The 57,671-nt window shown below is 55.8% G+C and carries 51 protein-coding genes and 3 pseudogenes (2 of these 54 only partly in view); 24 read left to right on the top strand and 30 right to left on the bottom strand.

Going from position 1 to position 57,671, the window contains the following annotated elements; genetic code table 11:
• The 5 genes in view from tssM to L384_RS03270 are tightly spaced (at most 28 nt apart) and all read right to left on the bottom strand, a layout consistent with a single transcriptional unit that may run on beyond the window.
• Window positions 1–3,420 carry the 5' portion of a type VI secretion system membrane subunit TssM gene (gene tssM, locus L384_RS03290; RefSeq protein WP_023324846.1) on the bottom strand. It extends 201 nt beyond the left edge of the window, so the window shows 3,420 of its 3,621 coding nt (coding positions 1–3,420); it begins with the start codon at window positions 3,418–3,420; its stop codon lies beyond the left edge, outside the window.
• Between the two features lie 2 nt (window positions 3,421–3,422).
• On the bottom strand, window positions 3,423–4,661 hold the full coding sequence (locus tag L384_RS03285) for a DotU family type VI secretion system protein (protein WP_003859963.1): 1,239 nt from the start codon (window positions 4,659–4,661) through the stop codon (window positions 3,423–3,425).
• Between the two features lie 17 nt (window positions 4,662–4,678).
• Window positions 4,679–6,022 carry a type VI secretion system baseplate subunit TssK gene (gene tssK / locus L384_RS03280; RefSeq protein ID WP_023324847.1) on the bottom strand — a complete coding sequence of 448 codons (1,344 nt, stop codon included), beginning with the start codon at window positions 6,020–6,022 and terminating at the stop codon, window positions 4,679–4,681.
• Window positions 6,023–6,050: 28 nt separating this feature from the next.
• Window positions 6,051–6,554, bottom strand: coding sequence for a type VI secretion system lipoprotein TssJ (tssJ, locus tag L384_RS03275; protein ID WP_023324848.1), 504 nt, complete (start codon window positions 6,552–6,554; stop codon window positions 6,051–6,053).
• Window positions 6,555–6,577: 23 nt separating this feature from the next.
• On the bottom strand, window positions 6,578–7,072 hold the full coding sequence (locus tag L384_RS03270; RefSeq protein WP_023324849.1) for a hypothetical protein: 495 nt from the start codon (window positions 7,070–7,072) through the stop codon (window positions 6,578–6,580).
• An 848-nt stretch (window positions 7,073–7,920) separates the two neighbouring features.
• Here L384_RS03270 and L384_RS03265 point away from each other — a divergent pair.
• The 3 genes from L384_RS03265 to L384_RS03255 all read left to right on the top strand — a co-directional run bounded on the left by L384_RS03265 (window position 7,921) and on the right by L384_RS03255 (window position 11,886).
• Window positions 7,921–8,901 carry a GlxA family transcriptional regulator gene (locus L384_RS03265; protein ID WP_023314314.1) on the top strand — a complete coding sequence of 327 codons (981 nt, stop codon included), beginning with the start codon at window positions 7,921–7,923 and terminating at the stop codon, window positions 8,899–8,901.
• 78 nt (window positions 8,902–8,979) lie between these two features.
• Window positions 8,980–9,990: a type I glyceraldehyde-3-phosphate dehydrogenase gene (gene gap / locus L384_RS03260; protein ID WP_023324850.1), complete on the top strand. Its 1,011-nt coding sequence runs from the start codon at window positions 8,980–8,982 to the stop codon at window positions 9,988–9,990.
• Window positions 9,991–10,203: 213 nt separating this feature from the next.
• A complete protein-coding gene (locus L384_RS03255; protein ID WP_023324851.1) occupies window positions 10,204–11,886 on the top strand; it encodes an alpha,alpha-trehalase in 1,683 nt (560 codons plus the stop codon).
• A gap of 84 nt (window positions 11,887–11,970) precedes the next feature.
• On the opposite strand, the gene L384_RS03250 is transcribed toward L384_RS03255, so the two are convergent.
• On the bottom strand, window positions 11,971–14,073 hold the full coding sequence (locus L384_RS03250) for a TonB-dependent siderophore receptor (RefSeq protein WP_023324852.1): 2,103 nt from the start codon (window positions 14,071–14,073) through the stop codon (window positions 11,971–11,973).
• Between the two features lie 160 nt (window positions 14,074–14,233).
• On the opposite strand from L384_RS03250, the gene L384_RS03245 reads away from it, so the two are divergent.
• Window positions 14,234–14,965: a flagellar brake protein YcgR gene (locus L384_RS03245; RefSeq protein ID WP_023324853.1), complete on the top strand. Its 732-nt coding sequence runs from the start codon at window positions 14,234–14,236 to the stop codon at window positions 14,963–14,965.
• A 37-nt stretch (window positions 14,966–15,002) separates the two neighbouring features.
• Here L384_RS03245 and emtA read toward each other — a convergent pair whose 3' ends face one another.
• Window positions 15,003–15,614 (bottom strand): membrane-bound lytic murein transglycosylase EmtA, encoded by a 612-nt coding sequence (gene emtA / locus L384_RS03240; RefSeq protein WP_017384310.1) that lies wholly within the window; start codon window positions 15,612–15,614, stop codon window positions 15,003–15,005.
• 107 nt (window positions 15,615–15,721) lie between these two features.
• Here emtA and ldcA point away from each other — a divergent pair, with 107 nt between their 5' ends.
• Together ldcA and L384_RS03230 are read left to right on the top strand one after the other, a co-directional pair.
• Window positions 15,722–16,636: a muramoyltetrapeptide carboxypeptidase gene (gene ldcA, locus L384_RS03235; RefSeq protein ID WP_023324854.1), complete on the top strand. Its 915-nt coding sequence runs from the start codon at window positions 15,722–15,724 to the stop codon at window positions 16,634–16,636.
• A 97-nt stretch (window positions 16,637–16,733) separates the two neighbouring features.
• Window positions 16,734–18,401, top strand: a pseudogene (locus L384_RS03230) (potassium/proton antiporter); the annotation flags it as partial.
• Here the strand turns inward: L384_RS03230 and L384_RS22850 are convergent.
• The 3 genes and pseudogenes from L384_RS22850 to L384_RS03220 all read right to left on the bottom strand — a co-directional run.
• Window positions 18,354–18,458: pseudogene (locus tag L384_RS22850) on the bottom strand (hypothetical protein); the annotation flags it as partial. The pseudogenes L384_RS03230 and L384_RS22850 overlap by 48 nt on opposite strands.
• A 105-nt stretch (window positions 18,459–18,563) precedes the next feature.
• Complete coding sequence (gene dadX / locus L384_RS03225) at window positions 18,564–19,634, bottom strand: catabolic alanine racemase DadX (protein WP_023324856.1); 1,071 nt, start codon at window positions 19,632–19,634, stop codon at window positions 18,564–18,566.
• 9 nt (window positions 19,635–19,643) lie between these two features.
• Window positions 19,644–20,942, bottom strand: coding sequence for a D-amino acid dehydrogenase (locus L384_RS03220; protein WP_022651424.1), 1,299 nt, complete (start codon window positions 20,940–20,942; stop codon window positions 19,644–19,646).
• Between the two features lie 321 nt (window positions 20,943–21,263).
• Between L384_RS03220 and L384_RS03215 the strand changes: the two genes are divergently transcribed.
• The gene (locus L384_RS03215; protein ID WP_023324857.1) at window positions 21,264–22,796 is read left to right on the top strand and encodes a SpoVR family protein; all 1,533 of its coding nucleotides are present in this window, start codon (window positions 21,264–21,266) and stop codon (window positions 22,794–22,796) included.
• Window positions 22,797–22,910: 114 nt separating this feature from the next.
• On the opposite strand, the gene fadR is transcribed toward L384_RS03215, so the two are convergent.
• Window positions 22,911–23,630, bottom strand: a complete 720-nt coding sequence (gene fadR, locus L384_RS03210; protein WP_003859951.1) for a fatty acid metabolism transcriptional regulator FadR — start codon at window positions 23,628–23,630, stop codon at window positions 22,911–22,913.
• 201 nt (window positions 23,631–23,831) lie between these two features.
• On the opposite strand from fadR, the gene nhaB reads away from it, so the two are divergent.
• Window positions 23,832–25,370 carry a Na(+)/H(+) antiporter NhaB gene (gene nhaB / locus L384_RS03205; RefSeq protein WP_023314322.1) on the top strand — a complete coding sequence of 513 codons (1,539 nt, stop codon included), beginning with the start codon at window positions 23,832–23,834 and terminating at the stop codon, window positions 25,368–25,370.
• A 46-nt stretch (window positions 25,371–25,416) separates the two neighbouring features.
• Window positions 25,417–25,947, top strand: coding sequence for a disulfide bond formation protein DsbB (gene dsbB, locus L384_RS03200; protein ID WP_017693268.1), 531 nt, complete (start codon window positions 25,417–25,419; stop codon window positions 25,945–25,947).
• 99 nt (window positions 25,948–26,046) lie between these two features.
• Here the strand turns inward: dsbB and L384_RS03195 are convergent, their stop codons facing one another.
• The 3 genes from L384_RS03195 to L384_RS03185 all read right to left on the bottom strand — a co-directional run bounded on the left by L384_RS03195 (window position 26,047) and on the right by L384_RS03185 (window position 27,563).
• On the bottom strand, window positions 26,047–26,487 hold the full coding sequence (locus L384_RS03195) for a YcgN family cysteine cluster protein (protein WP_015570314.1): 441 nt from the start codon (window positions 26,485–26,487) through the stop codon (window positions 26,047–26,049).
• Between the two features lie 93 nt (window positions 26,488–26,580).
• Window positions 26,581–27,240, bottom strand: coding sequence for a fumarylacetoacetate hydrolase family protein (locus L384_RS03190; RefSeq protein WP_003859945.1), 660 nt, complete (start codon window positions 27,238–27,240; stop codon window positions 26,581–26,583).
• Window positions 27,241–27,287: 47 nt separating this feature from the next.
• Window positions 27,288–27,563, bottom strand: coding sequence for a YcgL domain-containing protein (locus L384_RS03185; RefSeq protein WP_006810982.1), 276 nt, complete (start codon window positions 27,561–27,563; stop codon window positions 27,288–27,290).
• 123 nt (window positions 27,564–27,686) lie between these two features.
• Here L384_RS03185 and minC point away from each other — a divergent pair, with 123 nt between their 5' ends.
• From minC to minE, 3 genes are read left to right on the top strand one after another with little or no spacing between them, the layout of a single operon-like run.
• Window positions 27,687–28,394, top strand: coding sequence for a septum site-determining protein MinC (minC, locus tag L384_RS03180; protein WP_017384318.1), 708 nt, complete (start codon window positions 27,687–27,689; stop codon window positions 28,392–28,394).
• 22 nt (window positions 28,395–28,416) lie between these two features.
• Window positions 28,417–29,229 (top strand): septum site-determining protein MinD, encoded by an 813-nt coding sequence (gene minD / locus L384_RS03175; RefSeq protein ID WP_003859938.1) that lies wholly within the window; start codon window positions 28,417–28,419, stop codon window positions 29,227–29,229.
• Between the two features lie 3 nt (window positions 29,230–29,232).
• A complete protein-coding gene (gene minE / locus L384_RS03170; RefSeq protein ID WP_003859937.1) occupies window positions 29,233–29,499 on the top strand; it encodes a cell division topological specificity factor MinE in 267 nt (88 codons plus the stop codon).
• Window positions 29,500–29,585: 86 nt separating this feature from the next.
• On the opposite strand, the gene rnd is transcribed toward minE, so the two are convergent.
• The 5 genes from rnd to L384_RS03145 all read right to left on the bottom strand — a co-directional run bounded on the left by rnd (window position 29,586) and on the right by L384_RS03145 (window position 35,965).
• Window positions 29,586–30,701, bottom strand: a complete 1,116-nt coding sequence (gene rnd / locus L384_RS03165) for a ribonuclease D (protein ID WP_122983394.1) — start codon at window positions 30,699–30,701, stop codon at window positions 29,586–29,588.
• 83 nt (window positions 30,702–30,784) lie between these two features.
• Entirely contained in the window at window positions 30,785–32,470 is a 1,686-nt protein-coding gene (gene fadD, locus L384_RS03160; RefSeq protein WP_003859933.1) for a long-chain-fatty-acid--CoA ligase FadD, read from the bottom strand.
• A 203-nt stretch (window positions 32,471–32,673) separates the two neighbouring features.
• Entirely contained in the window at window positions 32,674–33,255 is a 582-nt protein-coding gene (locus L384_RS03155) for a Slp family lipoprotein (RefSeq protein WP_015570309.1), read from the bottom strand.
• 37 nt (window positions 33,256–33,292) lie between these two features.
• Entirely contained in the window at window positions 33,293–33,988 is a 696-nt protein-coding gene (gene tsaB / locus L384_RS03150; protein ID WP_023324859.1) for a tRNA (adenosine(37)-N6)-threonylcarbamoyltransferase complex dimerization subunit type 1 TsaB, read from the bottom strand.
• A gap of 66 nt (window positions 33,989–34,054) precedes the next feature.
• A complete protein-coding gene (locus L384_RS03145; RefSeq protein ID WP_003859928.1) occupies window positions 34,055–35,965 on the bottom strand; it encodes an ATP-dependent DNA helicase in 1,911 nt (636 codons plus the stop codon).
• Window positions 35,966–36,098: 133 nt separating this feature from the next.
• Between L384_RS03145 and L384_RS03140 the strand changes: the two genes are divergently transcribed.
• The gene (locus tag L384_RS03140) at window positions 36,099–36,443 is read left to right on the top strand and encodes a RidA family protein (RefSeq protein WP_003859927.1); all 345 of its coding nucleotides are present in this window, start codon (window positions 36,099–36,101) and stop codon (window positions 36,441–36,443) included.
• Window positions 36,444–36,448: 5 nt separating this feature from the next.
• Here the strand turns inward: L384_RS03140 and L384_RS03135 are convergent, their stop codons facing one another.
• Window positions 36,449–36,631, bottom strand: a complete 183-nt coding sequence (locus tag L384_RS03135; protein WP_003859925.1) for a YoaH family protein — start codon at window positions 36,629–36,631, stop codon at window positions 36,449–36,451.
• Window positions 36,632–36,692: 61 nt separating this feature from the next.
• Here L384_RS03135 and pabB point away from each other — a divergent pair, with 61 nt between their 5' ends.
• The 4 genes from pabB (at window position 36,693) to L384_RS03115 (ending at window position 41,879) form a co-directional block, all read left to right on the top strand.
• The gene (pabB, locus tag L384_RS03130) at window positions 36,693–38,027 is read left to right on the top strand and encodes an aminodeoxychorismate synthase component 1 (protein ID WP_032628305.1); all 1,335 of its coding nucleotides are present in this window, start codon (window positions 36,693–36,695) and stop codon (window positions 38,025–38,027) included.
• A complete protein-coding gene (locus L384_RS03125; protein ID WP_003859921.1) occupies window positions 38,024–38,602 on the top strand; it encodes a CoA pyrophosphatase in 579 nt (192 codons plus the stop codon). Before pabB ends, L384_RS03125 begins: the two co-directional genes overlap by 4 nt.
• A gap of 184 nt (window positions 38,603–38,786) precedes the next feature.
• Entirely contained in the window at window positions 38,787–40,151 is a 1,365-nt protein-coding gene (gene sdaA / locus L384_RS03120) for an L-serine ammonia-lyase (RefSeq protein WP_003859920.1), read from the top strand.
• A 129-nt stretch (window positions 40,152–40,280) separates the two neighbouring features.
• On the top strand, window positions 40,281–41,879 hold the full coding sequence (locus L384_RS03115) for an EAL domain-containing protein (RefSeq protein ID WP_023324861.1): 1,599 nt from the start codon (window positions 40,281–40,283) through the stop codon (window positions 41,877–41,879).
• A 6-nt stretch (window positions 41,880–41,885) separates the two neighbouring features.
• Here the strand turns inward: L384_RS03115 and yoaE are convergent, their stop codons facing one another.
• Entirely contained in the window at window positions 41,886–43,445 is a 1,560-nt protein-coding gene (gene yoaE / locus L384_RS03110) for a CNNM family cation transport protein YoaE (protein WP_003859916.1), read from the bottom strand.
• 463 nt (window positions 43,446–43,908) lie between these two features.
• On the opposite strand from yoaE, the gene manX reads away from it, so the two are divergent.
• The 5 genes from manX (at window position 43,909) to mntP (ending at window position 48,064) form a co-directional block, all read left to right on the top strand.
• The gene (manX, locus tag L384_RS03105) at window positions 43,909–44,871 is read left to right on the top strand and encodes a PTS mannose transporter subunit IIAB (protein WP_022651434.1); all 963 of its coding nucleotides are present in this window, start codon (window positions 43,909–43,911) and stop codon (window positions 44,869–44,871) included.
• A gap of 47 nt (window positions 44,872–44,918) precedes the next feature.
• On the top strand, window positions 44,919–45,719 hold the full coding sequence (gene manY / locus L384_RS03100; protein ID WP_003859914.1) for a PTS mannose transporter subunit IIC: 801 nt from the start codon (window positions 44,919–44,921) through the stop codon (window positions 45,717–45,719).
• Between the two features lie 12 nt (window positions 45,720–45,731).
• Window positions 45,732–46,583 (top strand): PTS mannose transporter subunit IID, encoded by an 852-nt coding sequence (locus tag L384_RS03095; protein ID WP_023324862.1) that lies wholly within the window; start codon window positions 45,732–45,734, stop codon window positions 46,581–46,583.
• Window positions 46,584–46,637: 54 nt separating this feature from the next.
• On the top strand, window positions 46,638–47,096 hold the full coding sequence (locus L384_RS03090) for a DUF986 family protein (protein WP_023324863.1): 459 nt from the start codon (window positions 46,638–46,640) through the stop codon (window positions 47,094–47,096).
• Window positions 47,097–47,497: 401 nt separating this feature from the next.
• On the top strand, window positions 47,498–48,064 hold the full coding sequence (mntP, locus tag L384_RS03085) for a manganese efflux pump MntP (protein WP_003859911.1): 567 nt from the start codon (window positions 47,498–47,500) through the stop codon (window positions 48,062–48,064).
• Here mntP and rlmA read toward each other — a convergent pair.
• The 6 genes and pseudogenes from rlmA to mgrB all read right to left on the bottom strand — a co-directional run bounded on the left by rlmA (window position 48,061) and on the right by mgrB (window position 52,418).
• Window positions 48,061–48,876: a 23S rRNA (guanine(745)-N(1))-methyltransferase gene (gene rlmA / locus L384_RS03080; protein ID WP_023324864.1), complete on the bottom strand. Its 816-nt coding sequence runs from the start codon at window positions 48,874–48,876 to the stop codon at window positions 48,061–48,063. The genes mntP and rlmA overlap by 4 nt on opposite strands.
• A gap of 39 nt (window positions 48,877–48,915) precedes the next feature.
• On the bottom strand, window positions 48,916–50,661 hold the full coding sequence (gene ftsI, locus L384_RS03075) for a peptidoglycan glycosyltransferase FtsI (protein WP_003859909.1): 1,746 nt from the start codon (window positions 50,659–50,661) through the stop codon (window positions 48,916–48,918).
• 216 nt (window positions 50,662–50,877) lie between these two features.
• Entirely contained in the window at window positions 50,878–51,087 is a 210-nt protein-coding gene (cspE, locus tag L384_RS03070; RefSeq protein WP_001062678.1) for a transcription antiterminator/RNA stability regulator CspE, read from the bottom strand.
• Window positions 51,088–51,099: 12 nt separating this feature from the next.
• A pseudogene (locus L384_RS0121370) lies at window positions 51,100–51,244 on the bottom strand (DUF2627 domain-containing protein).
• A 668-nt stretch (window positions 51,245–51,912) separates the two neighbouring features.
• On the bottom strand, window positions 51,913–52,200 hold the full coding sequence (locus L384_RS03065; protein ID WP_003859907.1) for a YebO family protein: 288 nt from the start codon (window positions 52,198–52,200) through the stop codon (window positions 51,913–51,915).
• Between the two features lie 74 nt (window positions 52,201–52,274).
• Complete coding sequence (mgrB, locus tag L384_RS0121375) at window positions 52,275–52,418, bottom strand: PhoP/PhoQ regulatory lipoprotein MgrB (protein WP_003859906.1); 144 nt, start codon at window positions 52,416–52,418, stop codon at window positions 52,275–52,277.
• 160 nt (window positions 52,419–52,578) lie between these two features.
• On the opposite strand from mgrB, the gene L384_RS03060 reads away from it, so the two are divergent.
• Window positions 52,579–52,818, top strand: a complete 240-nt coding sequence (locus L384_RS03060) for a YobH family protein (protein WP_003859905.1) — start codon at window positions 52,579–52,581, stop codon at window positions 52,816–52,818.
• A 62-nt stretch (window positions 52,819–52,880) separates the two neighbouring features.
• Here L384_RS03060 and kdgR read toward each other — a convergent pair whose 3' ends face one another.
• Entirely contained in the window at window positions 52,881–53,672 is a 792-nt protein-coding gene (gene kdgR, locus L384_RS03055) for a DNA-binding transcriptional regulator KdgR (protein WP_003859903.1), read from the bottom strand.
• A 178-nt stretch (window positions 53,673–53,850) separates the two neighbouring features.
• Between kdgR and L384_RS03050 the strand changes: the two genes are divergently transcribed.
• On the top strand, window positions 53,851–55,224 hold the full coding sequence (locus tag L384_RS03050) for an MFS transporter (protein WP_023314330.1): 1,374 nt from the start codon (window positions 53,851–53,853) through the stop codon (window positions 55,222–55,224).
• A 51-nt stretch (window positions 55,225–55,275) separates the two neighbouring features.
• On the opposite strand, the gene htpX is transcribed toward L384_RS03050, so the two are convergent.
• Both htpX and prc read right to left on the bottom strand, forming a co-directional pair.
• The gene (gene htpX, locus L384_RS03045; protein ID WP_003859899.1) at window positions 55,276–56,157 is read right to left on the bottom strand and encodes a protease HtpX; all 882 of its coding nucleotides are present in this window, start codon (window positions 56,155–56,157) and stop codon (window positions 55,276–55,278) included.
• Window positions 56,158–56,350: 193 nt separating this feature from the next.
• Window positions 56,351–57,671, bottom strand: the 3' portion of a protein-coding gene (gene prc / locus L384_RS03040; RefSeq protein WP_003859896.1) for a carboxy terminal-processing peptidase. Its footprint extends 728 nt past the window's final position; only the last 1,321 of its 2,049 coding nucleotides appear in the window; the start codon falls outside the window, past its right edge — the gene reads right to left on this strand; the stop codon is at window positions 56,351–56,353.

The following is a 57,671-nucleotide window of genomic DNA, read 5'->3' on the forward strand; positions in this document are numbered from 1 at the left end:
CAGACCGAGCTGCATACGCACCTGGTTCGTCCCGCCCGGCCCCGGCCAGGTCATGATCTGCACCGCCTGCGGACCGTGGCTGTAGCGCAGCAGCTGGCCGTCCACGTCCAGCGTCAGGTTCAGAATGGTGTTGTCCATCCGCACGGTGCGCACCGTGACCTTAAAGGATGGCGTGGTCGCGCCGTTGGCAAAGAAGGCATCGCGGACAGACTGCGCCTGCTGGAACGGACGCAGCAGCCCTTCACTGCCCGGCAGCGTTTTACCGTCGATGCCCGGCATAAAGCGCCAGTTCGCCTGGGTGGTGTCCACCTTGTTGGTCAGGTTGTCGCGGAAAAAGGTGTCCATCAGTCCGGTGCCCGGCGCGAACATGCGGGCGAGATCGTCCGGCGTCACCTCGGTGCTGGCGCTGCGCACCAGCGGGTAACGCCCGGCAATCGCCTGACGGCAGAACCCGCCCACTTCCACGTTGATGCGCTTACGCACGTTCTCCAGATCGCGACGCTGGGTATCGCTGCTTGCGCCCACGGCCATATTACTGAACATGGTTTGCAGCCCGCTCGGCAGACGGCCCGCGCTGGCTTGCAGGCGGCTGATGGCATCGCCGCCCGGCGCGGGCATACCGCTGTTTGCTGCATCCTGAACGGCTGTCAGGTAGCGATAAAGCTCGTCAACCTGCTTGAGAAAATCATCAAAGACGATGGTCTTACCGCCCTTCTCCAGCGGCTGCGCCAGCTCAATCATCGGCGCATAGTGGTCGGTCACCAGTTGCTCAGGCGCCTGCGTCACAACCGCGCCCTGCGTCGGGGCATTGTCACCGTTGCTGAACAGCGCTTCCAGCGTACGGGTGGCGCGGTTGCTTTGGTCTTCCGCTTTCTGCGCATCTTCCAGGGCAGGCGCAGTGCGCGACAGGGTCAGCACCTTGCTCAGGTTAAGTACCAGACGGCGCAGCGGCGAGTTGGTGCCTGAAAGCAGGCGCGCGGTGTTGATGCGCTGGGAAAGATCGGCGCTGTTGTTGAGCTGAATGTCAGCGAGAAAGCGATCCCAGTTGACGATAAAGTCGCGCATGTAGAGCTGGCGCACGGCGTTATCGATCTGCTGTTTATCTTCCTGGGCGGTGGCTGCTCCCAGCACCCAGGCATCGTCCTCGTGCAGGGCGGTGGTCACGCTGTCGATCTGGTCGTTAAAACTTTTCCAGTAGCCGTCCGGCGTATAGAGCCCCGGCACGCCCTCACTCACCGGCTTGCCGCTCTTACGGGAAAACACCAGCTCGCTCTGCGGGCCGCCGAGATCTGAAAGCGAAACCGGCTTCAGGTTCTCATCATGCTCCAGCAGACGTTTCAGGCGGCCATATACGCGGGTGGAGAGCGGCTGCTGGTTGATGAGCGCCCTTTCACGGGCCACCAGATCCTCATCCTGCGCATACGGTGAAGCCTGAATTTTTGGCTCCAGCAGCTGGGTCAGGTGCCATTCCAGCTCCTGAAGCTGCGCCTGCGTCACGTTCTGCGGCAGGTTGCGTTGCAGGTTGAGCATCACCCACGAGTGCAGGAATTTGCCGTCATAGTGCTTCGGCTGGTAGAGCATCTGATAGGCTTTCAGCGCCTCATAGCTGTATTCCACGTCGCTTCCGTTGTCGTTGCGCAGCCAGGTGGTAATGTGCATCGCCACGGCAGGCAGCAGCATCTGATCCAGCGCCTTCTGATACAGAGACTGCGAGGCATCGCTGACGTCATCCCCGCGATAAAGCCCCATGCGGCGGGAAACCGGCGGGTCGTTAACGTCGAAGGCATCGCTTTTCGGCAGATCCACCAGGCTGTTAAGCAGCGGCAGAAGCGCAAACAGATCGCGCTGGGGCTGGTTTTGCAGCGCCTTGCTCTGCTGCTCCAGCATCGGCACTTTTGCGTCCACTTCTTCCAGATAGGCTTTATTTTTAGCGTAGCTGGTCAGCCACAGGCCACCCAGGATCACCAGCAGAGCCAGCAGCGCCGCGTAGCCGGACCACATCACGGCGCGGTTGCGAAGCTCCCACCAGCGGTTTTCCCCGGCGATACCCGCTTCCTGGAAAATCACGTTTTGCAGCAGGTTCTTAATGAAGAAGCTTTGACCCTTCGCGCCCGGTATCGGCGCCTCTTTGCTCACCGAATCCCAGCGCGTGCTTTCCTCCCCTTCAGGTAAGGAGAGCGCGCGGTTCAGCTCGCCCATCACGCGGTCAAACGGCATCCCTTCCTGGGTGCCGCTGGCGAAGTAGATGCCGCGCGGCGAAAATTCGGTTTCGAAGTTTGAGCGGGCAAAGACCGTGCTCAGGTAGTCTGCCAGTAGCGGACGCAGCGCGGCGAACTCCTGCGGGAAGAGATAGGCTTCCGCACGGGTTTTGGCGTCATGCTCTTTGAGCATGGTTTCCGGAAGGCCAGCATCCAGACGCTGTTGCAGCAGGGAAAATTCCTGCTGGAAGTTGCCCATCAGATCGTAATCGGCGTGTTTGGTCTGCTCCCACGGCAGCGTAAAGCCCCAGATCTGGTCGCGCTGGGCTTTGTCGTAATCCGCAAACCAGGCGCGGAAGCCTTTAAGCAGGTCCGCTTTGGTCACCATCACATAAACCGGGAAGCGAATACCCAGCTGTTCATGCAGCTCGGAGAGACGCTGGCGCAGGTTGACCGCCTGCTGTCGGGAGGCCTCAGCGGACTGCGAAAGCAGGTCGGAAATACTGATAGTAATAATCACGCCGTTGATGGGCTGGCGACGGCGGTATTTACGCAGCAGGTTGATAAATTCCAGCCACTCCCCGGCGTCCTGAACCTGCTCACTCTCCTGAGTGGTATAGCGCCCCGCGGTATCCAGCAGAACCGCCTCGTTGGTAAACCACCAGTCACAGTTGCGCGTGCCGCCAATGCCGCGCAGCGCGGTTTTACCGAAGCGATCCGCCAGCGGGAATTGCAGCCCGGAGTTGGCCAGCGCGGTGGTTTTACCGGAACCCGGCGCGCCAATAATGACGTACCACGGCAGCTGATAGAGGTATTGCGTGCTGAAGCGCTGCGTCCACTGTGCGCCATGTCCCGCTTTGCTGAAGTGGGCTTTTTTCAGCATCTGGGCGGCTTCATCGAAACGCCCGGCAAGGATCTGCTCCTCGCTGTTCAGACGTTTCTGCGGATCGGCCGCCTCCGGGCTGGTGGTATTTTCGTTGAGCTTGTCCATCAGCTTACGGTTCAGCCAGGCGTTATACAGCCGCGGCAGAATGTGGCTCTGGGCCCAAATCAGGTAGACCACCGCAATGCTGATGACGCGGTTCTGCTCTGATTCAAGCGGGCGGGTATCTACGATGGACAACAGCGGGCCAATCATCCAGATGACCGCCGCGAGCGCCGTTACGCCCAGGAAGCTCCACAGAATGCGATTGGTCAGTATAGAAAGTAGAGTAGTCAGCATCCTTAGTTTCCTTGCGGCAATCCGTTCAGCTCGGCCTGGGTATTGTCAGGCGACACCAGCAGCGTAATCTCCACGCGGCGGTTACGGGCGCGATTTTCAGGCGTGGTGTTAGGCGCTACCGGGTTGATCTCGCCCCGCCCTTCGGCTTTGACGCGCTCAGGCTGCGAGAGGCTACCCTGGAGCTGTTTTTGCACCGAACGGGCGCGCTCAAGCGAGAGTTCATAGTTGGAGGCGAAGCGTGCGCTGCGGATCGGCACGTTGTCGCTGTACCCCACCACCAGAATTTTGCCGCTGACGTTATTCATCGCCTGGGCGATGCGGTCGATGACCGGCTCATAGCGATCGCGCACCACCGTTGAGGCCGAGGCAAAGAGTCCGTCCCCTTTCAGGATCACCACGCTGCGATCCGCCTCATCCTTAACGGCCACCAGACCGGCATCAATTTCCGGTTTCAGGAAGCCGCGCAGGTTCAGCACTGCCGGCAGCTGACGCGCAGGCTGCTGGATCGTGGTTTCCGGCAGTTGGGACTGGTAAATTTTCGCCAGTACCGGGCTGGTGTTATCACCCAGACGCCAGTTCAGCACGATATAAAACAGGCAGGCGATAAAACCGACCAGCGCCACGCACGCCCAGAGTGGGATCATCGGCCGCCAGAGCTTGCGCAGAACGGGGCGATCTTCCGGGTGCGGCGAGAGCGGCGGCGGGTAGCTGCCGCGCACGCCACGGATCATCTGCCACAGGCGCTGTTTGATGGTTTCAAGCTGGGTCCGGCCATTGTCCAGCACGCGGTAGCGGCCTTCAAAGCCGAGCAGCAGACAGTAGTTGATCATCTCCAGCAGCAGAATGTGTTCGCGCGGATTCTGCGACAGACGCGCCAGCAGCTGGAAAAACTTCTCGCCGCCCCAGGTTTCGTTATGAAACGTCACCAGCAGACCATTGCTTGACCAGACTCCGCTGCTTCCCCAGGGAGTCAGCGCGGCGGCTTCGTCCAGCGCCGTGCAGAGGCAGTAGCGCGCGCCGACAATCACTTCATACGGTAAGCCCGCCTGCTGGCATCGCACCTCGAAACGGCGAATTTCGTCAATCAGGCGCTGGCGCAGCCCGACCTGATCGTCGTGGGAAACCGAATGACGGATTTGCGGAATCGCATTGAGCAGCGGATTGGCGGCCGCCACCAGCTGATTGTTCCCACTGGCTCCGGTAAACACGGCATCACTGCCGGTATCCTGTCGTTCCTGCATATTAAGCGCTCGCTTTATTATTCTGTCGGGCTACGGATGGCCCAGAACTCCATATCGAGACCCGGGAATTCCCCTGCGAGATGCAGCGCGAATGCCCCGGACTTGTCCATCTCGTGCCACAGTTCGCTGCCCCTTTCGAGTTCGAAATAGCTGTAGCCTGCATGCCACGGGATCTGCGGCGGCGCGACGGGCATTGCCCGAAGCATGATGCCCGGCAGCTGAAGCTGAACCAGATCGCGGATTTTCGAGACTGGCGCAACCTTCATCTGGGCAGGAAAATGGGTTTGCAGGTGTTCGCCGGGGACATTGGCTTTTACCGCCAGCACGAAGCCAAATTCGCGGACCATGCTGGTCTCCGGCACGGTGGCGATGTTCAGACCGTGGGAGCGTTCGTGCAGCGGCAGCTGGATGGCATGATCTTCCATCACCAGCGACAGTCCCTGACGCAGCATCAGCATCAGTTTGCTGAAGCAAACGGCGAGATCGTCATGGTCGTATACCGGCAGTATGCTCTCTGCGGTACGCTGCGGCGTCCAGGTGGCGAGCTCCGTGGCAAACGGCAGCCAGCTGAGCCAGAGCGCTTCCGGATGAAGCAGCGGCAGCGTTTTTAAATGTGAGACATCGCCAAGGTGGCGGTTGATCAGCGAGAGAAGCGTGAACTCAACCATCTCAGACGTATTGAAACGCCCCGGCTGACGCAGGCGGCCGCCGATCTGCTGGCTACGCTGCACCAGCAAGCCGTGCAGGTCATTGATCATGCCGTACAGCTGCGGGCTGTTATTGGCGTTCAGCATTGGCGGGATGTAGCTGTTATCCAGCCGCACGTGGTTGTCGTTACGCTTTTCAGCGACGTACGCCACGCCGATGGCGGTCCATTCTGCCGTCAGATCTTTCTCCAGCATCAGGGTCAGACGCAGGCGGCCAAACTGAACCGTCGCCTCCCCGACCGACATCGCGTTGTCGTCTTCCACCTCTTGTTCAAAGGTAATAAAACGCGCCAGAGAAGACTGCTCCTCGCTGAAAATCACCTCTTCACGGCCACCGCGACGAACCGGCAGCGCAAGCACCACCTTTTCATTGGTGAGATTATCGGGGATTTTTAGCGGAGCCGGACCGTTGCGGTCGCTGCGCACCTGGAAAAAGGTGCCGTCAGGCAGCAAACCGCTACAGTAGCTGAGGGCAATACAGCCCTGGCGAAGCATCGCTTCATCCAGCTCAAGGTCGAGAAAGCCCCAGAGATACGAACGCTGCAAGGCCCCCCACTCACGAACGTGGTTGAGGAGGTAACTTTCTGTCCGCTGAAAATGGTGGGGACGCAGGAACATGCCCTCGGTCCAGACGACCTTTTCTGCTTTCGTCATGATGATCTCTTTCCTGTTATGAAGGGCGTTACTGGCTGATGACCCGGATACCATTTACGTCAAGGAAGACGCTGGCCTGGAGTTCATCTGCGGACCATTTCCAGAACTGGTAAATCGCGTTTTCGCCGGGAACAGGCAAAGGAAGTGAGACGCGCCATTTTTTGCCGTCCAGCGCCTGGTATTCCGCCATCACGCCGATATAACGCGCTTCCGGTGAGCTTTGCCCGCTCAGGGTTTTCGAAAGCTGGCCCGGCATCAGGAAGAACACATCGCTGTTTAGCAGATTCGCGCCAAGCGTGGCTGACGCGTTGTTCTGTAAGGAGTAGAAGTCACTGGACATGAAATCCGCATCGGATTTCAGCAGCAACACTCTGACCTTAAGCGGCGCAGAATCATTGATTTGAGGATGAGCCTGAAACTGAAGATTGTAGCGGGAGGGGTCGCTGTGTGAAGACGACGTACAACCACCGATCAGCGCGAAAATCAACGCAAAAAAAGGGAAACACATCCGATGAAAATTTTTATTATTCATAAAAATATGCTCGTGAAACCCGTTTAGTTCAGGATCCAGGTACCGTTCGCGCTGTCTTTGCAGGCTTTGCTGTTGCCATCGACATCGACACAGGTGGTTTTCTTACGCGCTTTCGGGCGCAGTGCCTGTTTACGCACGGTGGCTTCGTACTGGTCAGCCTTGATCACGGCACGCATCGGCACATAACCAATCATCTGTTCACTCCCTTCATCGGCCAGCGCCATCCAGAAATGTTCAACCTGCCCCAGCACGACGTAAGTTTTGCCGGTCTCAAGCGTACGGATCACTTTTCCACCGTAGTCAGGACGGCTCATCAGGGATGCCGGGTACATGGCACGATACGGTTCATTCACTTGAGTGAACTCCGCCGGAGGGGTAACAGCGTGACGGTGCGTCAGCGTGATGCCATTCACCTGGCTGGTCACAATCGTATCATCGGTGATCGCTGGTTTTTGCGGCGCCTTACAGCCCGCCACCGCCATAACAAACAGAAGTGATAACAATAAACGCAGTTTCATATGCTTTTCCGTAGCGATATTTAGAGGATGAAGAGAGGGGGATAAAATTTGACTTAGGTGCTATTGTTAAAATAGTCGGGATATTTTCAGCAGGTAACTATTTTAAGGCATAGCTACCGCACGAACCCAACAGAAATGGGCCCAGCATGCTCCTGACATATTTTGACAAACGGTAGACAAGTTTACATGAGCTTGTCATCAATTCAATATTTCTTGCCTGCTTAATGGCGTTTAATGATACGCCCAATGCATTATAGGATTAATCTCATAAAAAATGCGCACTTAGCTGAAATCGTCTTTTTCTTAGACGAATTTCTAGCGTAACTGTATGAAAATTAATGGCTAAAAAGGCAAAAGAGAACCACTATCATTAACGTAACCCCTTATTATCGCCACTACCATAATTAGTAGAATTTCATTTTTTCTGTGCGCTGTGGGATATATCTGGGATATTTTCATTGTTGCATCTGGAAGATAACTTTTATTGGGTGCGTGCATCCCGCATTAACAAATGACGGTGAAGAAAATGGCAGGGATTTAATTTTGCGATCCGAAATAACCTACTCGAAATTATCCTCCGAGGTTATTTTTTGAGCCTTAATAATTAAGCATGGCTACATCTTTTTGTTCTCTTATTGTTCAGAACACTTCATTGCAGCCCATAAACTGGGGGTTTCAGCGGCAGTAACAGTAAACCTAACGCAAAAAGTTTTACCGTTACTACATATTTCTTTTACTTCTTTCCAACATCTGCCGTTCCACGCTTTCACCCGGCACGCCTCATTTGTCTCTGCGACGGTGTTTGTCTGCCGCTTGACTTATTTTGTGATAAAGGTACTTTTCAGGACATGAAGAAGATCCTGATTATCGTACCTGACGGTGGCATGTTGTTTGAGGCTGCCGGTATCGCCGACATTCTGATGCAGGCCAACCGGCTGCACCCGGACGGCCTGGCGCAGCCCCGCTACTGCATCATTATCGCCACCACCCAGCCTCACCTGGTGATCCACGGCCAGTCCGGCTTAAACCTGCTGGCGGACTATCGCCTGCCGGAGCTGGATCCGCGCGAGCCGCTGGATACGATCATCATTACCGGTCGTGGCATGAATGAACAGGAAAGCACCGCGGTGGTGGACTGGCTGCACCTGGCCGCGCCGCATGCGCGCCGCGTCGCCTCTGTCTGCGGCGGGGCCCTGCTGCTGGCACAGGCCGGACTGCTCGATGGGCGCCGGGCGACGACCCACTGGCGGCTGCTGGAAACCCTGAAAACCCGCTATCCTGCGGTCAACGTTGAGGGCGGCCCGCTCTATGTTCAGGATGGCCCCGTCTGGACGTCCGGTGGCGTCAGTTCCGGGTTTGATCTGACGCTGGCGCTGGTGGAGGATGATTACGGCTTCACCCTCGCCCGCAACGTGGCGCAGGATATGGTGATGTACCTGCGTCGGCCTGGCGGCCAGCTACAGTTCAGCCGCTATAAACTGGAGCAGTCCGGCGCGACCGGACCGGTTAGCGAACTGCAAAGCTGGATCCTGCAAAACCTCACCGCAGATTTGTGCGTCGAAAGGCTGGCCGAACGGGTCGCCATGAGTCCGCGCAATTTCACCCGCGTGTTCACGCGTGACGTCGGTGTACCTCCGGCCCGTTATGTCACCGAAGCGCGCCTGGCCGCCGCACGACAGCTTCTGGAGCAGACCTCGTATCCGCTTGAGGTCATTGCCGAAAAAAGCGGGTTTGGGACCAGCATCAACCTGCGCCGCGTTTTTGAAAAGCAGCTTCATCTCACGCCGGGCGAATATCGCCAGCGCTTCCACTGCCGCAGAATGGCGTAATCTGATCCTTTTTTGTCATTTACGCCATCCGACCTGACGCCTAAAGTCACTCCAGACAACACAGATAAGGAGTGCATCATGGTTAAGGTCGGTATTAACGGTTTCGGCCGTATCGGACGTAATGTTCTTCGCGCGGCGCTGGGCAACCCGGATCTCCAGATTGTGGCCATTAACGATCTGACGGACAGTAGAACCCTCGCCCATCTGCTGAAATATGACTCTCTGCTCGGCACGCTGCCGGTGCCCGTTGAAGCGGCGGACGGCGCGCTACAGGTTGACGGGCAACGCATCACCGTATTCAGTGAACGCGACCCGGCAAACATTGCGTGGAAAGACGCTGGCGTTGAGGTGGTAATCGAAGCGACCGGCTTCTTCACCGAACGTGAAAAAGCAGCGGTGCATATCACGAGCGGCGGCGCAAAACGCGTCATTATTTCCGCCCCGGCTAAAAATGATGATCTGACGGTGGTAATGGGCGTGAACCACACGCTGTACGATCCGGCCCAGCATTTTGTAGTCAGCAACGGGAGTTGCACCACTAATGGTCTGGCGCCAGCGGCGCAGGTGCTGCACCAGCAGTTTGGCATTGAACACGGGCTGATGAACACCACGCATGCCTACACCAACAGCCAGGCGCTGCATGACCAGCCGGAAAAAGATCTGCGCGGCGCGCGCGCGGCAGCATTATCCATTGTGCCTTACTCCAGCGGCGCGGCAAAAGCGCTCGGGAAAGTGATCCCCGAACTTGACGGTAAACTCACCGGATATTCCCTGCGCGTACCGGTTCCGGTGGTGTCGATTGTCGATCTGACGGTGACGCTGAGCCGCAACGTGACCGCCGAAGAGGTGAATGACGCGTTCCGTCAGGCCGCCATCAGCGGGCCGCTGAAAGGCATCCTGGGCTACTGCGATGAACCGCTGGTCTCCCGTGATTATCAGGGCGACCCGCGCTCATCGATCATCGACGGGCTTTCAACGCTGGTGATTGGCGGGAATATGGTGAAGATCCTGTCGTGGTATGACAACGAATGGGGCTTCTCGAACCGTCTGGTGGATCTGGCGGTGCTTATGGATAAAAAAGGGTTGTAGGGCTTAAGCCGGGTGGCTTGAAGCTTACCCGGCCATTCCGTGATGTGGTTAAAAATTAAGTAATCCACCCCCGGTGTTGTGAAAGCGCACCCGAATTATCTGGTTATGTGAAAAATGGGATATTCAACACGCGAAGTTAACGATATTCGTCTAAGGTTTTCAGGTAATTGACAACAGCGGTCACGCTGCTCAGTGAAGACAGGAGACGAACCGATGATAAGACCTCGCGCACGACGCCCCGCTTTTTTACCCCTTGCGTTGGCAGGCGCACTACTCGGTGTTACCGCATTTGGTTATGCTGAAGACCAGCCAACGAGCCAGCAAAGCTCACCTGATATTCTTCTTGGCCCCCTCTTTAATGACGTACAGAGCGCCAAACTGTTCCCGGATCAGAAAACCTTCGCGGATGCCGTTCCCAAAAGCGACCCGCTAATGATCCTGGCGGATTACCGGATGCAGCATACCCAGTCCGGTTTTGACCTGCGCCACTTCGTGGAGATGAACTTTATCCTGCCGAAGGAGGGTGAGAAATATGTTCCCCCTGAGGGCCAGAGCCTGCGCGAACACATAGACGATCTGTGGCCTGTTCTGACCCGCACCACCGACAAAGCGAACAAATGGGACTCCCTCCTGCCTCTGCCAAAACCCTATGTCGTGCCGGGAGGACGCTTCCGCGAAGTCTATTACTGGGACAGCTATTTCACCATGCTGGGGCTGGCCGAGAGCGGCCACTGGGATAAGATCGGCGACATGGTGGACAACTTCGCTTACGAGCTTGATACCTGGGGCCATATCCCTAACGGTAACCGCACCTACTACCTGAGCCGCTCTCAGCCGCCGTTCTTCTCGCTGATGGTGGAATTGCTGGCCACGCATGACAGCGACGCGTTAAAGAAATACCGTCCGCAGATGGAAATAGAGTATGCCTACTGGATGGAGGGGGCTGATGGGCTCCAGCCTGGTCAGGCGAACAAACGCGTGGTGAAGCTGGATGACGGCTCGATCCTCAACCGCTACTGGGACGATCGGGACACGCCGCGCCCTGAGTCGTGGCTGGATGACGTCACCACCGCCAAAAATAACCCTAACCGTCCGGCCACCGAGATCTATCGCGATCTGCGCTCTGCCGCGGCCTCGGGCTGGGATTTCAGCTCCCGCTGGATGGACGATCCTCAGAAGCTGGATACCATCCGCACCACCAGCATCGTGCCGGTGGATCTGAATGCGCTGATGTTTAAGATGGAAAAACTGCTGGCCCGTGCCAGCCAGGAAGACGGGGATACCGCCAGCGCAAGTAAATATGACGCGCTGGCCTCCGCACGTCAGAAAGCCATGGAGAGCCACCTGTGGAACGATAAAGAGGGCTGGTATGCGGATTACGATCTGAAAACCAGGAAGGTGCGTAATCAGCTGACTGCCGCGGCCCTCTTCCCGCTGTATGTGAAGGCCGCATCACAGGATCGCGCCGATAAAGTGGCCGCAGCCGCATCGTCGCGCCTGCTGAAACCGGGCGGTATTTCTACCACCACCATCAACAGCGGGCAGCAGTGGGATGCGCCGAACGGCTGGGCGCCGTTGCAGTGGGTAGCGGTGGAAGGGTTGCAGAACTATGGTCAGCAGAAAGTGGCGATGGACGTGACCTGGCGTTTCCTGAAAAACGTTCAGCATACCTACGATCGCGAGAAGAAACTGGTTGAGAAATACGATGTCTCTTCGACCGGTACCGGCGGTGGCGGCGGTGAGTATCCGTTGCAGGACGGTTTCGGCTGGAGTAACGGCGTGACGCTCAGGATGCTGGACATGGTCTGCCCGAAAGAGAAGCCATGCGACACCGTACCGGAGAATCAGCCTGCGGCAAACGATGATGTTGCACCTGCGAAACAGGCGGCGCAGTAGCGCCCCTCACCATGACCCTCTCCCCAAGGGGCGAGGGTCAGGTTCCGTGCAATAAAGTGACCCGCTAGCGCCACCGGGCTTTTTTCAGAAGCTGTAACTCGCCCCGACCTGGAAGGTGCGGTCGCGGCCTATCCAGCAGTTGGTCGCGTCATAGCAGGTGAGCGTCTCTTTGTTGGTGACGTTCTGCGCGCTCGCTTTCAGCGTCAGCCCCTCCAGCGATGGCGCCAGTTCACCCATGCGGTAAGATGCCGCCAGATCGTACTGCGTCGTACCGCCCAGCTTGCCTGCGTCGTTGGCTGGCGAGATCTCCATCGGCCCGGTGTAGCGTGCGCCTCCCCCCAGCGTTACCCCTCTCAGCGGCGTGCTGTCGAAGGTGTAATCGCCCCACAGATTAAAGGCGTTCTCAGGGACCTGCGTCGGTCGTTTGCCCTGGTACTTGTCATCTTCGGTATTGATGGCGTGGGTGTAGGCATAGTTGGCAATCAGCGTCAGGTTATCCGTTGGACGACTCATAGCGGAAAGCTCCGCGCCTTTCGATTCCACTTCCCCGGTCTGGCGATAGTTGAGGAAGCCCGGATCGCTGGTCACCACATTTTTCTGACGAATGTTAAACACCGAGGCGGTGAAGGTGGTTGCGTATTCCGCCAGCAGGTATTTCACCCCACCCTCCACCTGCTTGCTGGTGGTGGGCTTAACGTCTTTCGCGGTCAGCGTGCCCTGCGGCGATACTGGGGCAAACCCTTCTGAATAGCTGATAAACGGCGAGAGTCCATTGTCGAAGGCATAAAGCGCGCCCAGTCGTTTGGTGAGGCGATCCTGCGATACCCAGGCTTTGTCACCGTTTTGCAGATAGTTAGTGGTGACGGAACGGTAGTCGTCATAGCGCAGGCTGGCCAGCACGTTCAGCCCGCCAAACGCAATCTGATCCTGGAGGTAATAGCCATTCTGCTGATAGCTGAGTCGGTTTTTCTGCGCGGTTTCAAGCCCCAGCGCATCGTTATCGATCTGCGAGTGATCCGGATGACGCATATCGATACCCGGGGTGGATGAGGCGTAACGATAATGGAAGTGAGAGTTCAGCTTCTGGTAGTCAAAGCCCGCCAGCAGATGATGTTTCCAGTCCCCCAGCGCGACGGTTCGGGTGACCTGGTTATCAATATTGAAGCTCTGCAAATCTTCATCCGTGGTATAGGCGAAGCGGTTAAGCTGGTAGACCTCGCTGCCCGTCCCGGTGGAATAGGCGCTGCGCTGGTGGGTGTCCACGTCAAAGTAGCGCGCTTTCTGGTTAAAGCCCCAGCCACTGTCAAACTCATGCTCAAAGCTGTATCCCAGCATCCACTGGCGCTGCTTAAAGCCGCTCCACTCATCCCCGGCATAGTCACGACGATCGGCGTATTTAGACCGCAGATAGCTTAGCGGCATCGGATCAGACGGCGTCAGGCTCGGCGTATTTTGCGCCAGCGCGTCAATGGTCAGGCGCGTTTTGTCATCAGGCTGCCAGGTCACGGAGGGGGCCACCAGATAGTTTTCATAGCGTGTGGTGTGCGCCTGTTCGTCACTTTCCGTCGCTTTGCCCAGCAGGCGATAGTTCCAGTCGCTGTTCGCGATCTGCCCCGTGGAGTCCAGGTATCCCTCCTTCAGATTGCGGTTTCCGGTATTAAAGCCCAGTTCCGTTTTCGCCTCTTTCTGCGGCTTTTTACTCTGAATATTGACCAGCCCGCCCGGTGAGCCGCCGCCATACAGCACGGATGACGGCCCCTTCAGGATATCGACGCTCTCAATCAGCAGCGGATCGATTCGCGCTTTGGTGTTCCCGGTGACGTTATAGGGAAGTTGCAGGCCGTTGTAGAACTCCTGATCGACGTTGAACCCGCGGATTTTGTACTCGCTCATGTAAGAGGTGCTCCCGCGCACCTCCGTGGAAACGCCCGGCGCATAGCGCAGGATCTCGTTTACCGAACTGGCGTGCCGCTGCTCAATCTCTTTAGCGGCAATGGTGTTGATCACCTGCGGTGTTTTACTTTCCGCGACGGCTGATTTCGTGGCGCTGTTGGTCCAGGCAGGAAGCGCGCTGCCCTGCTCTGTGCCTGTCACCACGATGGTGGATTCTTCTGCGAAAGCCTGTGTTTGCAATGCCAGCGTGACGGCGCCTGCCAACGCGCATAACGCAAAACGTGAAGTGCTCATAGTGTCGTCTTGTTATTAGATGGTATTGGGAACGGCAATTATTATCATTTCCATTAGCAAATCAATATCGGCGGAGAAAAACAGATCGTTTGTATTAAGTTTCATGCCCGCGTGCCGATAACCCAGAGACAGTCTGTCATCTATCGAGGAGCCATCTGGCGTGAGTAGCTACAGTGAGCAGTTCCTAAAACAAAATCCGCTGGCTGTATTAGGGGTGTTACGCGACCTGAAAAAAGGCGAGGTGCCGCTGCGCATCAACTGGTCAACCAGCCAGTTTATCAGCAAGATCCTGGACGTGACGGCAGAGCACCTGATCGTCGATCTGGGTAGCCAGAGCGATGAAAACCGTGCCGCGCTACAGGCAGAGAATCTCTCGGTGATGGCCGAAACGCAGGGGGCGAAAGTCGAGTTTGTGCTGCCTCGTCTGACCGCGATCGCGTACCAGGGTTTGCCTGCGTTTATCGCTCCCCTGCCCGCTAACCTCTGGTTCGTGCAACGCCGGGAGTTTTTTCGCATCAGCGCTCCGCTTCACCCGGCCTATTTCTGTAAGGCAAAAATGCCGGACAAAAAAGAGATTCGCTTTCGTCTCTTCGACCTGTCACTGGGCGGGATGGGCGCGTTAATGGATACGCCGAAGCCGGAAGGGCTGGTGGAAGGTATGCGTTTTAGTCAGATTGAGCTGGATATGGGCGGATGGGGACGCTTCTGGTTTGACGCCCAGCTGATTGCCATCAGCGAGCGCAAGGTGGTGGACAGCAAAAACGAAACCATTACCACGCCGCGACTGAGCTTTCGCTTTCTGAATGTCGGGCCAGGCGCCGAACGCGAACTACAGCGCATCATCTTCTCACTGGAGCGTGAAGCGCGGGAACGCGCGAATAAAGTGCGCTGATAGGCGTCGGGCAGCGTGCTGCCGCCCGACAAAGGCGTTACATGGCGTCCATCGCTTTCTGGACTTTCCAGATATAACGTGGAGCCTGTGCTGACGGATGATTCTTCACAACGTGCTCGAAGAATTCATCTTTATCCATATCGTTAATCTCTTCTATCGCCTCTTTGCGATCGGATGAGAAGGTTCGGAGCAGCGCGCCGGCTCCGTTAACGTACGACACCACCAGTGCATATTGCATCACTTCCGGATCGTCAATCCCCTTCAGAATGCCATGCTCGAGAATGCTCAGGTAAGCGGTTCCCATAGAGATATTACGCTCCGGGTTTTTCAGCTCGCTGGTGGATGGCTGTCCCTTCCAGCCCATGTAGCGATAGACCTCTCTTCCCGCCGTCGAGGCTTTTAACTGCATCAGCCCCACCGCATTCGATTTACTCACCAGCGTCGGGTTGCCGCCGGACTCCACGGCAATGATCGCCGTGATCAGACGCGGGCTCACGCCCCAGGCCTTCCCGGCTTGTTCGCTGATCGGCATCCACTGCATGGCCCGCTTTACCGGCACTTCAGGGTTCCAGGGGGGATTTTGATAATCATGTTTTGAACTACAGCCAGCGAGCAGCACAATCAAAAAAGCAAACCATCTCAATTTCACGTCATCTATCCTTATAGCCGGTCATCGCGGTACGTCGCCCCTTGAAGCAGGCGGCGTATAAGCGGCATGATATAGACAATTAGATTCTCATTCAGCAAGGAATTGCCATGCCTCAGTTTCATCTCATCGCACCGTCAGGCTACTGCATCAATCAGGAGGCGGCACAGCGGGGCGTTCAACGCCTGCTGGAAATGGGCCATCAGGTAGAAAATCAGACAATTATCCCCCGCCGCATGCAGCGTTTTGCCGGTACGGAGGCGCAGAGACTGAGCGATATCAACAGCCTGGCGACGCTGGAAGGTGAAAACACCATTGTGCTGGCCGTGCGCGGCGGCTATGGCGCAAGCCGGCTGCTGGAGAGCATCGACTGGGCCGGGCTGGCCGCGCGCCAGCAGCAGGATCCGCTGTTAATCTGCGGACACAGCGATTTCACGGCGATCCAGCTCGGCCTGCTGGCGTTGCATAACGTCATTACCTTTAGCGGCCCGATGCTGGCCGGTAACTTTGGCGCGCCGGAGCTGGATGCGTTTACGCAGGACCATTTCTGGCGCGCCCTGCAAAACCCGACGTTCACCATCGAGTGGCAAGGCAATGGACCGCACTGGGAATGTGAAGGACAGCTGTGGGGCGGCAACCTCGCGATGCTGGTGTCGCTAATTGGTACGCCGTGGCTGCCGCAGATCACGGATGGCATACTGGTGCTGGAAGATATCAATGAACACCCGTTCCGTGTCGAACGCATGCTGTTGCAGCTGTATCACGCCGGGATCCTGGATCGGCAGTCGGCCATTGTGCTGGGCAGTTTTAGCGGTTCAGCCCCCAACGATTACGATGCAGGCTATTCCCTGGAAACGATGATTGATTTCATTCGTTCCCGCCTGGATATCCCGGTGATCGCCGGCCTGGATTTCGGCCATGAGCAGCAAACCGTTACGCTGCCGCTGGGTGCCCGGGCGCACCTTGTACACGATAATTCAGGCAGTCGGTTAACAATCAGCGGTCATCCGGTCTTAAAGGCATAAAAAAGCCGTTATTCCCCCTCAATAAAACGCTGTTACCGTTGTTAATATGTTAGGGTTTTAATAACAGCGTTCACATTGAGGTGGGAGTAAGACGACATTGGGTGCCACAGCGATAATCAGTCTTTTCATTCTGGGTTCCATCCTGGTAACCTTCAGCATTTTATTAAGTTCATTTTCATCGCGCCTTGGCATACCTATTCTTGTCATTTTCCTGGCTATCGGCATGCTGGCGGGAGTCGACGGAATCGGCGGTATCCCCTTCGATAATTACCCTTTCGCCTATATGGTGAGTAACCTCGCGCTGGCGGTCATCCTGCTGGACGGCGGTATGCGCACCCAGGCAAGTTCGTTCCGCGTGGCCTTAGGCCCGGCGCTGTCTCTGGCGACCGTCGGGGTGCTGATCACCTCTGGCCTGACCGGTATGATGGCGGCCTGGCTGTTTAACCTCGATATTATGGAAGGCCTGCTGATTGGCGCGATTGTCGGCTCGACCGATGCGGCAGCGGTTTTCTCGCTGCTCGGCGGCAAGGGGCTGAACGAACGCGTTGGCTCCACGCTGGAGATTGAATCCGGCAGTAACGATCCGATGGCGGTGTTCCTGACCATCACTCTGATTGAGATGATCCAGCAGCACGAAACCGGCCTGAGCTGGATGTTCGCCTGGCACATCCTCCAGCAGTTTGGCCTGGGGATTATCATTGGTCTCGGCGGCGGTTACCTGTTACAGCAGACGATCAACCGTATTACGCTGCCTTCCGGCCTTTACCCGCTGCTGGCCCTGAGCGGCGGGATCCTGATCTTTGCCGTCACCACCGCGCTGGACGGCAGCGGTATTCTGGCGGTTTACCTTTGCGGTTTCCTGTTGGGCAACCGACCGATTCGCAACCGTCACGCCATTTTGCAGAACTTCGACGGTCTGGCCTGGCTGGCGCAGATTGCCATGTTCCTGGTGCTGGGCCTGCTGGTGACGCCGTCGGACCTGCTGCCTATCGCCGTACCGGCGCTGCTTTTGTCGGCCTGGATGATCTTCTTCGCCCGTCCGCTGTCGGTGTTTGCCGGGCTGCTACCGTTCCGCGGGTTTAACCTGCGTGAGCGGATATTTATCAGTTGGGTGGGTCTGCGCGGCGCGGTGCCGATTATTCTGGCAGTGTTCCCGATGATGGCCGGGCTGGACAACGCCCGCCTGTTCTTTAACGTCGCCTTCTTCGTGGTGCTGGTGTCGCTGCTGTTCCAGGGGACGTCGCTGGGCTGGGCGGCGAAAAAAGCCAAAGTGGTGGTACCGCCCATTGGCTGGCCGGTCTCCCGCGTGGGGCTAGATATTCACCCTGAGAATCCCTGGGAACAGTTTGTCTACCAGCTAAGCTCCGATAAGTGGTGCGTGGGCGCGTCCCTGCGCGATCTGCATATGCCCGCTGAAACGCGCATTGCCGCCCTGTTCCGGGATAACGCCCTGCTTCACCCGACCGGCAGCACGCGGCTGCGTGAGAACGATATTCTCTGCGTGATTGGCCGCGAGCGCGACCTGCCTGCCCTCGGCAAGCTGTTCAGCCAGTCGCCCCCGGTGGCGCTGGACCAGCGTTTCTTCGGCGATTTTATCCTCGAAGCCAGCGCCCGCTTTGCGGATGTGGCGCTGATTTATGGCCTGGAAGGTGGACTGGAGAATCGCGATAACCAGCAAACACTGGGTGAAATTATTCAGCAATTATTAGGGGCTGCGCCGGTCGTCGGTGACCAGGTGGAGTTTGCCGGGATGATCTGGACGGTAGCCGAGAAAGAAGATAATGCGGTGCGCAAAGTCGGCGTAAGGCCGATGGAGGAAGAGGCGGAGTAGCTGCTTTTTTGCCGGGTGGCGCTAACGCTTACCCGACCTACTTTCGGGCTTTTGTAGGCCGGGTAAGGCGAAGCCGCCACCCGGCACATACACAAGTTACACCGTCACAACAGGCACTCTGGGTGCCAGCGCGCACATCAGCTCATACCCAACGGTGCCCGCCGCAGCGGCCACATCATCAATTTTAACTTCGTTGCCCCACAGCTCAACCGGTGACCCGATCCCCGCCTGGGGACACGGCGTTAAATCAATGGCCAGCATGTCCATTGAGACGGTGCCTACCGTGCCGGTGCGCACGCCATCGACCCACACCGGCGTGCCGCTCGGGGCGATGCGCGGATAACCATCTGCATAGCCCCCCGCCACGATACCGATACGCTGTTCGCCCGCTGCCCGATAACGGCTGCCATAGCCCACCGTATCGCCCGCTTTTAACGTCTGCACGCCGATAATCTCGCTTCGTAACGTCATCACCGGCTTCAGGCCGCTGTTGGCGATATCCTGCCACTGACCTGAGGGTGACGCGCCGTACAGAACGATCCCCGGACGCACCCAGTTGTAGTGCGCTTCAGGATGCCAGAGCGTTGCCGCTGAGTTCGACAGCGAGCGCGGACAGTCCAGCCCTTCTGCCGCCTGCTCAATGCGGACTATGGCATCGGCAATTCCGTCCGGCTTTTCCGCATCGGCGAAATGCGCCATCAGCGTCATCTCACCGACGTTTTTCAGCGCACGAAGCTGCTGCCAGACCGTGTGCACCCGTTCAGGCTGAAAGCCCAGACGGTTCATCCCGCTGTTCACTTTGAGATAGATATCCAGCGGGGCATGCAGCTTCGCGTCCTGAATCGCCTTGATCTGCCAGTTACTATGAATGCTGGTCGTCAGGCGGTACTTATCCAGCAGAGGCAGATCCTGCGCATGGAAGAATCCTTCCAGCAGCAGGATCGGTCCTTTCCAGCCGCGCTCGCGCAGCAGGATGGCCTCTTCCAGATTCAGCAGGGCAAAACCATCGGTGGCGCCGAGCGCACTCCAGATACGGTCGATACCATGACCGTAGGCGTTGGCTTTCACCACCGACCAGACACGAGAACCCGGCGCAGCACGGCGAACAATTTGCAGGTTATCCTTCAGCGCCTGCAAATCCAGCTGGGCCAGAATAGGACGGGACATTGCGACTCCTTAATTATGCGCGCCGTGCAGGTGTTGTGGACGCGATGGGGTAAACCCTGATTGATAGCGTGCGGCGCTCAAATCGTCAAACGGAATTGCCGGCGTCCGCCCGGAGATCAGGTCGCTCAGCAGCTGGCCCGAACCGCAGGCCATGGTCCAGCCAAGCGTGCCGTGGCCGGTGTTGGTCCACAGATTTTTGTATGGCGTACGGCCCACAATCGGCGTGCCGTCCGGGGTCATTGGGCGCAGGCCGGTCCAGAACGTCGCCTGCTCAATGAAGCCGCCGCGCGGGAAGAGATCGCCCACGACCATCTCCAGCGTTTCACGACGCGGTTTAAGCAGCTCAGTATTAAAGCCCACGATTTCCGCCATGCCGCCGACGCGGATCCGGTTATCGAAGCGGGTGATGGCGATTTTGTAGGTTTCATCAAGAATGGTCGAGACCGGCGCGCCGCTGTCCTCTTTCACAGGAATGGTCAGGGAGTAGCCTTTCAGCGGATAGACCGGGATATCCAGGATCCCTTTCAGCATCGCGGTTGAGTAGGAGCCAAACGCCATCACGTAGGCATCGGCTTTGATTACCTCTTCCCCACACTTCACGCCGTAAATCTTCTCCCCTTCCGACAGCAGTTTGTCGACAGAAGTATTGAAGCGGAATTTCACTCCGGCCTGCTCACACATGCGCGCCAGACGCTGGGTGAAAAGCTGGCAGTCGCCGGTTTCATCGTTCGGTAAACGCAGACCGCCCGTCAGCTTGTGCGCGACCTCGGCAAGCGCTGGCTCCACCTGCGCCAGCTGGCTGGCTTCCAGCAGCTGATACGGTACGCCCGCATCTTCAAGCACGGCGATATCGCGGGTCGCGTTTTCGTACTGTTGCGCGGTACGGAACAGCTGAAGCGTGCCGCCCTGGCGTCCTTCATATTCAATGCCCGTTGAGGCACGCAGCGCCTTCAGGCAGTCGCGGCTGTATTCCGCCAGACGCACCATGCGCCCTTTGTTTTCCATATAGTGGCGGGTGTCGCAGTTGCGCAGCATCTGCCACATCCACTTAAGCTGGAACTGCGTGCCGTCGAGGCTGATCGCCAGCGGCGCATGTCGCTGAAACATCCATTTGATCGCCTTCAGCGGAACGCCCGGGGCCGCCCACGGCGCAGCGTAGCCCGGGGAGATTTGCCCCGCATTCGCCGCACTGGTTTCCAGCGCCGGACCGGATTCGCGATCGACAACGGTAACCTCATGTCCCGCCTGACTTAAATACCAGGCGCTGGTTACGCCAACGACACCACTTCCCAGTATGACAACACGCATAGCCACTCCATTATGAGCAAAAGAACAATCATCTAATTACAGATTGATAACCTAGTTGAAAATATTATTCAACATATGACTTTTTTATGGTGACTCAACTCACATATCCCGCTGTATCAGGGGATAGCGCTTATTTGGGATCTCCTGCTGCGCGTTATTTTTAACCAGTAGAAAATTCTGTGAGAACCGCTTTTTTTGCCGTATCGAAAACGTGAAATCGCAAAGAAAAAATTTCTGCGCCCCGCGTATTTGAATGGGGTGATCTATGCTTGAAAGGAGGCTCTCCAGTCAGAGAGAGCGACCAACAACGAGGGCGCGCTAATGGCTACACTAGATTCCATGTCCAGGGACAGCACCCGTCTGAGCGATGGACCCGACTGGACCTTCGAGTTGCTGGATGTCTACCTGGCGGAGATCGACCGGGTGGCCAAACTCTATCGTCTGGATACCTACCCCCATCAGATTGAAGTCATCACCTCGGAACAGATGATGGACGCTTACTCCAGCGTCGGGATGCCGATTAACTATCCGCACTGGTCGTTTGGTAAAAAATTCATTGAGACAGAGCGGCTGTATAAGCACGGGCAGCAGGGATTGGCGTATGAAATCGTCATTAACTCTAACCCATGTATTGCCTATCTGATGGAGGAGAACACCATTACCATGCAGGCGCTGGTGATGGCGCACGCCTGCTATGGACATAACTCGTTCTTCAAAAATAACTATCTGTTCCGCAGCTGGACGGACGCCAGCTCAATCGTTGATTACCTCATCTTCGCCCGTAACTACATTACCGACTGCGAAGAGCGCTACGGCGTGGACGAGGTTGAGAAACTGCTGGACTCCTGCCACGCGCTGATGAACTACGGCGTTGACCGCTATAAGCGTCCGCAGAAGATCTCCTTGCAGGAGGAGAAAGCCCGGCAGAAAAGCCGCGAGGAGTATCTGCAAAGCCAGGTGAATATGCTGTGGCGCACCCTGCCAAAACGTGAAGAGGAGAAAACCGTCGCCGAGGCGCGTCACTACCCTTCCGAGCCGCAGGAAAACCTGCTCTACTTTATGGAGAAAAACGCCCCACTGCTGGAGCCCTGGCAGCGTGAGATCCTGCGCATCGTGCGCAAGGTGAGCCAGTATTTCTATCCGCAGAAGCAGACCCAGGTCATGAACGAAGGCTGGGCGACCTTCTGGCACTACACCATTCTGAACCACCTGTATGACGAGGGAAAAGTCTCCGAACGGTTTATGATGGAGTTCCTGCACAGCCACACCAACGTGGTGTTCCAGCCGGCATATAACAGCCCGTGGTACAGCGGTATTAACCCGTACGCGCTCGGCTTTGCCATGTTCCAGGATATCAAGCGTATTTGTCAGTCGCCCACCGAAGAGGACAAATACTGGTTCCCGGATATTGCCGGTTCCGACTGGCTGGAAACGCTGCACTTCGCGATGCGTGATTTTAAGGATGAGAGCTTTATCAGCCAGTTCATGTCGCCGAAGATCATGCGTGATTTCCGCTTCTTCACCGTACTGGATGATGACCGCAACAACTTCCTGGAGATCTCCGCGATCCACAACGAAGAGGGCTATCGCGAGATCCGCTCGCGCCTGTCGTCCCAGTACAACCTGAGTAATCTTGAACCGAACATTCAGGTGTGGAACGTGGATCTGCGCGGCGATCGCTCTCTGACGTTGCGCTATATTCCGCACAACCGCGCACCGCTGGATAAGGGGCGTAAGGAAGTGCTGAAGCATGTGCATCGCCTGTGGGGATTTGACGTCTTGCTGGAGCAGCAGAACGAAGATGGCAGCGTGGAGCTGCTGGAGCGGTGTCCGGCGCGGTTGAATACGCTGTAGTGGGATTTTTTGCCCGGTGGCGCTACGCTTACCGGGCCTACGGGACCTGTAGGCCGGGTCAGGCGAAGCCGCCACCCGGCGAAAAAAAACCTCTCAATCGAGAGGTTTTTTCTTTTACCGGCCCTGAATCGCTAAATCACCCGGCAGCGTTTTCTGCATCCGGTGCCAGATTTCACCGGAGTCGTGGCCGTAACGACGCACGGTTTCATAGACCTGATCGTGCAGCCCTTCGGTGCAGAGTTTGCTCAGTTTATGATAGAAGCCGAGCGCCAGACTGCGGGCTTCAGGGTTAGCAAAGTAGTGACGACCAATGCGCGTATATAACCCTTTCATTCCATTCAGGATCAAACCGTAAACCGGATTGCCGGAAGCAAACGCCAGACCACGGAACACGTTGTAATCCAGGGTCGCAAAGGCATCCGCGTGGTCTTCCACCTCATTGGCGGTAGCAAGTACCTTCAGCGCATCTTCAGGGTGCTGGCGAAACGCGGTGCGGATGAAAATGGTGGCGATGTTGGTGCGCACGGAAAGCAGATTATCAATCAGCTGCGGTACGCTTTCGTGATCGAGACGCGCCAGCGTTTCCAGAATGTTCAGCCCGGACGTTTCCCAGAAGTTATTCACTTTAGTGGGTTTGCCATGCTGTATCGTCAACCAGCCATCGCGCGCCAGACGCTGGAGCACTTCTCGCAGCGTGGTACGGGTGACGCCAATCAGTTCAGAGAGTTCGCGTTCAGCAGGTAGAATTGATCCCGCAGGGAAACGATTATTCCAGATGCTTTCAATGATGTACTCTTCCGCGAAACCCGCCGGGCTCTGCGCCTTAATGACCATAGTGAGATTTCCATTACACAGCTTTAGCAAATTACACTCATCATACCAGAGGCGTGCAGAGGCAGATAGCGCAGCAGAGACAGAAAAGAGGGATCGCCGTTTCATTTTTATGAAATTTACAAATGGCTTAATCCCCCGCTCTGCCGCCATTTTTGCGTATACTGATGTCTTGTCTTATTTGACGGGGAAAGGACGTCTGTCGTGGAAATTTCATTTGGGCGCGCGCTGTGGCGCAACTTTTTAGGTCAGTCACCTGACTGGTACAAACTCACTTTACTGGTATTCCTGGTCGTTAATCCCGTTATCTTTTTGCTGGATCCCTTCGTTGCCGGGTGGATGTTGGTCGCCGAGTTTATCTTTACCCTGGCGATGGCGCTGAAGTGCTATCCGCTGTTGCCCGGCGGGCTGCTGGCGCTGGAAGCCGTGGTCATTGGAATGACCAGCGCGGAGCATGTTAAAAACGAGATAGCGTCGAATCTTGAAGTCCTGCTGCTGCTGATCTTCATGGTGGCGGGGATCTACTTTATGAAGCAGCTTCTGCTGTTTATCTTCACCCGTTTGCTGCTGAGCATTCCGTCGAAAACGCTGCTCTCGCTGGCGTTTTGCCTCGCCGCAGCCTTCCTCTCTGCCTTCCTGGATGCGCTGACGGTCGTGGCGGTAGTGATCAGCGTCGCCGTCGGCTTTTACGGGATTTACCACCGGGTGGCCTCGTCTCGTCCTGGCGATAACTTGCAGGACGACAGCCACGTTGAGGCGCACAACCGCGATGTGCTGGAACAGTTCCGCGCATTTCTGCGCAGCCTGATGATGCATGCAGGCGTGGGGACGGCGCTGGGCGGCGTGATGACCATGGTCGGGGAGCCGCAAAACCTGATTATCGCCAAAGCAGCTGAGTGGCATTTTGGCGAATTTTTCCTGCGCATGGCGCCGGTCAGCGTACCCGTGCTGGTCTGCGGGTTAGCCACCTGTGTGCTGGTCGAAAAATTCAACCTCTTTGGGTATGGCGCGACGTTGCCCGATCAGGTCCGCCAGGAGCTGCATAAGTTTGACGAGCAGAGCCGCAAACAACGCACGCGCCAGGAGACGCTGCGCCTGATTGCACAGGGCTTCATCGGCGTGTGGCTTATCGCTGCGCTGGCCTTCCACCTTGCCGAGGTGGGGCTGATTGGCCTGTCGGTAATTATCCTTGCAACCAGCCTGGGCGGCGTTACGGACGAACATGCTATCGGAAAAGCCTTTACCGAAGCGCTGCCGTTTACCGCCCTGCTGGCGGTGTTTTTTGCCGTCGTGGCGGTGATTATTGACCAACATCTGTTCGCGCCGATCATCGCGTTTGTGCTTCAGGCCACGCCAGATTCGCAGCTAACGCTGTTCTATTTGTTTAACGGTCTGTTGTCCTCTATATCCGATAACGTCTTTGTCGGGACGGTATACATCAATGAGGCCAAAGCCGCGATGGAGCAAGGGATTGTCAGCAGTGAACAGTTCGAGCTGCTGGCGGTGGCGATCAACACCGGAACCAACCTCCCCTCCGTGGCAACCCCGAACGGTCAGGCGGCATTCCTCTTCCTGCTGACCTCGGCGCTGGCGCCACTCATACGACTTTCTTATGGAAGAATGGTCTGGATGGCGCTGCCGTATACGCTGGTGCTTACCCTGGTTGGTTTACTGTGCATCAAAATTACTCTCGTTCCCTGTACGCAATGGTTATTGCAAGCAGGTATACTTGCGGCGCATTAAAATTCGTTTACACTGCGCTGTCTAAGCATGTTCCAGGGAAATGATTATGTTGCGATTTTTGAACCAGTGCTCACGCGGTCGCGGAGCGTGGTTGTTGATGGCCCTGACCGCCTTTGCGCTGGAAATGGTCGCGCTGTGGTTTCAGCATGTGATGGGGCTGAAACCTTGCGTACTGTGTATTTATGAGCGTTGTGCGCTGTTCGGCATTATGGGCGCGGGTCTGGTAGGTGCGATTGCACCCAAATCACCGTTACGCTATGCGGCAATTGCCATCTGGCTGTACAGCGCCGGGAAAGGCATTGCGCTTGCCTGGGAGCACACCCAAATGCAGCTTCACCCGTCGCCGTTTATGACCTGCGATTTTGCCGCCCGCTTCCCGAGCTGGCTGCCGCTGGATAAATGGCTGCCGCAGGTGTTTGTGGCCTCCGGTGACTGCTCTGTACGCCAGTGGGAATTCCTGACGCTGGAGATGCCGCAGTGGCTGGTGGGCATTTTTGTCGCCTACTTTGTGGTGGCGCTGCTGGTGCTGATTGCCCAGCCGTTCAAACCAAAGAAACGCGATCTTTTTGGAAGGTAAAAGCAGAACGGCAACGTCAGTTTTGCAGGTCGGGTAAGCGCAGCGCCACTCGACACAATTGTGAACAATAAAAAACCCGCCTCGGCGGGTTTTTTATTATCACCGATTAGGGTGATTCATAATGTGGTCTTCCCAGTCCCGCACCTCGGACTCTTTCACCGCAATGTGGCGCACGGAAATACGTTCGCCGTGCATCGCCGCTTTCGACCCCGTCAACAGCGGATGCCATGTGGGCAGATCTTTCCCTTCCGCCAGCAGGCGATACGCGCAGGTATGCGGCAGCCACTCAAAGGTCGGTAGATTTTCACGGGTTAACTTGATGCAGTCCGGCTCATATTCGAAACGGCGCTCATAGTTGCGGCACTGGCAGGTTTTGATGTTTAACTGCTTGCAGGCTACGTTGGTGAAATAAATCTCGTCCGAATCTTCATCCATCAGCTTATGCAGGCAGCACTGCCCGCAGCCGTCACACAACGATTCCCACTCCGCGTCGGTCATGTCGTCGAGAGTTTTGCTTTGCCAGAAAGGAATGTCGTTCATCGGGATGTCCACACGTCAAAATAGAGCGCACCTTATAACGAGTCTGGCACGTTGATGCAAGTTTTGCCGCCCTTTTCAGGCGGCAAGGTGCTTTTACAGCACGCGGGTTTTCAGCGACAGGCCGTTAAAACTGACATCCAGTTCGTCGCCGCTAAGCAGCGGCCCCACACCTTCCGGAGTGCCGGTGAGGATCACGTCGCCAGGTTTCAGGGTGAAGAAGCGGCTCATGTAGGCAATCAGCGGAACGATCTTATGGATCATGTCAGCGGTCGTTCCCTGCTGGCGGATCTCGCCGTTGACCTTCAGGCTGAGCGGCGTGTTCTGCGGATCGTCGGTAAATTCACTCACCGGAATGAAACCGGAAATCGGGCATGAATTATCAAAACCCTTCGCTTTTTCCCACGGCTGCCCCGCTTTCTTCATTTTGCCCTGAACATCACGCAGCGTCAGGTCAAGCGCGACACCGTAACCCGCAATCGCTTTCTCTACATGCTCTTCGGTCGCCTGGCGCAGCGTCGCGCCGATCAGCACCGCCAGCTCCACTTCATGATGCACCGAGCCCAGTCCCTGCGGCAGAACCAGCGGCTGGCGAATATCGCACAGTGCGGTTTCTGGCTTAATAAACAGAACCGGCTCTTCCGGCACGGCGCTGCCCATCTCCTGAATATGTTTTGCATAGTTGCTGCCCACGCAGACCACTTTGCTGACGGGATAATCCAGTAATGCACCTTGCCAGTTATGATGTTGATACATGGTCGACCCCTAATCGGTTGATGAGTTGTTCCCGGAAGGACCCGGGCTTATTTCTTTCCGCTCACCTCAAGATGCTGTTTTAATAAATTCTCCGGTGGCGGCGGAAGCTGTAAATAATAGCCCTGCTCGGTTAACGCCTTTTTGACTTTCTCCAGATCGGCGTTCACCAGCTTCTTACGGCCGTCCAGCGGCAGCAGCATCGCCAGCTGCGGTCGGCCAAAGCTTTTCATTAATTCTTCAGGCACGCGGGAAAAATCGTCTTTCTTTTCGACATAAAGGTAGGTCTGGTCGCGGCTGGTACTTCTGTAGATCACACAAAACATGTTTTTACTCTGAATTAACGGGTGGTTGCTTGCCTCAATATACTCCTGACTATAACATGCCTGATACTCTTCGGAATATCGCGGCGATGTGTTGCGGTTAATAGCAAATTGAGTAAGGCCAGGATGTCAAATACGCCCATCGAGCTTAAAGGCAGTAGCTTCACCTTATCAGTGGTTCATTTGCATGATGCAAAACCCGAGGTTATTCGTCAGGCGTTAGAAGACAAAATCGCGCAGGCTCCCGCTTTTCTTAAGCATGCTCCTGTCGTCGTCAATGTAAGCGACCTTGAGGGGCCGGTTAACTGGAAGCGGCTCCAGCAGGCCGTCGCCTCCACGGGGTTGCGCATCGTGGGCATTAGCGGCTGCAAAGACGCAGAGTTAAAAGCCGAAATTGAACGCGCGGGTTTGCCCTTGTTAAACGAGGGCAAAGAAAAAGCCCCACGTGCAACGCCTGCAACCGTTCCCGCTCCCCCGCCTCCGGCGCAAAATGTAGCCCCAGTCACAAAAACGCGATTGATTGATCTGCCGGTTCGTTCCGGTCAGCGCATTTATGCGCCAAACTGTGATCTGATTGTTACAAGCCACGTCAGTGCGGGCGCTGAACTGATTGCAGATGGCAATATTCACGTTTACGGTATGATGCGTGGACGTGCGCTTGCGGGCGCCAGCGGCGATCGAGAAGCACAAATTTTTTGTACTCACCTGACGGCAGAACTGGTGTCTATCGCAGGTGAATATTGGCTGAGCGATAAAATCCCAGCCGAATTTTATGGCAAAGCGGCCCGTCTGCAACTGGCAGATAACGCTTTGACCGTTCAACCGTTAAATTGATCCCTTTTAACAAGGAATTTCTATGGCACGCATTATTGTTGTGACTTCGGGTAAAGGAGGCGTTGGCAAGACCACCTCCAGCGCGGCCATCGCTACTGGTTTGGCCCAGAAGGGAAAGAAAACCGTCGTAATCGACTTCGATATCGGTCTGCGTAACCTGGACCTGATCATGGGTTGCGAGCGTCGCGTGGTGTATGACTTCGTGAACGTCATTCAGGGCGATGCCACCCTTAACCAGGCGCTGATTAAAGATAAGCGTACCGAGAACCTCTACATTCTTCCGGCGTCCCAGACCCGTGATAAAGACGCCCTGACCCGCGAAGGCGTGGAAAAGGTGCTCGACGATCTGAAAAAGATGGAGTTCGACTTTGTGGTATGCGACTCCCCGGCCGGTATCGAAACCGGCGCGCTGATGGCGCTCTACTTCGCGGATGAAGCCATCATCACCACCAACCCGGAGGTCTCGTCAGTACGTGATTCCGACCGTATTCTCGGCATTCTGGCCTCGAAATCCCGTCGCGCGGAAAATGGCCAGGAGCCAATCAAAGAGCACCTGCTGCTGACCCGCTACAACCCGGGCCGGGTGAACAAAGGTGACATGCTGAGCATGGAAGACGTGCTGGAGATCCTGCGCATCAAACTGGTTGGCGTGATCCCGGAAGATCAGTCCGTGTTGCGCGCCTCTAACCAGGGCGAGCCCGTGATCCTGGATACACAGGCAGACGCGGGTAAAGCGTATGCGGATACCGTTGACCGTCTGCTGGGAGAAGAACGTCCTTTCCGCTTCATTGAAGAAGAGAAGAAAGGTTTCCTCAAACGCCTGTTCGGAGGATAAGTTATGGCATTACTGGACTTTTTTCTCTCGCGGAAAAAAAGCACCGCCAACATCGCAAAAGAACGTCTGCAAATCATTGTGGCGGAACGTCGTCGTAGCGACGCCGAACCGCACTACCTGCCGCAGCTGCGCAAAGACATTCTGGAAGTGATCTGCAAATACGTGCAGATTGACCCGGAAATGGTCACCGTTCAGCTGGAGCAAAAAGACGGGGATATTTCGATTCTGGAGCTGAACGTCACGCTTCCGGAAGCGGAAGAGTCGCGTTAATCCGGTTGTGGTTTTGTAGGCCGGGCAAGCAACGCGCCACCCGGCAATTTCCCCGGTGGCGCTGCGCTTACCGGGGCTACAATTCTTTAGCGCGGATACCCTTCCAGCAGGGTATTCACGCGTTCGGCCATCAGTTCCCCCCGCCATCCGGCGACCAGCTCCGGTAAACCATTTTGCGGTTTCAACTTCCAGTGCCAGTTCAGCAGCTGGTTAATCTGACGACGTGAAGCCAGCAGTTCGGCACTCAGTTTGCTTTCCCCCGCCACCGTCTGCACCAGCGCTTTGATATCTTTGAACGCCTTGCGGTAGCCCGGCATATCCATCAGGTTAAGCAGTGGTTCTGGCAGTGCGTCCTCCGGCAGCTGCTGAGCTTTCTCTACCAGCGCGAGCAGCGTTTTACCGTGGAAACGGATCTCACTCCCGGAAAGGCCAATGCTGTCCAGTTCGCCAAGGCTACCCGGCATATAGCGCGCCACCGCCCACAGGTGTTCTTCACGCACCACGAAGTTAACCGCCAGATCGCGCTCACGTGCTTTACGCAGACGCCAGTCAGCCAGCAGTTGCAGACAGGCCAGCTGGCGGGTGCGCAGCTGCCAGGCGTTGGTGATGTCACGCCAGGCCTCTTTCGGATCAACCACTTCCTGACGACGCTGCTGCGTCATGCGGCACTCGTCCAGTGCGGCAGACAGCCAGCCGGACGCCTCAGCCTCTTTCATAAGCTGGCCGGCAATTGGAAGAAGGTAAAAGACGTCTGCCGCGGCGTATTCAAGCTGACGCGCCGTTAGGGGACGCGCGAGCCAGTCGGTACGCGATTCGCTCTTATCCAGCGTCAGACCGGTGTACTCTTCCACCATCGCGGCGAAGCCCCAGGAGAGCGGACGACCGCTGAACGCCGCGAGGATCTGGGTATCAATCAGCGGCTGCGGCATGATGCCAAAAGTGTTGAGAAAGACTTCCAGATCTTCACTGCCCGCGTGCAGATATTTGGTCACGGCGGTATCCAGCAACAGCTCGCGCATTGGCGCCCAGTCGGTAATGCCGAGGGGGTCAATCAATGACACGTGTTTGCCGTCATACATCTGAATCAGACCCAGCTGCGGATAGTACGTTCGGGTGCGGACAAATTCCGTATCCAGGGCGATAGCGGGAAATTCACGCGTCACCTCGCACAGCGAAGCCAGCTCGTCGTTGGTAGTGATCATCTGGTAATTCAAATCGGACTCTCTTTTGTTTGCGCCCATAAAAAACGCCGGCTTAACCGGCGTCTGGGCGATTAACGTGAAGCTCAGGCCTTATTGTCCACTTTGGCACGGGCTTCGTCACGTAATTCTCGTCGTAATATCTTCCCGACGTTGGATTTCGGCAGCTCATCCCGGAATTCCACCAGCTTCGGCACTTTATAGCCCGTCAGCTGACGGCGACAGAACGTTATCAGCGCATCCTCGGTCAGAGAAGGATCTTTCTTGACCACAAATATCTTCACCGCTTCACCGCTGCTGCCGGAAGGAACGCCCACCGCCGCCACTTCCAGCACGCCGCTGTGCTGCATCACCACGTCTTCGATTTCGTTCGGATAGACGTTGAACCCTGACACCAGGATCATGTCTTTCTTGCGATCGACGATGCGCAGGAAGCCTTCGTCATCCATCACCGCGATGTCGCCCGTGTGCAGCCAGCCGTCTTTGATGATCTCATCCGTGGCATCCGGACGTTGCCAGTAGCCCAGCATCACCTGCGGCCCTCTGACGCATAGCTCCCCTGGCTCACCATGAGGCACTTCGTTATCCTCATCATCCACCAGTTTTGCTTCCGTCGACGGGACCGGCAGACCGATACTGCCGCTGTGGTAGTCGATGTCATGCGGGTTAACGCTGACCAGCGGGGCGCACTCCGTCAGGCCATAGCCTTCCAGCAGATACTGCCCGGTGAGTTTCACCCAGCGCTCGGCAACCGCCTGCTGAACCGGCATCCCGCCGCCCGCGGAGAGGTGCAGCGTGGAGAAATCGAGCTGCTGGAACTCTTTATTGTTAAGCAGCGCGTTAAACAGGGTGTTCACGCCGGTCATGGCGGTGAACGGGTATTTCGCCAGCTCTTTGACCAGCCCCGGGATATCGCGCGGGTTGGTGATCAATACGTTTTGACCGCCAAGCTCGATAAACAGCAGGCAGTTCATGGTCAGCGCAAAAATGTGATACAGCGGAAGCGCGGTGATCACCAGCTCCTTGCCCGGGTGCAGCAGCGGCCCGTAGGTGGCGTTAACCTGCTCAAGGTTCGCCAGCATGTTACGGTGGGTCAGCATCGCCCCTTTCGCCACGCCGGTGGTGCCGCCCGTGTATTGCAGGAAGGCCAGATCCTCGGACACGATCTCCGGCTTCACGTACTGCATCCGGTAGCCCGCATGCAGGGCGCGGCGGAAGGAGATGGCATCCGGAAGGTGGTATTTCGGCACCAGCCGCTTAACGTATTTAACGACAAAGTTGACCAGCGTGCCTTTCGCGGTAGAGAGCTGGTCACCCATGCGCGTCAGGATGACGTGCTTAACCTGAGTTTTTTCAACGACTTTTTCCAGCGTGTGGGCAAAGTTGGAGACAATCACAATCGCCGCCGCGCCGCTGTCATTCAACTGATGTTCCAGCTCGCGCGGGGTATAGAGCGGGTTAACGTTAACCACGATCATCCCTGCCCTGAGGATGCCGAACAGCGCCACCGGGTATTGCAGCAGGTTTGGCATCATCAGCGCGACGCGATCCCCTTTCTGCAAGCCCAACCCTTCCTGTAAATAGGCCGCAAACGCCCGGCTGCGCTCTTCCAGCTTACGGAAAGTCATCACTTCGCCCATATTCACAAACGCGGGCTGGTCAGCGTAGCGCCGTACCGAGTGTTCAAATAATTCAATCAGGGATTGATAACGGTCAGGATTGATCTCCGCAGGGACATCCGCGGGATAACGGTTAAGCCAAACCTTTTTCAATGCATCACCTCTGAAATGAGTGTTCGTCGTCATCACAGCCCCGATAATAAACAGTTTATTAACATTATATTAACTCAGCGTACCAGTTTATTAATTGTTCAGATTGCAGGTTGCGAAGCGCGTCACTCTTTTTTTTCGTTTTATCCGTAAAAAAACAGAGACAGCGGCTGAGCCGCTGTCTCTTTCCTAGCAATAACAGTAACTTACTCAGTTACTATTGTTTGAACCTGTGCAGGGCCTGGATTGTACCACCCCCAGCCACCGTAGCCGTAACGATACGGATGCGGTCCCCACATCCACGGATCGATTGGCTGTGGCGGCATCACCACCTGCTGGGCGATACGCCAGCGTTTGTAGCCGTTCACCTGCATGGTCATAAATTTGTATGGCGTATTGCCGATTTTCCCCGCCACCGAACCGGTAATCGGCCCGACGACGGTCACCAGCTGCCCGCGGAAATCTACCGGATCGAGGAAGCCGCTGACGTCAGCGTAGATCCGCCCGCGCGAGGCTTCACCCAGAACAGGCCGCGCGCCGTCGTCCAGCGGGACAGTGGCAATCTCCAGCCGGGTTTTCCCCTGCTGGTTTAGCACTTCAACCACCTTGCCGCCAAACCGCGCTTCCTGCCCGACATACAACTCCGGGGCATTCATCACGCGTACCAGATCCTGCTGTGGCGTCGGGCTGGTGCCCTTGATCGCATCAGGAACGGTGACGCACCCGCTCAGTGCTATGGCAACCGCGCCTGCCATAAGAAAGCGTACAACTTTAGTCTGAACCGCCATGATGCGACTCCTTTTTCTCAGTTCCTGTTACTGAGATTCACTCGCGGCCAGGAAGTTTCTTCCACGCGACGGTGTTTCGTAAATAAACCGGTTCAGCATGTTCAACCGCCACGGTTTTTCCTGCGGCAAGTAGCTGACAGGCAATCGGCAGCATATCTTCTGCGGCGGGCAGGAGCATGTTACCGTCCACCAGCGTAAGGCCGGTGTCCTTCGCCATCTCAGGCCATGCCGCCCAGCCGGTTCCGACCGTCGCCCACTCACCGGAGAGCTGTTTCAGGCGCCCGGTGACGGCTTCAGGTTTAAGCACCGCTTCCGTCTCTTCGCCGTGCCAGACGCCGTTTTCGTCACGGGTGTACTCCGCCCAGTAGACTTCCCCCATGCGGGCATCAATCGCAGCCAGCACGCGGGTGGCGCCGGTCATGCGCCATGCTCCCTGGGCCATGGTCGCAAGCGTGGAGACGCCGATCATCGGCAGGTCAGCGCCCAGCGCCAGCCCCTGCGCAATGCCAATCCCGATACGTACGCCCGTAAAGCTGCCCGGACCACGGCCGTAGGCCAGCGCGTCGAGGTCAGTCAGGGCGGTGTTGGCCTCGGTTAAAATGGTTTTTACCAGGGGCAGAATACGTTGGGTGTGTTCCCGTGGGCACTCTTCGAAATGAGCAAAAATCGTACCGTCGTTCCACAGGGCAACGGAACAGGCCTCTGTCGCGGTATCAATAGCCAGAATTCGCATCAGTCGTCGCGCTCTCGCAATGGTCAGTCACAAAATGGCGCGCATCTTAACACACTCCGGGAAGAATTACTCCGCCGTCGGGTTCGCCAGGAAGCGGACCGCGCGTTTAATATCCCGCGTGCGCGGCGCGGGCGGCAGGCTGGCGAGGAAGGTCGCGCCGTAGGGACGCATCACCAGGCGGTTGTCGCAGATCACCAGCACCCCGCGATCGGTGACGTCGCGGATCAGTCGCCCTACCCCCTGTTTAAGCGTGATGACCGCGTCCGGCAGCTGGACGTCGTCGAACGGATCGCCCCCGCGCAGACGGCAGTCCTCCATGCGCGCTTTCAGAAGCGGATCGTCCGGCGATGTGAACGGCAGCTTATCGATAATCACCAGCGAGAGCGTGTCGCCGCGCACGTCCACCCCTTCCCAGAAGCTGCTGGTCGCCACCAGCAGGGCATTACCGGCGCTGACAAACTGCTGGAGCAGCTGGCCTTTACTGGTCTCCCCCTGCAACAGCACCGGTAGCGTCATGGTGGCGCGGAACTGCTCGGCCAGATCGCGCATCATGGCGTGTGAGGTGCAGAGCATAAAGCAGCGCCCGTTGTTGGCCTCGATCATCGGCTTCAGCATGGCCGCCAGATGTCGCGCCGCGCCCGGCTGGTTAGGCAGCGGCAGATTGCGCGGCACGCACAGCAGCGCCTGTCTCTCATAGTCGAACGGGCTCGGCAGAAGCAGGGATTCCGCCTGCTCAATGCCGAGGCGCTCGGTAAAGTGGTGCAGATCGTCATTGACCGACAGCGTGGCCGAGGTAAAGACCCAGGTGCCGGGCTTTTGCGCCATCACCTCTTTAAATTTATCAGCAACGGTCAGCGGCGTGAGCGCCAGGGTGAAGTGGCGCGAGGTACATTCGTACCAGTAGCTGTAGCCCGGCTGGTTGATCTCTTTCAGCCGCTTCAGCCGCCCACGGTAAAGCGTGGCGCGCTCGAAGGCGGCGTCCAGCAGCGCTGAACGTCCGAGGGACAGTTTCGCCACGTCGTAACAGAGTTCAAGGGCATCATCGAGCAGCAGCAGCGCGCGCTGGATATTTTTGTCTGCGAGCAGTTCGCGCAGGTTGCCGCGATAGCCCGGCTCGCCAAGCTGTAAGCGGAAGTCCTGTGCGCATTGCGCCAGGCGGTCCGCGCACTTCTGCAACTGCTGGGTATCTTTGAGTTCGGTGCGATAGGCAATGGTAATATCTTTCGCCAGATCCTGAAGCTGACGACTGGAAAGCGACTGCCCAAAATACTGGCTGGCGATGTCCGGTAGCTGATGGGCTTCATCGAAGATCATCACCTCCGCCTCCGGGATCAGCTCGCCGAAACCACTGTCCTTGACCACCATATCCGCAAGAAACAGGTGATGGTTCACCACCACCACGTCGGCGTCCATCGCGGTTTTACGCGCTTTCACCACAAAACAGTCTTTATACAGCGGGCAGTCGCTGCCGAGGCAGTTGTCATTGGTGCTGGTCACCAGCGGCCAGGCCGGGGAGTCTTCCGGCACGCTCGCGCAGGTGCTGATGTCCCCCTCCTCCGTCTGGTTGGCCCAGGCGCGCAGGACGATCACATCGCTCAGGGTTTGTACCGGCAGGTCGCCGCCCGCCAGCGCCTGCTGTTCAAGACGCTCCAGACACAGGTAGTTAGAACGCCCTTTCAGCAAGGCCAGACGCCCTTTGTATTTCAGCGCTTTCGCCACCGTGGGTAAATCGCGGCTGTAGAGCTGATCCTGGAGCGCTTTTGATCCCGTAGAGATGATCACCTTCTTTTTCGCCCGCAGCGCAGGAGCGAGGTAAGCATACGTTTTCCCCGTACCGGTACCGGCCTCCACGACCAGCGGCTGCGCCTTGTCGATAGCGTGCGCAACGGCATGCGCCATCTGACGTTGGGGTTCGCGCGGTTTAAAGCCGGGAATAGCCTGTGCTAACTGACCTTCTGGGGAAAAATCGTCTGCCACGGTGTTCTCTCACTGTATTTTTGCACAGGGATTATGTCAGCCCCTTCTCTCCGGTGCCACCCCAAATAGTGACGACGGCGGAACATTATGGCAGTCTTGCCGCCTGACGACGAAAGATAACGAGGATACGTTTATGACAATTACGCGCATTGATGCCGAAGCCCGCTGGTCTGATGTGGTGATCCACAACCAGACGCTGTACTACACCGGCGTCCCTGCCAATCTGGACGCCGACGCCTTCGAGCAGACCGCCAACACCCTGGCGCAGATCGACGCCGTACTGGAAAAACAGGGCAGCGACAAATCCCGCATTCTGGATGCGACGATTTTTCTGGCGAATAAAGACGATTTCGCGGCGATGAATAAAGCATGGGATGCGTGGGTGGTGGCGGGTCACGCGCCTGTACGCTGCACCGTACAGGCCACGCTGATGAAACCGGAATATAAGGTTGAGATCAAGATTATCGCGGCAGTGTAAGCCGGTTATTCTTCATCTTCATCCTCAAAGCGCGCCACGATCCGCTCGCCGGTATGGGTGGCGCGAAGTTCTTCCGCGACCTGGGAAATTGCCTGTCCGCTGCTCATCCCCTGGGACATCAGCTCCTGAATACGTTCAACGGCTTTCTGCTGTTGGTCATGGCTGAGAGAAGGTAAACCTGCAAACATCGTTAACTCCTGCTAAATTATTCGCGCTAATTATTTCACGCTGCCCGGTAGTATGCCATACATGAACATGCGCTTCCCCACTGTTATGACCTTGCCCTGGCGTGCTGACGCCGCGGAGTTCTGGTTTGCCCGTCTGAGCCACCTTCCTTTTGCCATGCTGCTGCACTCCGGCCATGCGGATCACCCCTACAGCCGCTTTGATATTCTGGTGGCCGACCCGGTTAAAACGCTGACGACCGATGCGCTGTCGCCAACGGACGATCCGCTGATGCGGCTTCAGAACGAGATCGATGCTCTGGGCTTAACTGCCACACCTGATCCGGATCTGCCTTTCCAGGGGGGCGCGCTGGGCCTGTTTGGTTACGATCTGGGTCGCCGTTTCGAAAAGCTGCCCGAGCATGCGCAGGCGGATATTTCCCTGCCGGATATGGCGGTGGGGCTGTATGACTGGGCGCTGATCGTGGATCACCGTAAGCAGACGGTTTCTCTGCTGAGCCACCGGGACGTACAGGCGCGTCTGGCCTGGCTTGAGGCGCAACGGCCCGCCGCCCCGGAACACTTTATGCTGACCTCCGGCTGGCGCTCGAACATGAGCGCGGAGGAATACGCGGAAAAATTCTCCCGTGTGCAGGCGTATCTTCACAGTGGCGACTGTTATCAGGTCAACCTTGCCCAGCGTTTCCAGGCGGCGTACAAGGGAGACGAATGGCAGGCGTTTACCCGCCTCAATGCCAGCAATAAGGCCCCGTTCAGTGCATTTTTACGCCTTGAACACGGCGCCATCCTCAGCCTTTCGCCTGAGCGTTTTATCCACCTGGCTGACGGTATAATTCAGACCCGCCCGATAAAGGGCACACTGCCGCGCCTTGCCAACGCCGAGGCCGACCGCCAGCAGGCGGAGACGCTGGCGGCCTCTCCCAAAGATCGTGCCGAAAACCTGATGATTGTCGATCTGATGCGCAATGATATTGGCCGCGTCGCCGAGCCGGGCAGCGTGCGCGTGCCGGAGCTGTTCGTCGTGGAGCCATTCCCGGCGGTGCATCATCTGGTCAGCACCATCACCGCACGCCTGCCGGCCTCGCGAACCGCCTGCGATCTGCTCCGCGCCGCGTTTCCGGGCGGCTCCATCACCGGCGCGCCGAAGGTCCGGGCGATGGAGATCATCGACGAACTGGAACCACATCGCCGCAACGCCTGGTGCGGCAGCATCGGCTATGTGAGTCTGTGCGGCACCATGGATACCAGCATCACTATTCGCACCCTGACGGCGTGCGACGGTAACCTGTACTGTTCCGCAGGCGGTGGCATTGTGGCCGATAGCCAGGTCGAGGCGGAATATCAGGAAACCTTTGATAAAGTGAATCGTATCCTGAAACAACTGGAGAATTTACGGTGAAGAAAGACAACCTGACGCTGGATGATTTTCTGTCGCGCTTTCAGCTTCTGCGGCCCCAGGTTAGCCGCGCCACGCTGAATCAACGTCAGGCGGCGGTGCTGATCCCGGTCGTGCGCCGTGAGCAGCCGGGTCTGTTGCTTACCCAGCGCTCACCGCATATGCGAAAACACGCCGGTCAGGTTGCGTTTCCGGGCGGCGCGGTGGACAGCACCGATGCATCCCTGATTGCCGCCGCACTGCGTGAAGCGCATGAGGAAGTGGCGATCCCCCCGGAGACAGTCGAGGTGATCGGCGTGCTGCCGCCAGTGGACAGCGTAACCGGTTTTCAGGTCACGCCGGTCGTTGGCATTATTCCGCCCGATCTTCAGTATCACGCCAGCGTCGATGAAGTTTCAGCGGTGTTCGAAATGCCGCTGGAAGAGGCCCTTCGTCTGGGCCGCTATCACCCACTGGATATTCACCGCCGCGGACACGATCATCGGGTCTGGCTGTCGTGGTATCAGCATTATTTTGTCTGGGGCATGACGGCAGGCATCATTCGTGAGCTGGCCCTGCAAATCGGCCTGAAGCCTTGACTATACTTTACATTCCGCCCTTTTCTGGCAGGTTTGCGATCGGCGTCGCGCTATTAGCAAAACCATCGTTAACCATTAGTTTAATTCATGTGAATAGTTAAGCCGAGGTTGGTGTTCCCTCTTACACTATGCGCAGTTATAACATCGTTACTGGAACCCCAGTAACCCTGTCAGGAGTGTGAAAGTGATTAGTATATTCGACATGTTCAAAGTGGGGATTGGTCCTTCCTCTTCCCACACTGTAGGGCCGATGAAGGCCGGTAAACAGTTCGTCGATGATCTGGTCGAAAAAGGATTACTGGAAAGCGTTACCCGTGTCGCCGTAGACGTTTACGGTTCACTGTCATTAACGGGTAAAGGCCACCACACCGATATCGCCATTATTATGGGTCTGGCAGGCAATATGCCGGACACTGTTGATATTGATGCCATTCCGGCATTTATCCGCGACGTGGAAACGCGCGGACGCTTACTGCTGGCTAACGGTCAGCACGAAGTGGACTTCCCGCAGGATGACGGGATGCGTTTTCGTAGCGACAACCTGCCGCTGCATGAAAACGGCATGACCATCCACGCCTGGAGCGGCGAAAAAGAGATCTACAGTAAAACCTACTACTCCATCGGCGGCGGCTTTATCGTTGACGAAGAACACTTTGGTAAAGAGAGCGCGGGCGACGTCAATGTGCCCTATCCGTTTAAATCGGCCACCGAGATGCTGGGCTACTGCAAAGAGACCGGTCTGTCCCTGTCCGGCATGGTGATGCAGAACGAACTGGCGCTGCACAGCAAGAAAGAGATCGAAGACTATTTTGCTAACGTGTGGCAAACCATGCGCGCCTGTATTGACCGCGGGATGAACACCGAGGGTGTTCTGCCTGGGCCTCTGCGCGTACCGCGTCGTGCCTCTGCGCTGCGCCGCATGCTGGTCACCACCGACAAGTTCTCCAATGACCCAATGAACGTGGTCGACTGGGTGAACATGTTTGCCCTCGCGGTTAACGAAGAGAACGCAGCGGGTGGTCGCGTGGTGACGGCGCCGACCAACGGCGCGTGCGGTATCGTTCCGGCGGTGCTGGCCTATTACGATCACTTTATTGAGCCCGTGACACCGGATATCTATATCCGTTATTTCCTCGCGGCAGGCGCTATCGGCGCGCTGTACAAAATGAATGCGTCCATCTCTGGTGCCGAAGTAGGCTGTCAGGGTGAAGTGGGCGTGGCCTGCTCTATGGCGGCAGCGGGTCTGGCGGAACTGTTGGGCGCCAGCCCTGAGCAGGTGTGCGTGGCGGCGGAAATCGGTATGGAGCACAACCTCGGTCTGACCTGTGACCCGGTTGCCGGTCAGGTGCAGGTGCCGTGCATTGAGCGTAACGCCATCGCCTCCGTCAAAGCGATCAACGCCTCGCGTATGGCGATGCGCCGTACCAGCGAGCCACGCGTGTCGCTGGATAAGGTTATTGAAACCATGTACGAAACCGGCAAGGACATGAACGCGAAGTACCGTGAGACCTCGCGCGGCGGTCTGGCCATTAAGGTGCAGTGCGACTAAGCCTTCCTTTCGCCCATCTGCAACGGATGGGCGAATTTTCCCCTCTCGTCTCGTCGCTTCACGTATTCCCCACTACACTGTCACTGTTGCGTCTGGCTTTTCTGGCCGGTGCTTAACAGGCGACCGTTCATGCAAACTGCACAAACGATCATTAAAGACTATCGCCGAAAACGCGTTATCGTCTGTGTCACGGTTGCGCTCGTTACGCTCGTCCTGACGCTGGGCATTCGCTTTATTTCACAGCGCAACATAAATCAGGATCGGATCCACGACTTTACCCACCACACCGTGCGTGCGCTTGATAAGGTGCTTCTCTCGTTAGAGGTCCAGCGTGAAACGCTACTTTCACTGGTTGGCATACCCTGTTCCGAAGCAAATCTAATCCTGCGAAAACAGGCGGCGATCCTCCAGACCGTACGCTCCATCGCCCTCATTCAAGACGGAATACTGTATTGCTCAAGCGTCTTTGGCAGCCGTAATGTGCCCGTCAGTGAGTTTGTGCCGGAGCTTCCAGTCAGTGAATCCAGGCTGCTGCTGTCGACTGACCGGTGGCTGGTAAAAGGCAGCCCGGTACTGATTCAGTGGTCTCCCGTTGCGGGCGACGGCAACGACGGGGTGATGGAGGTGGTGAATATCGATCTCATCACTAAAATGATTCTCGAGCCGCAGCGGCCGCAGATCACCGACGTTGTCCTGAGAGTAGGAGATAACTTCCTCCGCGACGGGCAACAGGTGACGACTACGCCGACCTTCGATGAAAACGCCTCCCTGCTGGAACAGTCGTCACAACATTACCCTTTCAGCGTCACGGTGAGCGGCCCCGGGCCTGGCGAAATGGCGTTAAAAAATCTGCCCACCCAGCTGCCGCTGGCGTTGATGCTCAGCTTACTGATGGGCTATATCGCCTGGCTCGCCACGGCGCGGCGAATCAGTTTCACCTGGGAAATCAACATGGGAATTGCGGCCAGGGAGTTTGAGCTCTTCTGCCAGCCGCTGGTGAATGCCCGCACCCGGGAATGCGCCGGCGTCGAGATCCTCCTGCGCTGGAACAACCCGCGTCAGGGATGGATTTTGCCCGATGTCTTTATCCCTCTGGCCGAAGAACATAACCTGATTGTTCCGCTTACCCGCTACGTCATCAGCGAAACGGTGCGGCAGATAGGCTATTTCCCTGCCTCGCGCGATTTCCATATCGGCATTAACGTGGCCGCCAGCCATTTTCGCCGCGCTGCGCTTATCCAGGATCTCAACCGCATCTGGTTTAACGCCAGCCCTGTTCAACAGTTGATCGTGGAGTTAACCGAACGCGATGCGTTGCTGGATGTGGATTACCGCATCGTGCGGGAGCTGCACCGCAAAGGGGTGAAACTTGCGATTGATGATTTTGGTACCGGCAACAGCTCACTTTCATGGCTAGAAAAACTGCATCCGGATGTGCTGAAAATTGATAAATCCTTCACCACCGCGATCGGCACCGACGCCGTGAACTCAACGGTAACAGATATTATTATTGCGCTTGGCCAGCGGCTGAATATTGAACTGGTTGCGGAAGGGGTGGAAACCGAGGAGCAGTCACTCTACCTGCGCCGTCACAGCGTACATATTTTGCAGGGGTACTTGTATGCGCGGCCAATGCCGCTGCGCGAGTTTCCGAAATGGCTGGCGGAAAGTCACTCTCCGCCAGCCCGTCACAACGGACACATCGTGCCCTTACTGCCGTTACGCTAGATAACGTTACTCTTCTTCGTCGTGCGCAGAATGCTCTTTAACAATACGCACCATATCAACGCGATAGTCGTTGGCTTCGACGATGGTAATTTGCAGCGGCGGCAGCTCCAGCACATCACCGATACGCGGGATCTGCCCGTTAACGGAGATCACCAGCCCCGCCACGGTGGCAATGTCTTCATCATCATTGACCACGTTTTCGACGCCCAGCGTGTGCGAGAGCGCGTGCAGGTCGGTGGTGCCTTTCACCAGCCAGCCGTCACCGTCGGCAACGATTTCCGGGGTTTCATCCGCATCAGGGAATTCACCGGCAATGGCTTCCAGCACGTCCAGCGGCGTCACCAGGCCCTGTACCACACCAAATTCGTTGGTGACGATAACAAAGCTCCCGCGAGCACGACGCAATACGCCCAGCAGGTTGATCGGATCCAGCGTTTCAGGCACCACGATAGCGGGCGACGCGGCCGCTACGGCCTCGACGTTAACGCCCTCTTCCAGCGCCACCAGCATCTCTTTCGCGCGTACCACACCGATGATCTCATCCAGCTCACCCCGGCAGACCGGGAACAGGCTGTGCGGCGAGGAGAGCAGCTGCTGACGAATTTCGTCGACGCTCAGGTTGGCGTCCACCCAGCTGATTTCGCCGCGCGGCGTCATAATACCGCGCAGGGAGCGGGAAGCCAGCGAAAGCACGCCATTGATCATGTAGCGTTCTTCTTCCACAAACGCGCCTTCCGGCACCGGAACCGGGTTGCGGTTCTCGTTATCAGCCTGCACGTTCACCTGACGACGCCCGCCCATCAGTCGCAGAATCGCATCTGCGGTACGGGCTCGCAGCGGCTGATTCGACTGCTGCTTAATAAAGTTACGGCGCGCAATCTGGTTAAACAGCTCGATCAGAATCGAGAAGCCAATCGCGGCGTACAGGTAGCCTTTCGGAATATGGAAGCCAAACCCTTCTGCCACCAGGCTCAGACCAATCATCAGCAGGAAGCTCAGACACAGCACAACGACCGTCGGATGCTGGTTGACGAAACGCGTCAGCGGTTTCGACGCCAGCAGCATTACCGCCATCGCAATCACCACCGCCGCCATCATCACCGGCAGATGGTTCACCATGCCGACCGCCGTAATCACCGCATCCAGTGAGAAGACCGCATCAAGCACCACAATCTGGAGAACAACCACCCAGAAGCTGGCATAACCCTTACCGTGGCCATCATCGTGCTGCCGGTTCTCCAGCCGTTCATGCAGCTCTGTTGTGGCTTTGAACAGCAGGAACAGTCCCCCCACCAGCATGATTAAATCGCGGCCGGAGAAGGTGAAATCCATGACGGTGAACAGGGGCTTCGTCAGGGTGACCATCCACGAGATAACAGACAGTAAGCCCAGACGCATGATCAGCGCCAGCGAGAGGCCGATCAGACGGGCTTTATCACGCTGTTTCGGCGGCAGTTTATCTGCGAGGATGGCGATAAACACCAGGTTATCAATACCGAGAACGATCTCCAGCACGACCAGCGTAAGCAAGCCTACCCAGATTGACGGGTCCATTAAGAATTCCATGACACGCTCCTGCTAAAGGAATGACAAAACGGTGCCCCGCTAATGTCGGGCATTTCAAAGGGAATAAGAGTCGATGCGTGGCGAAGATCGCCGGTGATTAAGGCGCGGAATGGCCTGGAAGATGACTGACGTCGGTGACGGTCCATATAGTGGGCTGTAGCCCTATACTCCTGAATAATTAAACGGACGCTAAACATATCAGAGACAATTGGTTTTTAGCAAAGATTTACGTTCCTTTGCAAACTTCTGTAACACACGCGGATTATCTTAGAGAAAAATCTGTAAGGCGTAGCTAAATTACGGATCTTCATCACATAAATTATTTTTTCACTATCTAAAATAATTCGCGGAAGTCTTAGTTTTTTTGAACTCTAACCCTTATCTGAATCGATTCGGTTCGCCAATACGATTCTCAGTACGCCTGCCTGGCAGACGTATAAATGATAATAAAAGGAGGTAGCAAGTGACCATTGCTATTGTCATAGGCACACATGGTTGGGCTGCGGAGCAGTTACTCAAAACGGCAGAAATGCTGTTGGGCGAGCAGGAAAACGTCGGCTGGATCGATTTCGTTCCCGGTGAAAATGCCGAGACGCTGATTGAAAAATACACTGCTCAGCTTGAGAAGCTGGATACCAGCAAAGGCGTGCTGTTTCTCGTGGATACATGGGGCGGCAGCCCGTTCAACGCTGCCAGCCGCATTGTCGTCGATAAAGAGCATTATGAAGTCGTCGCCGGGGTGAATATCCCGATGTTGGTGGAAACCTTCATGGCGCGTGACGACAACCCAGGCTTTGACGAGCTGGTGGCGCTGGCGGTGGAAACCGGTCGCGAAGGGGTGAAGGCGCTGAAAGCGCAGCCGGTCGAAAAACCTGCCCCTGCCCCTGCTGCACCAAAAGCCGCTGCACCGGCGAAGCCAATGGGTCCGAACGATTACATGGTTATCGGCCTTGCGCGTATTGATGACCGTCTAATCCACGGCCAGGTGGCGACGCGCTGGACCAAAGAGACCAACGTACAACGCATCATCGTGGTCAGTGACGAAGTGGCCGCCGACACTGTCCGTAAAACCCTTCTTACCCAGGTTGCACCGCCGGGCGTCACCGCGCACGTCGTGGATGTCGCCAAAATGATCCGCGTTTACAACAACCCGAAATACGCGGGCGAACGCGTGATGCTTCTGTTCACCAACCCGACAGACGTTGAACGCATTGTTGAAGGCGGCGTGAAAATCACCTCCGTTAACATTGGCGGTATGGCTTTCCGTCAGGGCAAAACGCAGGTCAACAACGCGATTTCAGTGGATGCGAAAGATATCGAGGCCTTCAACAAGCTGAATGCACGCGGTATCGAGCTGGAAGCCCGTAAGGTTTCCACGGATCAGAAACTGAAAATGATGGATTTGATCGGCAAAGTGGGGAAATAAGCCCGGGCCGGTTTTTCATATAGAGCTTATGTAATAGGAGAAGTGCAATGGAGATTACTACTCTTCAGATTGTGCTGGTGTTCATCGTCGCGTGTATTGCGGGTATGGAGTCCGTACTTGATGAATTTCAGTTCCACCGCCCTCTGGTGGCCTGTACGTTGATTGGCGCCGTTCTCGGTGACATGAAAACCGGTATCATCATCGGTGGTACCCTGGAAATGATCGCCCTCGGCTGGATGAACATCGGTGCGGCAGTTGCGCCAGATGCCGCGCTGGCGTCCATTATTTCGACCGTTCTGGTTATCGCCGGTCATCAGAGTATCGGTGCCGGTATCGCGCTGGCCATCCCGCTGGCCGCAGCGGGTCAGGTGCTGACCATTATTGTCCGTACTATTACCGTGGCCTTCCAGCACGCGGCGGATAAGGCGGCCGAAAACGGCAACCTCACCGCGCTCTCCTGGATCCACGTTTCTTCCCTGTTCCTGCAAGCGATGCGTATCGCGATCCCTGCAGTTATCGTGGCGATTTCTGTCGGTACCAGCGAAGTTCAGGGCATGCTGAATGCGATCCCTGAAGTGGTCACCAGCGGTCTGAATATCGCCGGGGGTATGATCGTGGTGGTCGGTTATGCGATGGTCATCAACATGATGCGCGCGGGCTACCTGATGCCATTCTTCTACCTCGGCTTCGTTACCGCTGCGTTCACCAACTTCAACCTGGTTGCGCTGGGTGTGATTGGTGCGGTGATGGCGATTCTTTATATCCAGCTCAGCCCGAAATACAACCGTGTCGCGGGTGCCCCTGCGCAGGCTGCTGGTAACAACGATCTCGATAACGAACTGGACTAACAGGTGAGCGAAATGGTTGATATGACAAAAACTACCACTGAGAAAAAACTCACTCCGAGTGATATTCGTGGCGTGTTCATCCGTTCTAACCTGTTTCAGGGTTCATGGAACTTCGAACGTATGCAGGCGCTCGGCTTCTGCTTCTCCATGGTGCCGGCCATCAAACGCCTGTATCCGGAAAACAACGAAGCACGCCGTCAGGCAATTAAGCGTCATCTGGAATTCTTCAACACCCATCCTTATGTTGCGGCGCCGGTTCTGGGCGTGACGCTGGCGATGGAAGAGCAGCGTGCGAACGGGGCTGAAATCGACGATGGTGCCATCAACGGTATCAAAGTTGGTCTGATGGGGCCGCTGGCAGGCGTGGGCGACCCGATTTTCTGGGGTACCGTGCGTCCGGTCTTTGCGGCGCTGGGCGCCGGGATCGCCATGAGCGGCAGCCTGCTCGGTCCTCTGCTGTTCTTCATCCTGTTCAACGCGGTGCGTCTGCTGACCCGTTACTACGGCGTGGCGTACGGCTATCGTAAAGGTGTGGATATCGTTAAGGATATGGGCGGCGGCTTCCTGCAAAAACTGACTGAGGGGGCGTCAATTCTCGGCCTGTTTGTAATGGGGGCGCTGGTTAACAAGTGGACGCACGTAAACATCCCGCTGGTGGTATCAACGATCACCGGTCAGGATGGTCAGACGCGCGTTACCACCGTGCAGACCATTCTGGACCAGCTGATGCCGGGCCTGGTACCGCTGCTGTTAACCTTCGCCTGTATGTGGCTGCTGCGTAAGAAAGTGAACCCGCTTTGGATCATCGTTGGCTTCTTCGTCATCGGTATCGCGGGCTACGCTGTCGGCCTGCTGGGTCTGTAATAAAATGCGTTACTGATCGGGGGCTTGCCCCCGGTCTTTTTATCTGGAGGATGAATGACTGTCACGGACACCGTACTGGTTTTATTTATTGTTGCCCTTCTGGCTTACGCGATCTATGACGAGTTTATTATGCCTCGCCGCCACGGCGAGACGCTGCTGACCCTTCCCCTCTTACGCCGTGGACGCATTGATGCGTTTATCTTCGCCGGTCTGGTAGTCATCCTCATTTACAATAATGTGACCAGCCACGGCGCAATATTAACCACATGGTTATTATGTGCGCTGGCATTAATGGCGATTTACCTGTTCTGGAGCCGCTCGCCAAAACTCATTTTTAAAAAACACGGATTCTTCTTCGCCAATGTCTGGATAGAATATAACCGTATTAAAGAGATGAATTTATCCGAAGACGGGGTTCTGGTGATGCAATTAGAACAACGCCGCCTGCTCATCCGGGTCAGAAATATTGATGACCTGGAAAAGATATACAAATTACTTGTTAAAACTCAATGATTTATCATTATAGCATCGGCTATATATTGCATTATTCTTGAACCAGCAATATAGCCGGTGCTATATCTCCTCTGTTAATTGACTTATATTTATTAACGATATTTTCACGCATAAATCTAAATGAAAATCGTTATCAACATAGTGGCTATATAAAGCCATCTTCGTTGTTGTTTTATATTCTCAAAATATGTTAAGGTTGCGCCCGTCGTTGGGGAGTAGCCGATTTCCTGCCTGCGGGAAATGTACGTGTCAACATACTCGTTGAAAAACGTGGCGCGTACGGATCGTTTTTAAGCACAATTACTGTGCCAGAAGCGATCAGGCGAGACCATAGATACATCAACTGCTGTTTACTGGGGGCAGTGATGTGTCATATGGATATCCCCGGTCTGGACGCTCTTATGAATATCTCCGCTACGATCCTTCTGGCTTTTGGCATGTCCATGGACGCATTTGCCGCCTCTATCGGCAAAGGTGCCACTCTCCATAAACCTAAATTTTCCGAAGCCCTGCGTACCGGTCTCATCTTTGGCGCTATCGAAACGCTGACGCCGCTTATCGGCTGGGGACTGGGGATGCTCGCCAGCCAGTTTGTGCTGGAGTGGAATCACTGGATTGCTTTCGTGCTGCTGGTGTTCCTCGGCGGACGTATGGTGATTGAAGGTTTTCGTGGCAACGGCGATGAAGATGATGCGCCGCTGCAACGCCACGGCTTCTGGCTTCTGGTGACAACCGCCATCGCAACCAGCCTGGATGCAATGGCCGTGGGTGTCGGTCTGGCGTTTTTGCAGGTCAATATTATCGCCACCGCGCTGGCGATTGGCTGCGCCACGCTGATCATGTCAACGCTGGGGATGATGGTGGGTCGGTTCATTGGCCCGCTGTTAGGCAAACGCGCCGAAATTCTGGGCGGTATCGTGTTGATCGGGATTGGTGCCCAAATCCTTTGGGCACACTTCGCGGGTTAACCTTCGCGCTGCCAGCAATGGATGCTGAAATCCGTCTGGCAGCGAAATTCTGTCTGCGCTGCCAGCGTTTCCCACACCTCTGGTTTTGCCCGCCACGCAAACGGCGTCATTTGCAGTAACGCCACCGCTTCACTTCCCTGCAACATCATTTCATACGCTACCGACTGCGCCTGCTTTAACGCAAAGCCTGCCAGCTGTTCAGAGTGAGGCGCATGCAGGTGAACTTCATCATAGATCAGCCCTTTTAGCTCCAGCAGATGACGCGGCCCTGGCGTGACGGTGATAACCCAGCCACCGGGCTTAACGACGCGCGCCAGCTCCTCAGCCTTGCACGGCGCATAGATACGCACCACGGCGTCCATACTCTCTTGCTCAAACGGCAGGCGGTGGCTGGAGGCCACGCAGAACGTTACCGCTGAGTAGCGTTTGGCTGCCGCACGGATAGCCACTTTAGATACGTCCAGCCCGTACGTTTCGGCGCCCTTCTCAGCCGCCACGTCAGCAAACGTGGCGGTGTAGTAACCTTCGCCGCAGCCGATATCCAGCATGGCGGATGCGCCTTCTGTCAGATATTCACGGAGTAAGGCGACAACGGCATCCCTGAGCGGTTGATAATGCCCGGCATCGAGAAACGCCCGGCGCGCCTGCATCATCTCCGCGCTGTCACCCGGGTCCCGGGAGCGCTTGTGCTGTACCGGCAGAAGATTTACATAGCCCTCTTTCGCCCGGTCAAACTGATGTCCCTGTGGACAGATAAACGTTTTCTCCGCGCGCGTCAGCGGCGCGTGGCAAAGGGGACAACTGAAAGACATGACAGCTCCAGGGCGTAAACCAAAAGGCGAAGTGTACCGCTATTCGCCAGGGTTATAAACGGCTGGGTGATGCATCACGATCAGATGGTCAGAATCTGCCGGCAGCCCGTCAGGCTTTACGTTTTCCAGACGCAGAACGTTCCCCATAATTTCGCTGAAAACGGGCGCGGAAACGGCCCCGCCGTAATAGGCACCGTTTTGCGGATCGTTAATCACCACCACCAGCGCAAAACGGGGATCGCTGGCAGGCGCAACGCCTGCGGTATAGGCGACGTATTTATCCACATACTTACCGTGTTCATCGATTTTTTTGGCCGTCCCGGTTTTTATCGCCACGCGATAGTTACGCACCGCCGCTTTGATTCCACCACCGCCGGGTAATGCGACGCTCTCCATCATGTGCTCCACCTCGTGAACAATTTCCTCGGGCATCACCCGCTTGCCAATCACCGGCGGATCGATTCGGGTGATGGACAGAGGCCGTTCAATGCCATAGCTGCCGATGGTGGCATACACATGCGCCAGCTGGAGGGGGGTTACCATCAGGCCATATCCAAAGGCAAAGGTCGCCCGGTCTAACTGGCTCCAGAATTTCCGCTGCGGCAGTAAACCTGCGCTTTCTCCCGTTAAGCCAAGCCCGGTACTCTCGCCAAAGCCAAAGTGTTTATAGGTATCCAGTAACCGTTGCACAGGCATCGCCAGCGAAAGACGGGACACGCCCGTGTCACTGGATTTTTGCAGGATGCCGGTCATCGTCAGCTCGGGATAGTAGCCCACATCGCGGATACGATGGCCATCAATGGTGTAGGGATGCGTGTCTATGACGCTGTCAGGCTGTACCAGCCCCTGCTGTAGCGCCGTCATCAGCACCAGAGGCTTAACGGTCGAGCCAGGTTCAAAGGTGTCGCTGATCGCGCGATTGCGAAAATCATCCAGCGTTGCCCCTTCCCGGTTGTTGGGGTTGAAGTCGGGGAAGCTCGCCATTGCCAGAATTTCGCCCGTCTGGATATTAATTAGCACCGACGCGCCTGACTCAGCTTTGTTCCACGCCACGGCATTATCCAGCGCGTCTTCGGTGATAGTTTGCAGGCGTTCATCGATACTAAGCTGGATATTATGTGCAGGTACGGGAGCCACCTCCGTGAGGTTCTCCACCACATGTCCGTAGCGATCTTTCCTGACCAGCCGCACGCCTGCCTTCCCGGTAAGCTGCGTGTTGAAGCTTTTCTCGACACCCTCAATGCCCTGACCATCAATATTGGTGAAGCCAATCAGGTTCGCCGCCACGTGCCCGGCAGGATAAAAGCGGCGGGACTCATCGCGAAGGTTGATACCCGGAAGACGCAGCTTATCGATCCACTTTGCCTGGGAGGGATCAACCTGACGGGCAAGGTAAATAAATCGCCCGTGCGGGTTACTGTTGATTCGCGATGCGAGCGTGCTCAGAGAAAGGTGTAAGGCATTTGCCAGGGCCTGCCAGCGCGAATCATAACCGATCCCCCCTTTTTCCAGCACTGTTTTGGGATCGGCCCAGACGGCCTGGACAGGTACGCTCACCGCAAGGGGTCGTCCTTCACGGTCCACAATCATCCCCCGCGGGGCGTCTATCGCCACTTCGCGCAGGGAGCGCATATCCTCCTGCTTAACCAGATTATCCGGTTTGATAATTTGCAGCCACGCCACGCGGCCCAGCAGAAACGCAAGACTACAAAAGATAGCGAGACACAGAAGTGCAAAACGTGCCGGAGTAAAGTTTCCGGTGGTCGTTATTGTCTTTTTTTTCACCTTAACCCCAGGGCTGTTGATCAACGCCCTGATTTAACGGGAAAAGCGGATAAGAAGGCGGGAAAACAATGCTAATAATCTCGCGGGTTTGCAACAAGATAATAACAGCGGAGGATTACGTAATATTTTGAAAAATAAGCGAATAAAAAAGCCCCGCATCGGCGAGGCTTATGTCTGGGATCGAAGCGCTGAGCGCTTCAGTCAGCAGTGATTCGATCAGATAGCAGTTACGTTAACCGCAGCTGGGCCTTTCTGGCCATCCTGAATTTCGAACTCAACGTTCTGGCCTTCAGCCAGAGTTTTGAAGCCGTTACCCTGGATTGCAGAGAAGTGTACGAACACATCTTTGCTGCCGTCAGCAGGAGTAATGAAACCAAAACCTTTAGACTCGTTGAACCACTTAACTTGACCTTTAATCTTTGCCATTTGCAAAATTCCTTAGAGTGTTTTCTTAGCCCGCAGGCTTTGACTTAGATAAAACTGAGACATTACTGCTTGAGGCACTAATATAAGGTTCGGCAGAGAAGCGGTATTCAACGACAACGTGTTTACTCAGGACTTCTTTACTGAAAATGCCACACATAAACAGAACTGTACCTCGTTTGACCCAAAACGTGTTATCACACACAACGTTTAATATGGCAAGCCATTTTTAAACATGTCTCGATCCGCCGCACAAATTCAGGTGTTACTCCATAACAATCTGCACAGTTATGCGAATTGTCAAATGAAGCGCTACCTGACCTCACTGCCCGCAGGGTGCGTTGACGCGCCCTGTAATCAAAGACTTTTTAAACATAGCTCAATCATTTCAAAGCGTCCATCCCAATCCCTGATTTTCTTTAAAAGAATGACTGAGTTAGAACATTTTGTGAAAAGTTATGCTGAAAACATTGCAACGCACCGACATGTGTCAGGGAATATACGATGTTAATTACATTTTGCTAATTGTATTAAAATCCACCATTTAATTAGCGTTATTCTGCACCAAAATAATGAAATTTTTATGACTCTGCCTCAAAACAAGGCAAGCAAAACGTTTCGATAAAAATAAAACACTTCGGGAAAGATAAAACACACAATTTATTCAACGAAACGGTAATTATCGAATAAGGATAAATATTCACCAGTTTTCAGTATGCTGAACCAATAGTTAACTGCTGCTTAATTATATGTTGGGATGTTGTGGATCACATTTGATAAGGGAGGGGATTTACGCCGTACGTCAGGCCACCTCCCTTTCCGGGCAAACTATCGTTCGGCTACCAGGCGAATGAAGTCTTCCTCGTCCTGTTGTTGAGCAACAGCGTCCTTAGGTACCGCTTTCTCCTCCGGCTCGTTGGCTTCGCACAGACGACGCAGCAACGCATTCTGCCGTTTCTGCTGATCGAGCAATGCTTCCAGCAGTTCAATCTGCTCGTTTGTGCGGGAGCTGGCGCGGTTAACGAAGAACCACAGTACCAGCCCAACGACCAGCACCACCAAAGACATTACCAGGGATGCAATGCTCAGCAGCCCCGAATTCAGTAACTCACCCATTTCACCACCTCAGTAAAAACAGTCATTTTACCACTGCCGCCACGTAAGGACATCACTCAGCGTAAAAATGGCCTCTACCAGGGGATAAACTTATTGATTGAACAAATGCCGCTAAAGAATTGTACATCCTGATCGCACATCACATTGATAGTCTGCGTCCACAGCACCACACAAGCTATCAACACTATAATCAGAATTACCCAGCGTATTTTTTTCACTCCACACTCCGTCTTATGACCTGATGCAGCCAGGTTATCACGGTTATCTTAAACAGGGGCTAACTGTACCTTCAACAGACGCTTTTCGGAATCGTGCACTTGTTTCACTGCGTAAACCCGTTACGCTTACTCCATGACAACAAAGAAAAAAGAGGCAACGATGCGTTTACTTATTCGTACAGTAATTGTACTGGCCATTGTGTGGATCGGCCTGTTATTAAGTGGGTACGGCGTATTAATGGGAAGCAAAGAAAATGCCGCGGGTCTGGGTATCCAGTGTAAATATCTTACCGCCCGGGGGGTAAGCACGGCGCAGTACATCCATTCCGACAGCGGGATCATCGGGTTAACCAACTGTCCTGTGCTGCGTAAATCATCTGATGTGATTGATAACGGTTAATCAGCGTTGAATTTCGCTTACAAGAACGCCGCACTGTTGCGGCGTTTTATTGAAAGCGTCGATCAGAACGGATAATCGTTATAGCCCATCTGCTCTGAAATTTTGCGCGCTGCGGTATGCAGGATCGCCACATATTCATGAAGACGCTCTTCAGAGAAACGCAGCGTTGGGAACGAAATGCTCAGGCCCGCAATGACAACGCCGAAGCGGTCAAATACCGGCACACCGATGCAACGCAGCCCCTCTTCCTGCTCTTCGTTATCTTCCCCGTAACCCTGCTCACGCACATTATCCAGCACGCTCAGCAGTTCATCCGTACTGGTAATGGTGCGGTCGGTGCTGCGTTTGTACTCCACCCCGTCAAGGATCTGCTTCACCTCTTCGCGATCGCGCCAGGCCAGCAGTACTTTACCAATTGCGGTGCTGTAGAGCGGGTTACGACGACCGATGCGTGAATACATGCGCAGGTTGTACATGGAGTCAATTTTGTGGATGTAAACAATGCTGTCTTCATCCAGCGCACCGAGGTGAATTGTCTCTTTCGTCAGTCGTGAAAGTTCACGCATCTGAATGTCAGCGCTGCGGATCAGATCCACGTTTTGCAAAGCGCGGGCGCCCAGTTCAAACAGTTTCAGCGTCAGAGAATATTTTTCTGATTCTCCTTCCTGCGCGACATAACCCAATGATTTCATCGTCTGCAAAAAGCGATAAACGGTGCTTTTCGACATCATCACACGCTGCGACAACTCTGTAATACCAATTTCACGCTCTTCTCCGAGCGCCTGCAAGATGCCAAACACCTTCAGCACGGAAGAAACAGAATCTGGCTGCTTATCCAAATCTGCGATTGCCATTTATCACCTCATGGAGAGTGTTTTATAAAAATCAGAACCGGTTTTTATTATAAATTCGTGTGATGCGTGCTGCAATCTATCTGGGTTTACTTCGTTACAAATCTGCGACATAAAACCGAAATAACGATGCTAAAATAGTTACTCTGAAAATAATTTCACGCTGAGTCATTCTTTTCCCATGCAAAAAAACGTTTCTGATGGCCTGCCCTTACCGCAGAGGTACGGGGCAATTGCCACTATTGTCATCGGTATTTCGATGGCTGTCCTTGACGGTGCGATTGCCAACGTTGCTCTTCCTACCATTGCAAAAGACCTTAATGCTTCTCCCGCAAGCTCCATCTGGATTGTGAACGCGTACCAGATAGCAATTGTGATTTCCCTCCTGTCACTCTCTTTCCTGGGCGATATGTTTGGCTATCGCCGGGTTTACCAGTGCGGGCTGGTGGTCTTTACCCTCACCTCGCTCTTCTGTGCCCTTTCCGATTCACTGCACACCCTCACCCTGGCGCGTATCGCGCAGGGCTTTGGCGGCGCGGCGCTAATGAGCGTGAACACGGCCCTCATACGGCTTATCTATCCTCACCGCCACCTGGGGCGCGGCATGGGCATTAATTCCTTTATTGTGGCCGTGTCGTCCGCTGCCGGGCCGACGATTGCCGCCGCCATTCTGTCCGTTGCCTCGTGGCAGTGGCTGTTTGCCATTAATGTGCCGCTGGGTATTGTGGCGATCTTCTTCGCCCTGCGCTATCTTCCGGAAAATGGTCCGAAAAACACCATGCCGCGTTTTGACCTGCCCAGCGCCGTGATGAACGCGCTGACCTTTGGCCTGCTGATTACCGCGCTGAGCGGATTTGCTCAGGGGCAGTCTCTGTCGCTCATTGCCGCAGAAATCGTTGCCATGCTTATCATCGGATTTTTCTTCGTACGACGTCAGCTGGCGCTGCCCGTGCCGTTACTGCCGGTGGATTTGCTGCGTATTCCGCTGTTTTCGCTATCCATTTGTACCTCCATTTGCTCATTCTGCGCACAGATGCTGGCGCTGGTTGCGCTGCCGTTCTTTTTGCAGAGCGTGATTGGCCGTTCGGAAGTGGAAACAGGCTTGCTGCTCACGCCCTGGCCTCTGGCAACCATGGTGATGGCCCCGCTGGCCGGTTACCTTATTGAGCGCGTTCATGCCGGGCTTCTGGGGGCGATTGGGCTGGTTGTCATGGCGGTGGGACTGTTTGCACTGGCGCTCCTGCCCGCCTCGCCAGGGGATCTGGATATTATCTGGCGCATGATCCTGTGCGGGGCCGGTTTTGGTCTGTTCCAGTCCCCTAATAACCACACGATTATCACCTCTGCCCCACGTCATCGCAGCGGTGGCGCCAGCGGGATGCTGGGCACGGCAAGACTGTTAGGGCAAAGCACCGGGGCCGCACTGGTAGCCTTGATGTTTAACCTGGCCGGGCAGAATGCGACACACGTTGCGCTGATTACCGCAGGGACACTGGCGACCCTCGCGGCTGTCATTAGCGGTCTTCGTGTCACCCAGCCAAAGGCGCAGGCATAAAAAAACCGGGCGGAGAAGGACTCCTGCCCGGTTGTTTTCAACCCGATTACGTTACTTCAGATATTCGCCGCTACGCAGCGCTTCAATACGTTTATCCAGCGGCGGGTGAGACATAAACAGCTCGCTCAGCGACTTTGACTTGCCGTTGATGCAGAAGGCCATCATGCTGTTTGCTTCCTGCGGCTCGTAGCTGGTTTTAAGACGTTGCAGCGCAGCAATCATCTTTTCACGACCCACCAGTTTCGCGGAACCGGCATCCGCATGGAACTCACGATGACGGGAGAACCACATGGTAATAATGCTTGCCAGGATACCGAACACCAGCTCCAGCACCATTGAAACAGCAAAATAGATCAGCGGGTTGCCGTTGCTCTCTTCACCCTCATCACGGTTGCCACCCATAAACCCGGCAGCAATCTGCGCCAGAATACGGGAAATAAAGATAACGAAGGTGTTCACCACGCCCTGGATCAGGGTCATGGTGACCATATCGCCGTTGGCGATGTGGCTGATCTCGTGAGCAATAACCGCTTCCGCTTCGTCACGGCTCATGTTTTGCAGCAGACCGGTGCTGACGGCCACCAGGGACGCGTCACGACGCGCACCGGTAGCAAACGCGTTGATATCCGGCGCGTGGTAGATGGCTACCTGCGGCATGGCAATGCCCGCCTGCTTTGACTGCTGAGCAACCGTGCTCATCAGCCACTGCTCCATATCGTTACGCGGTTGCTCAATAACTTCACCGCCCACGGATTTCAGTGCCATCCACTTCGACATTAGCAGTGAAATGAAAGAGCCACCGAAACCAAACAGCAGCGCCATAATCAACAGACCCTGAACGCTGCTCGACTGAATTCCCGTCAGGCTTAGCACCAGCCCGAATACCACCATCACCGCCAGGTTGGTGAGCAGGAAGAGCGCGATTCGCATCATAATATTCTTTTAACCTCAGTTTAACAAAACGCACTATGCGATTACCCACATCGTATGGGTATTACGGCTATTTTCAAGCATCCAGACGGCGTAAGTCACCAGAAAGACACAACTTTACACAATTGGAAATCTGCCTGACGGAAGGATGAGGAACAAAAAGAAACAGGCACAATTGCTTGTGCCTGTTGGGGGATTATTTTGTCGGAGCAGGTTGCACAGCAGGTTTCTCTTTTTCCAGCTTCGCGAGATCAAGCGCGATATGCACCGTCTCGTCCAGATACGGATCGGGCTCCTGGTAATCCTTAGGCAGATCGTCCAGTTTTTTGAGCAGAGGCTTGCCTTCACGTTTGAAGCGATCGTTGATACGCGCCAGACGTGTCGCGTCATCTTCATTGTTCTCTTTCTCACGCTGAGCGTAGTTCAGAGACACAATGTTCCGTTTTGCTTTCAGGGCGTTGAAACGCGCGATGTCCTTCATGATGTACTGGAATTCCGGATCCTTCCCGATGCGATCGTTGTGATTTTTCAGCAGTTCCGGTCCGAACTGTTTCATATCACCCGATTTCACGAATGTCGCGGCATCAATGCTATCCCACGGCAGCGCGTTATCTTCAAACTTCTCGCCCGTTTCCGTCTCTTCGGTACCTGTCGGCATCATAATATCCGGCGTCACGCCTTTGCGCTGCGTGCTGCCGCCGTTGACGCGGTAAAACTTCTGAATGGTGTACTGTACTGAGCCCAGCGCCGGCCATTCAGGGCGCAGCATCTGGTCGTAAATACGGTTCAGAGAGCGGTACTGCTGAACGGTGCCCTTGCCAAACGTCGGTTCGCCGACGATTAACGCCCGGCCGTAATCCTGCATGGCAGCAGCGAAGATTTCCGATGCAGAGGCGCTGAAGCGATCGACAAGCACCACCAGCGGCCCCTTATAGTAGACCACACCATCGGTATCCGCATCTTCACGCACTTTACCGTTGTTATCGCGCACCTGTACCACCGGGCCAGACGGGATAAACAGCCCGGAAAGCGAGACGGCCTCGGTCAATGCCCCGCCGCCGTTGCTGCGCAGGTCAATGATCACGCTGCTGACATTCTGCTTTTCAAGCTTCTGAAGCTGCACTTTCACATCATCGGTCAGGCCGACGTAGAAACCAGGGATATCCAGAACGCCAACCTTCTCTTTACCCACGGTTTTCACCGACATTTTCACCGCGCGATCTTCCAGACGGATACGCTCACGGGTCAGAGTAACGATACGGGTTTTGGTCCCCTTACCGGCTGGCAGGATCTCCAGGCGAACTTTGCTGCCCTTCGGCCCTTTGATCAGCGCAACTACGTCATCAAGACGCCAGCCAATCACGTCCACCATGCTCTTTCCGGTTTGGCCCACACCGACAATACGGTCGCCTACGCTGATCGCTTTGCTTTTCGATGCAGGGCCACCGGCCACCATGGAGTTGATTACGGTGTAGTCATCGTCCATCTGAAGCACAGCACCGATACCTTCCAGAGAC

The organism is Enterobacter sp. MGH 38, from assembly GCF_000492855.1.
GTDB classification, from domain to species: Bacteria; Pseudomonadota; Gammaproteobacteria; order Enterobacterales; family Enterobacteriaceae; genus Enterobacter; species Enterobacter hormaechei_C.

Coding starts and splice junctions, on each gene's coding strand:
- L384_RS03285 (WP_003859963.1), bottom strand. CDS start 4,661: ATGCAGGAACGACAGGATACCGGCAGTGATGCCGTGTTTACCGGAGCC.
- tssK (WP_023324847.1), bottom strand. CDS start 6,022: ATGACGAAAGCAGAAAAGGTCGTCTGGACCGAGGGCATGTTCCTGCGT.
- tssJ (WP_023324848.1), bottom strand. CDS start 6,554: ATGAATAATAAAAATTTTCATCGGATGTGTTTCCCTTTTTTTGCGTTG.
- L384_RS03270 (WP_023324849.1), bottom strand. CDS start 7,072: ATGAAACTGCGTTTATTGTTATCACTTCTGTTTGTTATGGCGGTGGCG.
- L384_RS03265 (WP_023314314.1), top strand. CDS start 7,921: ATGAAGAAGATCCTGATTATCGTACCTGACGGTGGCATGTTGTTTGAG.
- gap (WP_023324850.1), top strand. CDS start 8,980: ATGGTTAAGGTCGGTATTAACGGTTTCGGCCGTATCGGACGTAATGTT.
- L384_RS03255 (WP_023324851.1), top strand. CDS start 10,204: ATGATAAGACCTCGCGCACGACGCCCCGCTTTTTTACCCCTTGCGTTG.
- L384_RS03250 (WP_023324852.1), bottom strand. CDS start 14,073: ATGAGCACTTCACGTTTTGCGTTATGCGCGTTGGCAGGCGCCGTCACG.
- ldcA (WP_023324854.1), top strand. CDS start 15,722: ATGCCTCAGTTTCATCTCATCGCACCGTCAGGCTACTGCATCAATCAG.
- dadX (WP_023324856.1), bottom strand. CDS start 19,634: ATGTCCCGTCCTATTCTGGCCCAGCTGGATTTGCAGGCGCTGAAGGAT.
- L384_RS03220 (WP_022651424.1), bottom strand. CDS start 20,942: ATGCGTGTTGTCATACTGGGAAGTGGTGTCGTTGGCGTAACCAGCGCC.
- L384_RS03215 (WP_023324857.1), top strand. CDS start 21,264: ATGGCTACACTAGATTCCATGTCCAGGGACAGCACCCGTCTGAGCGAT.
- fadR (WP_003859951.1), bottom strand. CDS start 23,630: ATGGTCATTAAGGCGCAGAGCCCGGCGGGTTTCGCGGAAGAGTACATC.
- dsbB (WP_017693268.1), top strand. CDS start 25,417: ATGTTGCGATTTTTGAACCAGTGCTCACGCGGTCGCGGAGCGTGGTTG.
- L384_RS03195 (WP_015570314.1), bottom strand. CDS start 26,487: ATGAACGACATTCCTTTCTGGCAAAGCAAAACTCTCGACGACATGACC.
- L384_RS03190 (WP_003859945.1), bottom strand. CDS start 27,240: ATGTATCAACATCATAACTGGCAAGGTGCATTACTGGATTATCCCGTC.
- L384_RS03185 (WP_006810982.1), bottom strand. CDS start 27,563: ATGTTTTGTGTGATCTACAGAAGTACCAGCCGCGACCAGACCTACCTT.
- minC (WP_017384318.1), top strand. CDS start 27,687: ATGTCAAATACGCCCATCGAGCTTAAAGGCAGTAGCTTCACCTTATCA.
- minD (WP_003859938.1), top strand. CDS start 28,417: ATGGCACGCATTATTGTTGTGACTTCGGGTAAAGGAGGCGTTGGCAAG.
- minE (WP_003859937.1), top strand. CDS start 29,233: ATGGCATTACTGGACTTTTTTCTCTCGCGGAAAAAAAGCACCGCCAAC.
- rnd (WP_122983394.1), bottom strand. CDS start 30,701: ATGATCACTACCAACGACGAGCTGGCTTCGCTGTGCGAGGTGACGCGT.
- L384_RS03155 (WP_015570309.1), bottom strand. CDS start 33,255: ATGGCGGTTCAGACTAAAGTTGTACGCTTTCTTATGGCAGGCGCGGTT.
- tsaB (WP_023324859.1), bottom strand. CDS start 33,988: ATGCGAATTCTGGCTATTGATACCGCGACAGAGGCCTGTTCCGTTGCC.
- L384_RS03140 (WP_003859927.1), top strand. CDS start 36,099: ATGACAATTACGCGCATTGATGCCGAAGCCCGCTGGTCTGATGTGGTG.
- L384_RS03135 (WP_003859925.1), bottom strand. CDS start 36,631: ATGTTTGCAGGTTTACCTTCTCTCAGCCATGACCAACAGCAGAAAGCC.
- pabB (WP_032628305.1), top strand. CDS start 36,693: ATGAACATGCGCTTCCCCACTGTTATGACCTTGCCCTGGCGTGCTGAC.
- L384_RS03115 (WP_023324861.1), top strand. CDS start 40,281: ATGCAAACTGCACAAACGATCATTAAAGACTATCGCCGAAAACGCGTT.
- yoaE (WP_003859916.1), bottom strand. CDS start 43,445: ATGGAATTCTTAATGGACCCGTCAATCTGGGTAGGCTTGCTTACGCTG.
- manY (WP_003859914.1), top strand. CDS start 44,919: ATGGAGATTACTACTCTTCAGATTGTGCTGGTGTTCATCGTCGCGTGT.
- L384_RS03095 (WP_023324862.1), top strand. CDS start 45,732: ATGGTTGATATGACAAAAACTACCACTGAGAAAAAACTCACTCCGAGT.
- L384_RS03090 (WP_023324863.1), top strand. CDS start 46,638: ATGACTGTCACGGACACCGTACTGGTTTTATTTATTGTTGCCCTTCTG.
- mntP (WP_003859911.1), top strand. CDS start 47,498: ATGAATATCTCCGCTACGATCCTTCTGGCTTTTGGCATGTCCATGGAC.
- rlmA (WP_023324864.1), bottom strand. CDS start 48,876: ATGTCTTTCAGTTGTCCCCTTTGCCACGCGCCGCTGACGCGCGCGGAG.
- cspE (WP_001062678.1), bottom strand. CDS start 51,087: ATGGCAAAGATTAAAGGTCAAGTTAAGTGGTTCAACGAGTCTAAAGGT.
- L384_RS03065 (WP_003859907.1), bottom strand. CDS start 52,200: ATGGGTGAGTTACTGAATTCGGGGCTGCTGAGCATTGCATCCCTGGTA.
- L384_RS03060 (WP_003859905.1), top strand. CDS start 52,579: ATGCGTTTACTTATTCGTACAGTAATTGTACTGGCCATTGTGTGGATC.
- kdgR (WP_003859903.1), bottom strand. CDS start 53,672: ATGGCAATCGCAGATTTGGATAAGCAGCCAGATTCTGTTTCTTCCGTG.
- L384_RS03050 (WP_023314330.1), top strand. CDS start 53,851: ATGCAAAAAAACGTTTCTGATGGCCTGCCCTTACCGCAGAGGTACGGG.
- htpX (WP_003859899.1), bottom strand. CDS start 56,157: ATGATGCGAATCGCGCTCTTCCTGCTCACCAACCTGGCGGTGATGGTG.